Annotated in this window: 40 protein-coding genes and 2 pseudogenes; 22 read left to right on the forward strand and 20 right to left on the reverse strand. The window is 61.1% G+C overall.

From position 1 onward, the window contains the following. Nucleotides 1-700: 700 nt before the first annotated feature. The 3 genes from FFS49_RS36620 to FFS49_RS42240 form a co-directional block, all read right to left on the reverse strand. On the reverse strand, nucleotides 701-1,108 hold the full coding sequence (locus FFS49_RS36620; RefSeq protein ID WP_137910376.1) for a hypothetical protein: 408 nt from the start codon (nucleotides 1,106-1,108) through the stop codon (nucleotides 701-703). A gap of 256 nt (nucleotides 1,109-1,364) precedes the next feature. Next, nucleotides 1,365-1,808: a hypothetical protein gene (locus FFS49_RS36625; RefSeq protein WP_011875463.1), complete on the reverse strand. Its 444-nt coding sequence runs from the start codon at nucleotides 1,806-1,808 to the stop codon at nucleotides 1,365-1,367. A 150-nt stretch (nucleotides 1,809-1,958) separates the two neighbouring features. Further along, the gene (locus FFS49_RS42240; RefSeq protein ID WP_171026890.1) at nucleotides 1,959-2,246 is read right to left on the reverse strand and encodes a hypothetical protein; all 288 of its coding nucleotides are present in this window, start codon (nucleotides 2,244-2,246) and stop codon (nucleotides 1,959-1,961) included. Here FFS49_RS42240 and FFS49_RS36630 point away from each other — a divergent pair. Then, a pseudogene (locus tag FFS49_RS36630) lies at nucleotides 2,187-2,722 on the forward strand (hypothetical protein); the annotation flags it as partial. The gene FFS49_RS42240 and the pseudogene FFS49_RS36630 sit on opposite strands and share 60 nt — an antisense overlap. A gap of 36 nt (nucleotides 2,723-2,758) precedes the next feature. Here the strand turns inward: FFS49_RS36630 and FFS49_RS36635 are convergent. The 6 genes from FFS49_RS36635 to FFS49_RS36660 all read right to left on the reverse strand — a co-directional run bounded on the left by FFS49_RS36635 (nucleotide 2,759) and on the right by FFS49_RS36660 (nucleotide 10,143). Further along, nucleotides 2,759-3,957, reverse strand: a protein-coding gene (locus FFS49_RS36635) for an IS3 family transposase (RefSeq protein ID WP_105816220.1) whose coding sequence is annotated in 2 segments (ribosomal slippage) — nucleotides 2,759-3,642 and nucleotides 3,642-3,957 — 1,200 coding nt in all. Because the reading frame shifts where the segments join, the coding sequence is not laid out codon by codon here. A gap of 177 nt (nucleotides 3,958-4,134) precedes the next feature. Further along, nucleotides 4,135-5,097 carry an IS5 family transposase gene (locus FFS49_RS36640; protein ID WP_011875466.1) on the reverse strand — a complete coding sequence of 321 codons (963 nt, stop codon included), beginning with the start codon at nucleotides 5,095-5,097 and terminating at the stop codon, nucleotides 4,135-4,137. A gap of 49 nt (nucleotides 5,098-5,146) precedes the next feature. After that, nucleotides 5,147-6,529: a hypothetical protein gene (locus FFS49_RS36645; RefSeq protein WP_011875467.1), complete on the reverse strand. Its 1,383-nt coding sequence runs from the start codon at nucleotides 6,527-6,529 to the stop codon at nucleotides 5,147-5,149. Then, nucleotides 6,526-7,518 carry an ATP-binding protein gene (locus FFS49_RS36650; protein WP_060092860.1) on the reverse strand — a complete coding sequence of 331 codons (993 nt, stop codon included), beginning with the start codon at nucleotides 7,516-7,518 and terminating at the stop codon, nucleotides 6,526-6,528. Before FFS49_RS36650 ends, FFS49_RS36645 begins: the two co-directional genes overlap by 4 nt. A 4-nt stretch (nucleotides 7,519-7,522) precedes the next feature. Further along, entirely contained in the window at nucleotides 7,523-9,505 is a 1,983-nt protein-coding gene (locus FFS49_RS36655) for a hypothetical protein (RefSeq protein WP_011875469.1), read from the reverse strand. Next, nucleotides 9,502-10,143: a hypothetical protein gene (locus tag FFS49_RS36660; protein ID WP_011875470.1), complete on the reverse strand. Its 642-nt coding sequence runs from the start codon at nucleotides 10,141-10,143 to the stop codon at nucleotides 9,502-9,504. Before FFS49_RS36660 ends, FFS49_RS36655 begins: the two co-directional genes overlap by 4 nt. A gap of 573 nt (nucleotides 10,144-10,716) precedes the next feature. On the opposite strand from FFS49_RS36660, the gene FFS49_RS36665 reads away from it, so the two are divergent. After that, nucleotides 10,717-12,852, forward strand: coding sequence for a phage integrase family protein (locus FFS49_RS36665; RefSeq protein WP_105816218.1), 2,136 nt, complete (start codon nucleotides 10,717-10,719; stop codon nucleotides 12,850-12,852). Nucleotides 12,853-13,389: 537 nt separating this feature from the next. On the opposite strand, the gene FFS49_RS36670 is transcribed toward FFS49_RS36665, so the two are convergent. Both FFS49_RS36670 and FFS49_RS36675 read right to left on the reverse strand, forming a co-directional pair. Beyond that, complete coding sequence (locus tag FFS49_RS36670; protein WP_060090947.1) at nucleotides 13,390-14,364, reverse strand: ParB/RepB/Spo0J family partition protein; 975 nt, start codon at nucleotides 14,362-14,364, stop codon at nucleotides 13,390-13,392. Next, nucleotides 14,361-15,569, reverse strand: coding sequence for an AAA family ATPase (locus tag FFS49_RS36675; protein ID WP_059669010.1), 1,209 nt, complete (start codon nucleotides 15,567-15,569; stop codon nucleotides 14,361-14,363). Before FFS49_RS36675 ends, FFS49_RS36670 begins: the two co-directional genes overlap by 4 nt. Nucleotides 15,570-16,380: 811 nt before the next feature. Between FFS49_RS36675 and FFS49_RS36680 the strand changes: the two genes are divergently transcribed. After that, the gene (locus FFS49_RS36680; RefSeq protein WP_060090949.1) at nucleotides 16,381-17,778 is read left to right on the forward strand and encodes a replication initiation protein; all 1,398 of its coding nucleotides are present in this window, start codon (nucleotides 16,381-16,383) and stop codon (nucleotides 17,776-17,778) included. Between the two features lie 129 nt (nucleotides 17,779-17,907). After that, nucleotides 17,908-18,189 (forward strand): annotated as a pseudogene (locus FFS49_RS36685) (IS256 family transposase); the annotation flags it as partial. Between the two features lie 39 nt (nucleotides 18,190-18,228). Here the strand turns inward: FFS49_RS36685 and FFS49_RS36690 are convergent. Continuing rightward, the gene (locus FFS49_RS36690) at nucleotides 18,229-18,807 is read right to left on the reverse strand and encodes a hypothetical protein (protein ID WP_137910377.1); all 579 of its coding nucleotides are present in this window, start codon (nucleotides 18,805-18,807) and stop codon (nucleotides 18,229-18,231) included. 370 nt (nucleotides 18,808-19,177) lie between these two features. Here FFS49_RS36690 and FFS49_RS36695 point away from each other — a divergent pair, with 370 nt between their 5' ends. The 14 genes from FFS49_RS36695 to FFS49_RS36760 are packed head-to-tail and all read left to right on the forward strand — an operon-like array spanning nucleotide 19,178 to nucleotide 33,838. Next, entirely contained in the window at nucleotides 19,178-19,894 is a 717-nt protein-coding gene (locus tag FFS49_RS36695; RefSeq protein ID WP_060090953.1) for a type IV secretion system protein, read from the forward strand. Continuing rightward, a complete protein-coding gene (locus FFS49_RS36700; RefSeq protein ID WP_060090955.1) occupies nucleotides 19,891-20,772 on the forward strand; it encodes a TrbG/VirB9 family P-type conjugative transfer protein in 882 nt (293 codons plus the stop codon). The genes FFS49_RS36695 and FFS49_RS36700 overlap by 4 nt, the downstream gene beginning before the upstream one ends. Before the next feature lie 9 nt (nucleotides 20,773-20,781). Then, the gene (locus FFS49_RS36705; RefSeq protein ID WP_060090957.1) at nucleotides 20,782-22,041 is read left to right on the forward strand and encodes a TrbI/VirB10 family protein; all 1,260 of its coding nucleotides are present in this window, start codon (nucleotides 20,782-20,784) and stop codon (nucleotides 22,039-22,041) included. Further along, nucleotides 22,038-22,853, forward strand: coding sequence for a transglycosylase SLT domain-containing protein (locus FFS49_RS36710; RefSeq protein ID WP_060090959.1), 816 nt, complete (start codon nucleotides 22,038-22,040; stop codon nucleotides 22,851-22,853). Before FFS49_RS36705 ends, FFS49_RS36710 begins: the two co-directional genes overlap by 4 nt. Continuing rightward, nucleotides 22,850-24,154, forward strand: a complete 1,305-nt coding sequence (locus FFS49_RS36715; protein ID WP_060090961.1) for a TrbG/VirB9 family P-type conjugative transfer protein — start codon at nucleotides 22,850-22,852, stop codon at nucleotides 24,152-24,154. Before FFS49_RS36710 ends, FFS49_RS36715 begins: the two co-directional genes overlap by 4 nt. Further along, nucleotides 24,151-24,573, forward strand: coding sequence for a lytic transglycosylase domain-containing protein (locus tag FFS49_RS36720; RefSeq protein ID WP_060090962.1), 423 nt, complete (start codon nucleotides 24,151-24,153; stop codon nucleotides 24,571-24,573). The genes FFS49_RS36715 and FFS49_RS36720 overlap by 4 nt, the downstream gene beginning before the upstream one ends. 2 nt (nucleotides 24,574-24,575) lie before the next feature. Beyond that, the gene (locus FFS49_RS36725; protein WP_060090965.1) at nucleotides 24,576-25,106 is read left to right on the forward strand and encodes a toxin co-regulated pilus biosynthesis Q family protein; all 531 of its coding nucleotides are present in this window, start codon (nucleotides 24,576-24,578) and stop codon (nucleotides 25,104-25,106) included. Between the two features lie 3 nt (nucleotides 25,107-25,109). Then, nucleotides 25,110-26,720, forward strand: a complete 1,611-nt coding sequence (locus tag FFS49_RS36730) for a hypothetical protein (protein WP_060090967.1) — start codon at nucleotides 25,110-25,112, stop codon at nucleotides 26,718-26,720. A 4-nt stretch (nucleotides 26,721-26,724) separates the two neighbouring features. Beyond that, nucleotides 26,725-28,056, forward strand: coding sequence for a hypothetical protein (locus tag FFS49_RS36735; protein WP_060090969.1), 1,332 nt, complete (start codon nucleotides 26,725-26,727; stop codon nucleotides 28,054-28,056). Continuing rightward, on the forward strand, nucleotides 28,010-28,627 hold the full coding sequence (locus FFS49_RS36740) for a hypothetical protein (protein WP_060091004.1): 618 nt from the start codon (nucleotides 28,010-28,012) through the stop codon (nucleotides 28,625-28,627). Before FFS49_RS36735 ends, FFS49_RS36740 begins: the two co-directional genes overlap by 47 nt. After that, a complete protein-coding gene (locus tag FFS49_RS36745) occupies nucleotides 28,624-30,882 on the forward strand; it encodes an ATPase, T2SS/T4P/T4SS family (RefSeq protein WP_060090971.1) in 2,259 nt (752 codons plus the stop codon). The genes FFS49_RS36740 and FFS49_RS36745 overlap by 4 nt, the downstream gene beginning before the upstream one ends. Further along, complete coding sequence (locus FFS49_RS36750) at nucleotides 30,879-32,012, forward strand: hypothetical protein (RefSeq protein ID WP_060090973.1); 1,134 nt, start codon at nucleotides 30,879-30,881, stop codon at nucleotides 32,010-32,012. The genes FFS49_RS36745 and FFS49_RS36750 overlap by 4 nt, the downstream gene beginning before the upstream one ends. Before the next feature lie 8 nt (nucleotides 32,013-32,020). Then, complete coding sequence (locus FFS49_RS36755) at nucleotides 32,021-32,614, forward strand: type 4 pilus major pilin (protein WP_060090976.1); 594 nt, start codon at nucleotides 32,021-32,023, stop codon at nucleotides 32,612-32,614. 9 nt (nucleotides 32,615-32,623) lie between these two features. Beyond that, the gene (locus FFS49_RS36760; protein ID WP_060090979.1) at nucleotides 32,624-33,838 is read left to right on the forward strand and encodes a hypothetical protein; all 1,215 of its coding nucleotides are present in this window, start codon (nucleotides 32,624-32,626) and stop codon (nucleotides 33,836-33,838) included. Nucleotides 33,839-34,503: 665 nt separating this feature from the next. Here the strand turns inward: FFS49_RS36760 and FFS49_RS36770 are convergent. The 8 genes from FFS49_RS36770 to FFS49_RS36805 all read right to left on the reverse strand — a co-directional run bounded on the left by FFS49_RS36770 (nucleotide 34,504) and on the right by FFS49_RS36805 (nucleotide 40,708). After that, nucleotides 34,504-35,526, reverse strand: coding sequence for a CAP domain-containing protein (locus FFS49_RS36770; protein ID WP_060090983.1), 1,023 nt, complete (start codon nucleotides 35,524-35,526; stop codon nucleotides 34,504-34,506). Between the two features lie 236 nt (nucleotides 35,527-35,762). Then, nucleotides 35,763-36,164: a hypothetical protein gene (locus FFS49_RS36775; protein WP_081071000.1), complete on the reverse strand. Its 402-nt coding sequence runs from the start codon at nucleotides 36,162-36,164 to the stop codon at nucleotides 35,763-35,765. A gap of 163 nt (nucleotides 36,165-36,327) precedes the next feature. Further along, nucleotides 36,328-36,693, reverse strand: coding sequence for a hypothetical protein (locus FFS49_RS36780; RefSeq protein ID WP_060090987.1), 366 nt, complete (start codon nucleotides 36,691-36,693; stop codon nucleotides 36,328-36,330). A 12-nt stretch (nucleotides 36,694-36,705) separates the two neighbouring features. After that, on the reverse strand, nucleotides 36,706-36,885 hold the full coding sequence (locus tag FFS49_RS36785) for a hypothetical protein (RefSeq protein ID WP_059889223.1): 180 nt from the start codon (nucleotides 36,883-36,885) through the stop codon (nucleotides 36,706-36,708). Next, a complete protein-coding gene (locus FFS49_RS36790; protein WP_060090989.1) occupies nucleotides 36,872-38,074 on the reverse strand; it encodes a FlhC family transcriptional regulator in 1,203 nt (400 codons plus the stop codon). The genes FFS49_RS36785 and FFS49_RS36790 overlap by 14 nt, the downstream gene beginning before the upstream one ends. 51 nt (nucleotides 38,075-38,125) lie before the next feature. Beyond that, nucleotides 38,126-39,376, reverse strand: coding sequence for a hypothetical protein (locus FFS49_RS36795; RefSeq protein WP_060090991.1), 1,251 nt, complete (start codon nucleotides 39,374-39,376; stop codon nucleotides 38,126-38,128). Between the two features lie 4 nt (nucleotides 39,377-39,380). Beyond that, nucleotides 39,381-39,782, reverse strand: a complete 402-nt coding sequence (locus tag FFS49_RS36800) for a hypothetical protein (RefSeq protein WP_081070999.1) — start codon at nucleotides 39,780-39,782, stop codon at nucleotides 39,381-39,383. Nucleotides 39,783-40,012: 230 nt separating this feature from the next. Further along, nucleotides 40,013-40,708: a nuclease-related domain-containing protein gene (locus FFS49_RS36805; protein WP_060090995.1), complete on the reverse strand. Its 696-nt coding sequence runs from the start codon at nucleotides 40,706-40,708 to the stop codon at nucleotides 40,013-40,015. Nucleotides 40,709-41,113: 405 nt separating this feature from the next. On the opposite strand from FFS49_RS36805, the gene FFS49_RS36810 reads away from it, so the two are divergent. The 4 genes from FFS49_RS36810 to FFS49_RS36825 all read left to right on the forward strand — a co-directional run bounded on the left by FFS49_RS36810 (nucleotide 41,114) and on the right by FFS49_RS36825 (nucleotide 43,388). After that, a complete protein-coding gene (locus tag FFS49_RS36810) occupies nucleotides 41,114-41,461 on the forward strand; it encodes a hypothetical protein (RefSeq protein ID WP_226285508.1) in 348 nt (115 codons plus the stop codon). Between the two features lie 120 nt (nucleotides 41,462-41,581). Continuing rightward, complete coding sequence (locus tag FFS49_RS36815; RefSeq protein ID WP_060090998.1) at nucleotides 41,582-42,031, forward strand: hypothetical protein; 450 nt, start codon at nucleotides 41,582-41,584, stop codon at nucleotides 42,029-42,031. A gap of 2 nt (nucleotides 42,032-42,033) precedes the next feature. After that, a complete protein-coding gene (locus FFS49_RS36820) occupies nucleotides 42,034-42,810 on the forward strand; it encodes a hypothetical protein (RefSeq protein ID WP_308727904.1) in 777 nt (258 codons plus the stop codon). 11 nt (nucleotides 42,811-42,821) lie between these two features. Then, nucleotides 42,822-43,388 (forward strand): single-stranded DNA-binding protein, encoded by a 567-nt coding sequence (locus tag FFS49_RS36825; protein ID WP_060091002.1) that lies wholly within the window; start codon nucleotides 42,822-42,824, stop codon nucleotides 43,386-43,388. Nucleotides 43,389-43,531: the final 143 nt, after the last annotated feature.

Raw genomic sequence — 43,531 nt, forward strand, 5'->3', positions numbered from 1 at the left:
CAGAGTTTGCGGCGAAACATCGGGCAACCGCGGATACTCCTGCCGCTTTCCAGGAGTTGGTTTAAAGGGACTTTGCTAGAAGCCCATTGGCCCTATTGATGGGGGCAGGTCACTGCAACTCGACCACTTGGCGTTCAAACGTGCGGGCAGCCACGCGATCACCCAGGCGTTTGAAGCAGTGCATTTTCGTTTCCACGTAAGCGTTGCCCCAGCACCGTCTGTTCATGACGGCTCATAGACGGCAATCTGGTTCCCACCAAAATGTGAACTGAACCCCGGGCTGGACGCACACTTTTGGAACGTCATAAGCATTCGCGAAACTAACGCCAAGCCGGTAGTGAACAACATGCGCATGTTGCGCCGCCAAGTCAGGCGCGCGAGCCTAGTAACGACGTCAGCATCCGTTCGCCTCGCCAGGCTACTGCTGAGCGAACCTAAATTGTTTGAGACAATGTTTCCGCTCCTGGATGAGATCGGCCAATGGCTTGTCAGCAGCGTCATGCAATCGGCGGCGCAGGTCAGGTGGCATTCGATGCGTCGTGAATCTCAAGAGCGCGGCTGCTCGCCCGTCAAGTCCATGGAGATTGTGGCAAGTTGCCATCAAGAATCGTACGGAACTGCGGCAGCAGGCATGTAGTCGGGCTGAACTGCGGTCCTGAACAAGCAAAGTCCAGATGATTTTAGCTGTCTTGTCGGCGAGTCACAGGACCGTTGACGCGCTTGGGAGGGGGGACTGGCGTGAGCTACGCGCGAAGCGCTCCAATCGCTCGCGCGCTTCGATGAGGTAATGGAGTGGCGCGCATTCGATCTGCCGATCTGCTTGGCACAAGACCGCCTCGAAGTGTGGGCTATCGTCGGCATCAAGTTGGCAGACACCATCGCGCTCCGCGCGCGTCATACACCGTTCGAGCGCCGCCTCCGCTCGGGAGTAGACGATCAAAGCCGTATCGCCGTAACCAGCCTCTTGCACATAGAACGTCAAATAAACAAACCGTATCAATTCGTTCAGAAGATAGGGATTTCCTGCTCCTTGCTTGCATGCGACGAAAGTGAGATGGTTCGCAAGTGATAGGTCACGCGCGGCTCGCGCCGACAAGGGCAGCAGCATGGTCTTGTTGAGAGGTTTGCGCGACGGCGCGCGAGAGGACTTCCGATTGGATTTGCGTGTGGACATGCAAGAAGACAGCGGCGATACAAAACGGCCCCGCAATACCGGAGCTGATGGCGATCATAGCAAATTTGGGATAACACTGCGTTGAGCCCACGGTAGCGAGCGGCTTGGCTCGCACGTGTTGGTGCTCCGAAATGGTTCACGACTGCCTCGTCATTGCTGGGTAGTTAACTTTGCGTGCATCGTCCGTGCGTCATATCTCGCAAACAATAGCCGAAAGCATCATTGGTATGACTTGCTGAACAACTGCAGGGCTGCCAGCCTGCCGTAATTGTGCTTCGACAGCCTCGCTCGAACCGAACACCATCGCGCCGTAGACGGAACTCGAGGAAGACTTACCACTCCCTGGTCTGAAGGTCGGGTCGCCAGGTTGAAATCCGAACACTGCGCGAACGCGTAGCCCGTATACAGCTAGATCCCTCCCGTGCGCGGGACGAAATGCGTTGACTGAGTTTGCCTCGACGCGAATCGGCGCAGGATCAATCAACTGGCTGTTGATAAGAGAGGTAATGAACGTGTGCGCATTGGATTTGCAGGTGAACTGCTCATCGAGCGTGCCTGCGAACACTGATGTCGGTAAAATTCCGGCGCCAAGCGCGACAAGCGAAATCAGAGATATAAAAATAAATCTTTTCATGGCATCAACATGAAACCATTCAGTTTTGCACCGAATCCTTGCAACACGTACAAGTTATCACGTACGCTCGTGAAAGGATGCTACGGTCGCAGTTGATATTGTATTTCGCTTTTTGAAAGAATTCGGACGAACCAGTCACCTATGCGTAAATCACCGGCTGATGATGATGTTGACGGTGGCCGATACGCGCTTGTCACCGTGGCCATTCCACGGAAACGTCTCGGCGAAGCTGTTGAAAGTCGCTGCCTTGCTCGTGGGAAATATCAGCTTGAAACTTGCGATCGTCGCTATCGCTTCGTAACCGATGCCTCGCTCGACGTCTCGCCCCAAATGTGATGAGTTCTGAGTGGCGCGCCCCCGCCGATGAAGGCGTTCACGTTTACTGATAAACAGCACGAACAGCGAAAAAGCTATTTTCGTGCACTGTTTCGCCTGCAAGGCGAACTCGTCAAGCTACAAGATTCGGTCGTGCATACCGGACATCGGCTCGTCGTCATTTTCGGGGGCCGCGACTCGACAGGAAAAGGTGGCACCATCAAGCGCATCACGCAACGATTGAATCCTCGTGTCTGCCGCGTGGCTGCCGTGTCCGCGTCCAATAATCGCGAGCGCACGCAATGGCATTTCCAGCACTATGCTGCACACTTGCCGACGGACTGTGAGAGAGCGCTGTCCGATCGAAGCTGATACAACCGTGCGGGCGTCGGTGTGCATTGGGATTCTGCACTGGCGACGAATATGCTGAATTCTTCCGATCAGTGCATTAATTCGAGAGGATACTGGTCAGAATCGGGATTCAGCTTATCAATAATGGTTTTCGATACGACAAGAAACGCGCATGCCTGAACTGCATCCATCACTTGCTCAGTCAATTACCGTATCACGAGATCGAGCGCTCGACCGTGCAACTCCCTGGAGTTGCCCCTGTAACTCAGGACACTCGGACACCGTTAGGTTGATGACGCCGCAGTCCGCCTGAACTCGCGAGGCGAGCGATATTTCAGAGCTTTGTGCGGGTGACGCTCGTTGTAATGCTCAAACGCAGCAGCCAGACGCGAGAGCGCCGTTGGCGCGTCGGGCTTGTCCATATAGGCGACGTAATTGTGCTTCATGGTCTTCACGAACGATTCGGCCATGCCATTGCTTTGCGGCGAGCGCACGGGCGTCGTCAGCGGCTCCAGGCCCAACTCTCGTGCGAAGCGGCGCGTGCGATGGTCGATGTAGGCCGAGCCGTTGTCCGTCAGCCATTCAATAGGCTGTGCCGTTTGTGTGGTGCCGAAGCGCTGCTCGACGGCGGCCAGCATCACGTCGCGGACCACGTCACCGCTATGCCCGCCGGTCGTCGCTGCCCAGCTAATCGCTTCCCGGTCGCAGCAGTCCAGCGCGAACGTCACGCGCAGTGGCGTGCCATCGTCACACCGGAACTCGAAGCCATCCGAGCACCAGCGAGTATTGCTCCGGTCCACGGCCACGCGGCCGTCGTGCCGATGCTTATCTCGACGCACGCCGGGACGGCGCAGCAGCAACTGATGCTCGCGCATCACGCGATAGACGCGTTTGTGGTTGATGCACGGCGCGCCGACCATCTCGCGGCTGCGACGCAGCAGCGCCCAGATGCGCCGATAGCCGTAAGTCGGCAGGTGCGCTACGTGGGCCTGGATTTCTTCGACCAATTCCGTGTCGTCAGTCGGTCTGGTGCTGCGGCCGTCTTGCCAATCGGACGAGCGAGTCCGTTTCGCCGCCACACCGGAGCGCGCCACGCCGAGAACTTCGCAGACCGTTTTCAATGGTCGTCCCCCGGCAGCAAGGGCGAGCGCGCAATCAGGTTTTTTGAGCGGCCCCACTCGACAGCTTCCTTCAGGATTTCGACTTCCATCGTCTTCTTCCCGAGCAGGCGTTGCAGTTCCTTGATTTCCTTGATGACGGCGGCCAGCTCCGATGCAGGGACTACAGTTTCGCCAGCTTGCACCGCTGCCAGACTGCCTTCCTGGTATTGCTTGCGCCAGCCGAACACCTGGTTCGGGTTCACGCCGTGCCGCCGCGCTACGGCTGACACCGATGCGCCCGGTGCCAGCGTTTCCTGCACGATGGCGATTTTTTCCTGGGCCGTGCGCCGCCGGCGACGCTCCGGCTCGGTCAGAATTTCGATGGGTTCCACGTAATGACTAGGGATGCTCTGCACAAACCGGAATCCAGTGTGCTTGGTGGTTTAACTGGGAACTGAATGCGCCACGTCGCCAATCAATCAGCTCGAAGCGAAGCTGGCGGGCACGCGCCGAGCAGCTTCGCGGGCCGCGCATGGCATCGGCGCGCGCCAAGGATGCGCTCATGCCTTAGCATCCAGCAACGTGCCGCGCGCCATCCACAGGTTGGACAGCGCGAACAAGGTCGTGAGTTGCACGGTGTTCTTCCTCAGCCCTCGATAGCGGACCTTGGTGCAGCCGAACTGCCGTTTGATCACTCGGAACGGGTGCTCGACCTTGGCCCGAATGCCGGCCTTGATTCGCTCGACTTGATCAATGAGCGCGTCAAGCGGCTTGCTTTTGTCCAGAATACGACGTTTGCCGGGCTTCATCGCCACATGCCAGTTCACACCCGGGCGCGTGTCCGGGCGCTTGTGCACGCCCTGATAGCCCGCATCGCCAAACGCGTCGGTTTCCTCGCCATGCAGCAGACTGTTGGCTTCGAGCACGTCGCTGATATTGCCGGATGTGCCTCGTACCGTGTGCACCAAGCCGCTTTCGGCATCGATGCCGATATGCGCTTTCATGCCGAAATACCACTGGTTCCCTTTCTTGCTCTGGTGCATCTCCGGGTCGCGTTCGCCCGACGCGTTCTTGGTCGAACTCGGGGCGCTGATCAAGGTCGCGTCCACCACCGTGCCCGCACGCAGCATCAACCCTTTGTCGCGCAGGATGTCGTTGACCACCGCGAGGATCTGCGCCGCCAGCTTGTGTTTCTCCAGCAAGTGACGAAACCGCAGAATGGTGCTCTCGTCGGGCAACCGCATCGTCCAATTGTCCAGCCCTGCAAACTCTCGGTACAGCGGCACGTCGTGGAGCGCTTCTTCCATCGCCGGGTCCGACAGACCGAACCATTGCTGAAGGAAGTGAATACGCAGCATCGCCTCGAGCGCGAACGGCGGGCGGCCGCGTTTGCCTTCCGGGGCGTACGGGGCGATCAGCATCACCAGATCTGCCCACGGCACCACACGGTTCATCTCGTCCAGGAATTCGCGCTTGCGCGTGCGCTTCGTCGACAAGTTCAGTCCAAGGTCAGTTTGTTTCATGCGTTACATGCTCGCTGGCTCGACGATTCATGGCAAGCACAACCGCCGGCTACTTGTGCAGAGTTTCCTTAGCAGTGCCAGGCTGCCACGCCAGTGAGCGATAGCCGTATCTCGGGTCGAACGGCATGATGCAGAGCTGCTGCGGTGGGTCGTCTGGCGAGGCGCCACCGCGCATCACAATCCCTCGTCGTAGAAAATCGTGGACCGGAAACGGGAGCCAAAGCATACGCCGCGCGCCCGCGCCCTGTGCCTCCTCCAGATACGCATAAAAGCTGTCCATACAGGCCTGCGCCAAAGCGTGCAACGTCAGCCAGTGAGCCGCCTCCCTGCTCCATGCTCGTGGTGCGACCGGCGCGTGAAGCGACAGCCAGACTGTCAGACCGAGCGGCCCATGCACTGGCTGTTGCAAAAGCGAGCGGGGTATCCTTACGCCTTCCCATTTGCAGCGCCATCGCAGGTAGGCCAAGGCGACCGGACAACACGATGTCGTTGTGCCTCCGCAAAGCGGCCATATCAAGTGACGTGCAGCACTCTTAATGCATGCCCGGTGGTTCCGACCGTACATTCGCATGATCCGTCGCCGCACCGCCTTGTAGCACGCGTGCTCCTGAGCGTCGCGATCGCCGAGAAACTTATCCTGCGTCGCCTCTTCTGGCCATGGATCGTCAGCCTCAGCCTGCCCGCCTGCGCCGAACCTGACCCAAGACATCTCTTGCAGTGGCAACTGGTATTCCGAAACCGGGGGCAGTTCGTCCGACGTTGAGGGTAGCCCGCCCGTGGCGCAGCAGATTTCTTCCGATCCTGTCGGCTCCTGAACGGTCAGCCGGACATGCCTCGCACGCTTTCCCAATCGCCGTCGATAAGGTTGACCTACACGAATGTCATCCAGCCCCTGGGCGGGCACCCACCATGCATTCCCGCACGACGGACAGTTAAACGGCGCCCTGAATAAGTCGGCCCGCAGCCGGTAAGGAATCGGTTTATCGCACCGTTCGCAGCGCTCGACCAGCGGTGTGCGATGCACAGGGCACTGGTCAACGCGGCGGTACTGAAATACAGCCAGATGGACACCCTGCTGCGCACATTGCACGCACCATCGCAGCGTCGGCGACGAAATCCTCTGAATCGCGCCAGAAGGCATGACGAACGCCGCGGCGATATCCGCAAGTCGCAGGCGCAGCATGTCCCTCATGCGCGGCAGGTCGAAGCGCCGCGCGTCGCGAAGATCGAGATCCTGCGGCGGTGTGCGCCGGCCCTGCAAGCTGGCAAACGATTCGGCGAGCGCTGAGCAGGAAAGCGCGTTGAGCCGCTGAAACTTCGCGAGCAGCGAGAATGCAGATTCTCCCGGAGCATGCCAGTCGTCTCGCCAGCACCATGGATCATGGACCGGAGGCGCACTGCCTGTCAGCAGGATATCGAAGCGCCGTGTCACGTCGGCCCCGCCTCATCGACGAAGATGATCCGCAACGCCTCAAGCGCGGCAACGAAACTGGATTCCTCGACCGCCTCGTCCCAGCAGGCGCGGCTCAGTTCAAACCGCACCGAGTCGTGTTCCATGTTGCGGGTCAGAGCAATCTCAACGGAGCGAGCTAGATACTCCATCGGGATTTCCATCGGAAAGTCGAACCTCGCGATTCGATGCGCTGCGTCGAACGCCTCCCACAGAACCTTCTGCTGTGCGCCGAGCCGAAAACCGGTGTCGTACGCGCGCTGCAGAAAAAAGCGCGTGTAGGTCCAGTCGCTACCTTCCGGAAAGATGGAGCTGTCGTACGCGGCGAGAGACATCTTCAGATCCGCCGCCTGCTGCATGCCCGCAAACCGCATCTCGTCGATCATGAAACGAGCGACGATCTGCGAGGTATCGACGTTCTGCCGGAATGCGCTCCGGCGGTTTAGGATGCCGGGCTGACCGACGAGAAACGCGAACATGCGAATGCCGCGCCGGCCCAGTTCGTCCTGCACGTCTCGCAGCCACTCATAGTGCTCCAGCTCCAGACGCTGCGCTTCGTCGACAAAGATGACCAGCGTGTTGCCGGAAACGCGCGCCACGAGTTCAGCGAGTTTGTGATAGAGCCGCAAGCGCCGCTGCAGTGCAGTGCCGCTGTCTGGTCGCGCGTGCTGGGCAACATCGAGCAACATGCCGAAGAACAGCGATTCCGAGCGCGAGGGATTCTGCGGCATGCCCAGCGGGAGCACGACGATACGCGGCAGCTCGTGCCGCAGGAGCCGCACGCAGTATCGGACGGCATAGGTTTTGCCCCAGCGGGTATGACCGTAGATCACCGCACCGGTCACGCCCCGGCGAAGGCACTGCCGAATGCGCGCATACATCGCGGCGATCGCCGGCGTCGGCACGATATAGGACTGGCTGAGCAGTGGATGCTCAGACACGTCGACCGGGCGTTTCAGTGTGTCGAGCATAGCTTCAGTACGTGAAGATCTTCGTTAGCCATGGCGTCGACTCCCCTTTCGGGAGCGCCGGTGTCGGCGGCCTGACAATGTCCGGTGCGGCCGGCGACTCTTTTCCCACCGTGGCCGTGCTCTGCTGTGGCGGCTGCGGGGCGTGCGCCTTCGCCCGGTCGGTGAGCATCCGCGCAAGATCGTTCGCCTCGCGCGCATGCTTCCGGGCCTGCTCCTTTTTCCAGGCGAACCAGGCGCCGACCGGATCGTCGCCCTCCCGCCACGCGAGTTTGCGCTGACGCATCAGGGCGAAGATCTCCTGCCGGACGCGCAGCGAATGCGGTGTGAAGCACCAAGGACGGGCCGCGGTAAGCACGCCAAGCTCAGCACCGTTCATGAAGAAAGCGTGCAGATGACGCACATCCTTCACGTTGAAATAGACTCGGATCTGCTGACCAATCAACCCGGTCATGCCAGATAACAGCCGGCTGTCATAGCGCACGTACTCAAAGTTCACGTGCGGGCGCACGCCCCGGCTGACGTTGCCGCGAATGGTCACGATCCGGGCCTCTTGCAGAAGACAGAGCGTGCTGCGACGCGCTTCGGGAACCGTCCGCAACAGGCCCTCGCGTCTGGCGATCTGAAACTGCATCGCCTCGAGCGGTGATCGGCCGCCAAGGCCCGTGTGCGGTTCGCCGTTGTAATTGGCAAGCACGACGTCGATCACGTCCTCAAGCTCATCGAGCGTCATCATCAGCGACGTGTCGCCGCCGACGTCGCTGAGGGCCCGTTCGACCGAGCGGGGATCGCGTCCGGTGGTCGCCGGCAACCGGTGCGCAAAATGCGACGCCAGTTGGTCGAAGAACCGCTCGATGAACGCACGCTCATTCTTCTGGCCAAGCGGCCCGTTGTCAGTCGCACAGCCGACGACTGTCGTGAGGCGCTCGAGCGTCGCCTTGGCGAAATGCGCCCTGGCTGCATCGAAGCGAAGCGTGCTCCAGCATGCCCATGCCGTCTGGGGAATGATTTCAGAGGGAAACCCTCCGCCGGGCCTGACACTGAGTGCAGGGATTTTCGGTTCACGGGCAGCGTGCGGCATCAACGCCGCCTGCAGTGCCTGCGCGACGTCATCCCGGTTGTATTCGCACCCCGGCGCGAGCGCGTAGCCGATGACCGCGCGGCTAGCCACATCAAGCAGCACCAGTACCCAGATCCGGTGCATGACCAGCAGAGTCTCGAAACCAAATGGATCGTCGATACGCAGCGTCAACCGAACGTCAAGCTTGTGTCCGTCGAATTCCACAACCTCATAAGGATACGTTGCTGTCTTGCGCACCTCCTCCACATCAGCTTGCCAAGCGTGGCCGATCTGCTCCGCGCCCGCGGCGCGGGCCGCCGATGCGAATTGCTGACCTGCGAGCTTGTGGAGGTAGTTTGCCAGAGACCGCTCGCCGAGATGCTTCCGGTTAAACGGATATTCGTGCGCCTGTATGCCGGCCTGTCGGCACTGTGCGAGAAAACCTGCATGCAAACGCCAGATCTGGCGGTGGACCTCTTCCAGTTTGGTCCCGCGCCGACTACGGGCGGCGACCTTGCGCTCGATCCAGTGCGCGATTTCCGGATATCGGAGCAGCAGTTGACCGAAAGCACCGCTCGCGCCGTCCGTACCGGACGTCGTTACTTGCGCACGCCGTTCGTATGGCCGGGTATGCAACCAGGGAAGCAGCGCCCGGCAGCCGTAAATGCGACCGTCTTCGTGAGGAGTGGTACACCGCTCAAACAGTCGGTACAGATCGTTGATCCGCAATCCGGTCTCACGACCAATCGCCTGCAGAGCCGTGGTCCCGTCGACAAACAGCGTCATTGCCCGTACGCGACGCGCAAATAGCAGTCGGGCCGGCTCGTCCAGTGCGCTGTCGTCGGCACAGGGCCACTGGCTGACATCAGCGAGTTCAGCCGGAATGGAGCGACGATCGAAGCGCAGCGTCCCGAAGACAATCGCTCTCATTTGGTCTCCAGACAGCTATCAGGACCGAGCGGTCGCGAAGCAATCGTCGGGCAATCGAGCCCCCCCTTCAAGAGCAGCGCGAACGCGGCGGTGCGCACCAGTACCGGATCAATCGATGCAAACCGTTGCTCCAGCTTGGCCAACGTCAGGCCACGAATGCACGCGATCAAGATGGCTCGGCAGATTTCGTCCCGGGCCGGCACCGTGTTAGCAGCCAGGTAATTCAGCATCGTGAGTCTGTTCTGGCACAGTGGCTCGGGATCGTCGAGTTCGTCCGGGAGAATGGTACGCACCGTCATTGAGTGCGCCTGACTCCACGCGTCCAGTGCTGGGTACAGACTGATCCCCTGCTCGACCAGCGTCGCCTCGGACGATCGCAAGACCAGATGCAACTGCTCGCCCTGGTCCGTGCAAACCCAGAAGTCCGCAGCCCGCGTCCCTCTCGCTTCGGGCACGAGCAAAGGTCGCTCGCAATAGGTAACCACTTGCGGGTTGGATTCCAGCCGCAGCCAGAGCTGAAACACGCGTCGGCCAAATAACGTCAGCCGTCGTCCAACTTTGGGACCGAACACGTCGAATCGATGCGCGCCATACGGCCGCGCATCGGTCGCCGCTCTTCGGAACCGTGGTGAACGCATCGCCCCCTCCATGCAAGCATGCACACGTTTTAGTACAAGAATGGCGGCACTTAAATTGGAGAAACCGCGAGGGTCAGGAGTAGCATTGGCAGAAAACCATGCCACTACAAAATACGTATCAAATGATACAACTCGATGTCCTGAGCGGTTTGCGATTGGAAAGTCCGTTTCCAAGAGGCTTTTGTCCGCTGAAAAACACGGATCATCCTTCGAGTTCGTGAAACATCGGCGACGTATTTGACGAATATCCAGTCAAAACAATCCGTTACGCCGATGCCGTCCTATTTTAGGATGTTCCACGGATTGCGTGCTGCCAAGCACGTCAAGTACGTGTGATTTCCAACATTTCCTTCCGGGCGACGGGATTTCCAACTCTTCCTTCCGAAACCTGAGAAGCAAATCTTGTATCCGGGACCCCGGCCGATCACGTCTCAACCGGATCATTACCGCCGAGCCGGTACAATTTTTACTTCATCGGACGACCGCCGACGAAGTGCAAGGCAAGCGCGCGCGGCGGCGACGCACGACCTGTATCAAACAACACGCTTTCCGTACTCGCTCTCGAATCCGCCCATGACGACCGCCGACGATCCTGACGTGCTCGATGTCGAGTTCCGCGAGCTGCCGGCCGCGCCGCGCCGCGCGACCACGCCGGCTGCCCGCCGCAAGTCGCGCTCGCGCGCAGCACGCCGCGAAGCGGCCGCCGGGCGTCGAATCGGCCTGCAGCACCTCGCCTTCTTCCGCGGCTATCTGGAAGGACTGGATCTCGCCGAACTGGCCGACCAGTACCTCGAATTCGGTCGCGACGCGCGCAAGGCGGCCTCCACCCGCACCTGGCTGGTCACGGCCTTCGTCGCCGCGGCCCGCAAGCGCCAGGACTTCGCGACCGCCCGGCTGCTTGCGATTCGTCCGGCCGCCCTCGCCGCGACGCCAGCGGCCGACGCGCCGGCGCATTCCACGCCATCGCTGGACGACTTCGCCGCCGAGCACGATCCGGACGGCTTCTATACCGAGAAAGAGCTGCTGGATCTGTTCGCCGCCCGGCACGCCGGCGCGAACACTGACGCCGGCGCGACCCTACGTCGGCAGCAGCGCAACGCCCGCCTGCGCGCGCGACAAATGGCGGCGCTCGAGGCGCTCGCGCGTCTGGTGGTCGAGGATCCACGCCCTGAGCACCACGTGCTCGGCTGGTTCGATACCGCCGTCGCGCTGCGTCTCGCCGACGTCGGCCTCACCACGATCGGCAAGCTGGTCGAGTCGATCAACGCGCTCGGCTACCGCTGGTACCGACGCGTGCCGCGCCTGGGCGAAGTCGGCGCGCGCCGCATCACCGCGTGGCTCGCGCACTACGGGGACGTCACCGGCCTGCAGCTCGCCGCCGGCGTGCAAATCCACCCGTCCGAGCGCACGCTGGCGGGCCCGCCGCTGGCCGCGGCCGGTCCCGTCACCGCGATCGTGCCGCTCGAGCGCTTCTTGCTGCCGCCCGAGCTGGACGGCTCGCATGGCACGCACCGCAATTTCGTCAGGAACAACAGCCGCGCCAACAACGACCGCGAGGCGATTGATTTCTGGCTCGCCGATTACGAGAACCCGCATACGCGCCAGCGCTACCGCACCGAAGCCGAGCGGCTGCTGCTCTGGGCGATCTTCGTGAAGCGCAAGGCGCTGTCGAGCCTCGACACCGACGATGCGCGCGACTACATCAACGGCTTCCTGGTCGATCCGCAGCCCGCCAGCCAATGGGTCATGACGGGCACCGCGCATCGCGGCGATCTGGGCTGGCGGCCGTTCCGCGGACCGCTATCGGTCAAGAGCCGGCAGGACGCGCTGTCCGCGCTGAAGAAATTCTTCGGCGAGCTGGTCGACGCGCAGTATCTGGATCACAACGCGTTCGCGAAGGTGCGCGTGTTCACTGGGTCGACACACGACGCCGCCGGCAACGAGCGGCGCGTGGCCGCGAAATCGCGTCTGCAGATCGAGCGCGGCTTGACCTCCGACGCGTGGCGCTTCGCAATGCGCGTCCTCGACGCGATGCCGGACACGGCCGCGGCGACACGCATGCGCTTCGTACTGAGCTTTGCGTACAGCACGGGGCTGCGACGTGCCGAGTTGTGTGGGGCCTTCACGGACGACGTGCAGGAGCGTTACGCCGGCCCTGAGCTGGGCACGATTCGGTTGCTGCGCGTGGTTGGCAAGCGCGCGAAGGAGCGCTTTGTGCCGCTGGTGCCGGCGGTGCTGGATCTGATGGGCGACTATCTGGAATCGCGCGGGCTGCCGCGCGATCCCCTCGCCTGCCCTGCCGCCACCCCGCTGATTCCAGCGCTGCTGTCGAATGCCGAGATCGGCCGGATCCGGCGCGCGGCGAAGGCAAGCAAGACCGATCCGGCGCGCGAGCTCGCGGCGCGTGCGCGGCAAACCGGGCCGATCCATCCGGTGCAGCTCTACAAGGCGATCAAGCAGTTTTTTGCGATGGCGACTGCGGCCGCGCTGCGTGAGGACTCACCGCACGCGCGGGCTTTCAGCGCCGCCAGCCCGCACTGGCTGCGCCACACGTTCGTGTCGCATGCACTCGCAAACGGGATGAGTCTCGAGAGTGCGCGGAATTTTGCCGGTCACGATTCGCTCGACACCACATCGATCTACGCGACTGCGGAGCTTGGCCGCCAATACCGGGAGGCCGAGACCTTCCTCAGGCGGGTGAGGGACTAAGGTCATTGGCACCGTGACATGGCTGTGGCTTGAACACGCGCCTAGTTTCTGGCGAGGGCGCTTGCGTAACCAACGAAGGTGACCAAGTACCGACAGCCACGCGGTTGGGTGACCATGTGTGGCGCGGTAGAAAATCCGACGACGACGCGGTCTCGCAGGCCAATAACTTCTCCCAGATTAAGTCCTAAATCACTTGGCAAGCGTTACGAAGTGGCAGATGCCCCCCGACCATTCGCTCTGGCCGCTCTCGATCTCCCGGACAGTTGCGACTTCGAGACGTTCGCCGACCACCCGCCATTTGTGGGCGCCCAATGCAATCTCAGTATATAAGGCCGGGGCACAAGCGGTTCCGGCGGCGGCCGATAGGGGTCGATCGCCAATGTTGCTCTGGCGCGTCCTGTCCCAAGTTGGGACACACCGGACTGATCGCGGAATCCATCGCCTCTGTCCCAACTTGGGACAGAGGCCAGCCCAACGATCCCGCCTAAAAAGTCGGGACGAAAAAAACCCGCACTTGGCGGGTTTCTGTACTGGTGGTTAGCTTGCCGTACCGAATAGCTCTGCAAGCAAACTTCGAATCCGGTCTTCCTGCTGAGCATCTAGCATCCCGGGCCTGATCTTCACGGTAAAGCCACTGGAATCTTTGGTAATGGATCCTGCCTGATTCTTGCCGGCAAAAATCTTCTCGATGTTCCGATCACGTACCGAAGCCGGCTTGCTGCCACTCTCTACCGCTTGCTTTAAATTCCGCCCGAACTTGGACTGATCCAACTCTCCGGAAACGACATCAGGCCAGTGGATCTTTGCGGCCGCAACAGCGACATCACCATGCTTCTTCAGAACTGATACGACAGTCTCCGCTGCCGTCGCGCCAAGAAGGTTCGGTTGAAGGTCGAGATCCTTAATGATGAATTCTGGGAGGTCGGCAAACGACAAGAGGCGATAGAGGTCCGACCGTGCCATACCGAGCGCGGAAGCCATCTGTGTCCGGTTCGGAAACTCCTTCTCCGTCTGCCGAATCGACAACGAAATTTCATAGTCGCTCAGGCCATCTCGGACGATATTCTCGGCGAGCGCCAACATTGCCATGTCTTGGTCCGAAATCTCGACCTGGACGACCCTAATTGACTCCTTCCCAATAAGTCTGTGAGCGCGCCACCGGCGCTCCCCTGCAACGATCTCGTAGCCGTCTGAAACTGGCCGGACAACGATCGGTTGAATCAGGCCGCTCGCGCGAATGCTGGAGGCCAGCTCGTTCAACTTCGCCTCATTGAACACCCGACGCGGTTGCCAAGGATTCGGGCGAATATTCGCCACCGGCACCTCAGTCGACGCTGCCGCAGCGGCTGCCTTCTCCAATTCGGCGATCCGATCCTGTGCGGTGGCAAGCGCGCTTGCCATTCCCGGCCCGGTCCGTGGAGCAGTCGGCTTCCGGTCCGGACTCAGGTCAATATCCTTCGCGGAACGCAGCTCCGCGGTCTTCGCCATCATTTTTTCGCGGATGCTGCTCATTTCCCTTTCCTCCATTCCTCCACATACGAATCGTCAATCCAGCGGCAATAGTCCATCAAAGGTTGTCGGACTCTCGCAACCGTCTTGGCCACGCTGTCCGACCGACTGAGATCGAACACCGTTGAGAATGCCAAAGCTCCGTTACTCATCACCGAGCTGGCCGGAATCTCTGTCGTGTGCAACCAGTCGCCATAAGCGCGCTGAGCCCACGACCGTACGACAGGGGCCGAAGACGTAACGCCGTAGTCGACCTTCGAAAGGACAACGGAAATGAAGTCGTATGTCTTCTCGACCTCGTGCGCCGCAAAGCCCTGTGCAACGTCGGCAAACAACGACCAGAACGACACTGATGAAATGAAATCCAGACTCTCTGGGACCAGTGGCATCACCATCGAGTCCGCCGCCATCAACCCATTCAAGGTCATGTACGACAGCGACGGGGCTGTATCGAGCACAATGTAGTCGTAATGCTTTCGAAGTGGCTCAAGGCCTTGTCGAAGAACAGACCAGAACTGATAGTTCGGCTTCGACTTCTGCATGGCGGGAAGAAAGTACTCCGCGTGGTGCAGAAAGTTATGTGCTGGGATGAGATCGATCCCATCCCAATAGGTTGACTGAATTACTGCTCCAAGCCCCCCCTCGACATTTTGGTCAAAGATGTAGGGAAGAACGGTATCGTCTTCGGTCACATCTTTCTCTGCATAAAGGCCGCAGAGCTCCGAAAGAGATGCCTGAGGATCGAGATCGATCACCAGTACCTTTCGACCGCGAAGACTCAAACCTTGTGCAATACACATGGTCATCGTCGTCTTTGTCGAGCCGCCCTTGAAGTTTGCGATGGTCAGCACTTTCCCTTCGTGATCACGAGTACCTGTTACGAGGGGTGTTTGATAAATATCGGATACCTGCTGAACCCACGTTCGCACCTCAGCGAGCGAGAAGAGCCTGGTCCGTCCAGTCCCATTGGCCACGCCCGGCGGTAAGGTTCCGCCTTCCTTTGACGCTTCGTAGTGGACTTTCGCGCGATCGATTCCGCAAAGTTCGGCAAGTTCCGATGTCGTGAAGACTGGCGCAGTTTTTCGCGGTCGCGGTGCGAGAATTTGATCACGCAGCTCGTTCGTCATCACCGCCAGTCGATCAGCAAACTCGCCGAGCCTAGGAAGATTCACACGTCGGTCAATTTCGGGCAGCTCACTTAATTTCATTGTGTCTAGAACCTCCGCGATAAACGGAAAGAGAAGATTTCTACGGTTTTGATGCGCATTCTCGCAAAACCGTAGAATACGCGGTAGATCCTACGATGGCCAGTGAATTCGTCTTCAAGCATCAAAGGGGCGTTGATAAGAAAACTAGCGGCGAGACTACGTCGCGCAGTGTTGGCGCTCACCTGAGCCGCATCCGTGCGCCTTCGGAGCGCCGGGCGGCAAGTGTTCGCGTGCGCAGCTCCCGCTCGGCGGCTGCACAAAACACCTCACCTTGGAATTGACACCGGACGCTACTGTCCGTCCCCTTCAGGCAGAGCTACACAAAAAACCTCACCTTTCACAACGTCGCACCGTCGCCGTTTTGATAGTTAGATACCGGACAGCGCCTCCTTGAACGGCCTGGCGCCCGTATTTTCGGTGCAGAGCACTAGGGTTCCAGCGGCATCGCCGTTGCTTTTCGAGACACCTTAAGCGCAGCTGTGGCTTGTTTTTATCTAAAACATAAACCAACTAACAACCCACAGGGAAACCTCATCCTATTGAAATCAAACACTTACCGGCCGAAAGGTGAGATGGATTGTGCTGATGGTGCTGTGGATTGATACGAAAGGTGCGATCATTTCCCCACAAAGGTGAGGTAAAAAGGCGGGGAAGGTGAGGTGTTTGGGCTGAAAGGTGAGGTGAATTGTCGATTGAGGTGAGGGATGTTGTGGCGAGCTCGCAGCCAAGGTGAGGTAATCTGTGTTGACAGGTCACTATAGCCCGCATAACCTACCGGCCAACATCACAACCGACACGGAGCGACAACCGAATGGCCGAAGTAGGGCAACTTGCCACGTCGAGGCAACTGGCGTTGGCGTTATTCGAAGATGCCACTGCCGAAGGACTAGGGGTTGACGCAGCACGCTCCGATGTTGGGTTCGCGAGAAAGAACATCCTTATCCGGATCGTGGACCTTGGGGTCTCGGCGCGCCGTCTAATCGATGCTGCGTACTTTATCGTTGCTCAGGAAGATCGTGTTCACGACCTTTACGACGTTGAACTGGATTACTTCAAATGGTTAATGCGGTATTCAAGTCGTAACAATGCCCATCTCGAGCAAGTCATCACGGAAGCGCAAAAGGCATTGATTCAGGCGACCACGGCGCCGACTCCGGACGGTGATAAGCCCTTCGGCTCAGTGCAGCTTATCGGACGAGTTTCTTTCCAAGGGGGGCGATTTCAGTTTCGTGTCCCAACTGACCTAATTTCGATCATCCGAGGTCCCGGCAAATCTCATTGGCTGAGCCTGCGGATAACCTCCCTGTTCACTCTAAGCTACGCGCGGGTCATGTATGACCATCTCCTCCCGTTTGCTGATGAGGGGAGCACCGATTGGCTGACACTAGACGAACTTCGGGGTTGGCAGGGGGAAATGGGCGCCAACGCCCTAGTCTTCAAGTACTTCAAGCGCGATTGGTTAGAGCCCGCCGTCAAGCAGATTAATGAGCTTTCCGATATTACGTTGGAGTACGAAACAAGAAACGAACCAGGATCTCGAAAGATTGGAAGGTTACGCTTTCGGATCGCTCGGAAGGACGTTGCTGAACGCGTGCTTCACACGTATGAGGAAGCGCAAGAGATCTATCGAGTCTTGAAGCAAGAGTTCGGGCTGTCGAGTGACCAACTGAATCAGATCGGTGCAAATCGGGGAACCTATACCGACGACCGTCTACATCAAGCTATCGAGCGAACTCGGTTTAGTCTTAAGCTCGGGAAAGTGTCCAAAAGTCCGGCCGGCTTCTTTATGAAGGCATTGAAGGAGGGATGGGTTGTCTCTGATGCTGAACGGGAAATGATCACTGTCCAACAGACTCTTGCGCTGGTGGAGCAGCGTGAATTCGACGATAAGGTCAAGGCACAGTCCGTTGCGGCGCTTAACACGGCCGCTCAAGAATCAAGTGCACAAGAACGCATGCGAGAAGAGGCGCGCGCTGGCCGAGCTCAGTACGATGCAGCGGAGCAGAAGCAGAAGGATGAATGGCTGCGCACATACCTATCATCATCTGGTGGAAAGATCATGTTGCGACGTCTGAAGTTGAATCCTGACGTCGTCGATGAAGCAACGGTACTTGGGGACGTCGACCTCGTAGGTGACTTCGCACGATTCGTTTTCAACAAGACCAAGACAAAAGCGAAAGGGCCGGGCTCGCGGGCTCGAGCGGGATAGCCGTTGGCTCCAATTGTTGCAGTCTCCGTTCCAGTGAAAACGAACCCAGTGCGCCTATCCAGAACTTTGCGTGTGTGGCATTAACTGATCGCCAAGGAGCCACTTTATGCACGCAAACGCAAGGAAGAAGTGGCGATTGAACCGGGCTACGGCTGGAACCGGGACCCGGACCTCATCAAGCAACTCGTGCCCGGAACGCTGGATCGGGTGACGATCAACGAGCAGCTCGCGACCCTCAAGAAGGCAAACTTAGAGCGCGCGCTGGACGGTGAAGCACCCCACGACCTGGGCTACGATAAGGGCGACGCCAGGCCGGTAGACCGCACGAAACAGACGGTACCAGCGCGCAAGCGCATCGCTACCGACGATGACCTGCTCGACGTCGAAATTCCGCGCGACCGGGAAGGCACGTCTTGTCTTTGCGCCGGGTGTCCTTGCCCTAAGCTGGAATCACAGATACATCGCTAATAGGGCTTCGACCGCTGGCAAGTTGGCTATCAACCTTTCGATATTGGGCGACTCGATCTTGATGAACTTTCCAGTCCGACTCACTTTGATTGAGAGCTTCCGCGCGGCTACCAATGGCGGGCGACCTGTTGAGATTGATGATATGACATCGCCAATATCGAGTCCGCGGCCATTACCAATAATCGATGCGCGCAAGCAAGCTACGTTCGCGCCAACAGCGCGGATCACTTCCTCCAGCATCGCCGCGGTCCGAAACGAAACTCGCTCTTTTCCGCCGACTGCCGCAACAATTTCGTCTGGCAGCCTCGCCGCTCGAATCGCCGTCGACACGTAGCTCTTTGAGACGCCAAGAGAGCGGGCAAGGGTCGCCTGATTCGGCCACACTCCTTCGGCCAATCCGACTTGATAAAACTGGCCCAGCTCGATCGCCGAGGCACTCCGTTCGCGCAGCTTTGAGTGTTCGCTGGCAAAGCGCTCCAAATCATCATTAGATATGGGCCTTGCAGTCGCAACCGCGATTCCGACGTTCAAATCCGCGGCAGGTGAAAGCTTGGTCAACAAGATTGCCCCTTAACCGGTTGAGGGTCACACAGACCTAAGTACCTGATATTTCGAAGAAAGGCGTATAGTTTTTTCGTAGAACGCGTAGAACCTCAAGTGATTCTAGCAACTTCAACCACATGAGGGTCTATTTGGCGCGGGCGGTAAGGGGAAGAAAACGCTATCGGAATACTCGTCAAGCGTGCGCCGAAAAGAACCATCATTTGAATGAGCTTTCCGGCTCAAGACCCTCAACCGGTTGCACTCTTCCGGCGGCCGTTCCCGCCCGGTTGAGCCCCGCGCGAAAGGTGCGTGAAATCGCGGCTCTTTTGCCGCGATGTATTGTTTCTCCGGCTGTTTCAATGGACCCGAGCCAATTGGAACAACCGCGATGCGTTTCCCCCGACTCTTTCCGCGCAGCAAGAAGCAGGTCGCCTTGTCGCCTGCGCCCGGCTTCTATTCGAACGAAGATCCTGAGCAGATCATCTTCGATCAGTCCACGCGCTTGCGTGTGGAGGCTAACCATTGGAAAACCTTCTGTTTCCTCCTTGCGATCGTAGCGGGCGGGGCCGTCTACACACGCAATCCTGCGCCTTCCGTGGTCAAAGCTTACGGTGTCTCGTCAGATGCTGGCGGCAACCCCATCGTGACGCAACTGACTTCGTACAAGCCAGACGACCAGGCGAAGCGGAAGGCTCTGCGCGAAACCGTCGAACGATGGTTCACGATCGAGCCGGTATTAACCGATGACATCCAGTCATCGCGCATGGCCAGGAACATCAACGCGGTCAAGCAGCAGATGACTGGCAACGCCCGCAATCAGTTCGCCGACTGGTTGAAGACGGACGCGCCGTTCCAGCAAATCACGACGAATCCGAAGCTCGTACGTGAGTCCCGCGTGACCAACGTGTCCCTCCTCGAGGACTCCACCGCAATCGTCGAGTTCACCACGTCCACCACCCAGATGCCGTCGGACAAGCCCGTGGTTGTGCGTTACGCGCTCACAGTGCGCTACCAGATCGTTGCGCCGACCCAAGAGGACGCGCTCGGTAACAACCCGTTCGGCGTCTATTACCCGTTCTGGACACTGCAGAAGACCGCCGCATGAACCGACTCCGTACCCTTGCTGCGTGCGGCGCGTGCACAATGATCGCGACGGGCAGCGCTCTTGCTGCCAAACCCGCGGCGCCAGTGCTCCCGCCGACCCCGAACTTCGATCTTGCGACGATCATCGGCGATCCGATGAGTCCCGTGAATCCATACAACTCGGGCAGCGATCCGATCACCATGCCAGGCGATGCCCGCATGGCCGTGTTTCAGTACAGCCGCGACCAGATCTTCCGCGTCATGACGGCACCGCTGAAGGTGACAACGATCGAGCTCGCGCGCGGCGAGGTGCTGACCGCCGAGCCCGCGCTCGGTGATTCCATCCAATGGATGATCGATACCGACGGTGCGAATCACGTTTTCGTGAAGCCGACCAAACCGGGTCTAGTGAACACGCTGCATTTGACCACCAACATGCGCGAGTACGACATGACGCTCGTGTCGTCGCCGGTCGGCGGCCTGTTCTACCAGTCAGTGCGCTTCAACTACCCGAATTCACTGATGGCGAAAGTCCGTGCGCGCGAGGGCGGCGGCAGTGATAGCGCGGAAAGCAGCCTTTCCGGTGTCGCTTCGCAAACCGACTCCGGACCGATCGGCGTGACGCCCGACAAGCTGAATTTCGAGTACACCGTGTCCGGGTCGGGGGCGATCAAGCCGGAGACCGTGTTCGACGACGGCAAATTCGTCTGGATTCGCTTGCCGCAGAACGCGCCGTTCGCGGTGCCCACGGTAAGAGAGGGCGGCGACATCGTTAGCCCCAACTTTATCCGGCGTGGGCCGTACATCGTTGTCCAGCAGCTGGCGGATGAAATCACGCTGACGCGCGCGGGCGAAGCGGTCACGATCAAGCGTGGCCGCCGCGGCCTGTTTGGTTTCTGAGCGCGCAATATGGCCAAACAGACCGACACGTTGTCGCCGGAACAAGCGTCGCTCGTCAAGGGCAAGGTGCCGCGTAACGCCCTGATCGCGGTGGGCAGTATCGCCGCCATCGCAATTGGCGCGATCGGCTTCTACTACCAGACGCAGGACAGTCGCAAGGCGGACGAAGAGGCGCTTCGGCTCAAGAAAGAGCGCGCGGCAGAGGGCATCGACAAGAGCAATCGTCCGGAAGACGTCGACAAGATCATTGCCGATCAGCAGGCCGCTGCGCGTCGCGCAGCCTCCGAAGCGGCCGCGCGTGCCGCTTCCGCGCCGGCCGCCGACAAGAAGCCGAATCTCTCCGCCGATTCGCTCGTTCCAGATCAAGGCAACACGGACCTGAAGGCGAAAACGGCCGAGGACAATATCTACGCGTCACCCATTTTCAAGGATGGCCTGAAAACGCCAGCCGCCAATGCCCAGCAGCAACAGCAAATGCCAAACGGCGTTGTGACACCGCAGCAGATGCTGCAACAAGCGGCCGCGCAAGAGGCGGCGACGAACGCCGCGATCGCGCAGGCTACGGCCGCCGCCAAGGGCGGGCAAGCGCCTGGCGCCATGACGACGCAGCAACGCGATAACGAGTTCATGCACACCGTCGCCTTGCAAAGCGAGAACGGTCGAGATTTCCCCCGTACGGGCTTCGTGGGCCAGTCGCGCGGCTGTACGTTGTCGCCCCCTGCCAAGATCCCCGTGCTGTCGGCGGAGGCGCTCAACTCCGATCGTCCCGGTACGGCTTCGCTCGTCGTCGAGCGCGATGTCTATGACAGCCTCACCGGCACCTGCCTCGTGATCCCGTGGGGCACGACAATTACCGCACCATACAGCTCGGACGTACAACCCGGTCAGGAGTCGATCCTTGTCGCCGGTGCTGAAATGCGCCTGCCAAACGGAAAGCACGTGCCGCTCTTCGGCGCGCAGGGTGCTGACGGCAATGGGGCCGCCGGGTTCTCCGGGCATGTCAATAACCACTTCCTCAAGATCTATGGGGCGTCGTTCCTGACCGCGATCCTGCTACGTCGCTTCGACGGGGGCGATAGCTCCACGACCACAGGCCCGCTTGGTGTCACCCAAGTCGGCAGTACGGCCGGGCAGGTTGCCGCGCAGACCGCCCAATCCGTGCTGAGCCGCTACCAGAACATCCCGCCCACCATCACGTCCGATCCGGGCGAGCGTCACTTCATGCTCAAAGTCAATCGCGACATGGTCCTGGAGCCGTACCGCCCATGATGAAGCGACTCCTTTCCATTGCATCGCTGGCGCTCGGCGTCGCCACCGCCACCGCGCACGCGGCGACTACGATTTCTCAGGTGATCAGTCCGGTGAACGTCGTGATCTCGAGCGGCAAGGCCCGCGAGGTTGTCTCGTTGCCCGGCAAGCCGGTGTTCTTCTGCGGCCTCGAACCGTTCCTCGACTGGGCAGCGCCCCTTGTCGGGCAATCGGTGCACAGCGCACCGGACACGGGCATCACCGTGACGATCGACGGCCGCGATGTCTCGCTCGAGCAGTTGCTGGCCGACCGAGGCTGGTTGCAGCCGCCCGTGCTGTCGGACGACGCGCAAGCCGCCGTGACCGAAGGCCGTGGTGGCTGGGCGTGTGCGCCGGCTGTGGCACCGTTCGAGCTGCTGCGAACGAGTGTTGATCCGAAGGTATTGGCGGGCATCGCTTTGAACGAATCGGCCTACAACGGCCGGCCCTGGCCGTGGACGCTCAACGTTGCCGGTCAGGGACTGTTCTTCAAATCCCGGACGGACGCGTACAAGGCGATCGAAATGCTGATCGCGCGGGGCCGGTGCGATTTTGACGTCGGATTGTTGCAGATTAATTGGTGCTTTCACGGCAAGCGCTTCGCCTCTGCCTGGGATGCGCTCGCGCCGGCGACCAATGTGCGCGTGGCCGAGCAGATCCTGAACGAAAACTACGAACGCACCGGTTCCGTGGAGAAGGCGATTGCCTATTACCACAGCGCGAACCCGGCGCCGGGTCGTGCCTATCTCGCGCGATTCGTGCGCCACCTCTCCATGATCGAGGCACGCCGATGAAGCGCACGCTCACACGCCTCGCTTGCGCATGCGCGGCACTCTTCTATGGGACCGCTTACGGAGCAAACACCGATCCGTTCGATTTCGATTACGAAATCATGGGCGGCATTGCCGAGCGTCCTGCATTGATTTTCAATGACGGTGCGAAGACGTATATCCAGCCGCGTGCCGGTCAGGTCATCACCGCCGACGGCGCTCACAACGAAGGACCGTATGTGGTGGTCGACGGCACGCCGCAGACCATCAGCTACAAGGTGGCGGGGCGTGCGGCGACCGCGCGCTGGAAGAAAGCGAATACGTTCATCGGCGGCACCGGCACGCTCGCCGCGCTGCACGACGATCAGCCGGCCGGGTTTGACGGCTTTACCAACCGGCTGACGATTATCGGCACGCGCGGGGCGCTCGAGCCCGTTCGCCCACTGCACACGTCAACGCCCGTGGCGAACGTCGTGAAGGCGCTGGTGCCGCAAGGGTGGACGGGTGCCGCCCAGAAGGACGTCGACCTGACGAACGCGGCCGCGTTTGACACGCACGACGGCGAGAACTGGTTGCAGGCGCTGGATCGGCTGCTGACCCAGACCGGTCTGTATGCCGACGTGGATTTCGGTGCGCACCACATCCGGTTGCATCGCGACGTACCGAAGTCCGCTGCACTGAACTATGCCGCGAGCGAGCGCCGGACCGACGAGGCCGGGCTGGAAGCGGTGGTCGCGAGTGCTTCTGCGCCGCCGGCGCCGGCATCGCAGCTGGCCGAACGGTTCGGCGCGCAGGCGATTCGCGATGGCGACGATACGCACACGCAGATCCGGTTCGCCGCGCGGCCGGGCAAGGACGTGACCTTCCTGACCCCGGACGGCAAGTCATTGCACCCGGGCTGGGATCCCGCGACGAACGTGATGACGATCGATCGCGCCGAGCGAATCGTCGTGGCTGACGCGTCTAATCGCGTCGAAGTCAGCCGTGACGCGAAGACCGTCTACGACTTCGATCAGCCAAACCGTGCGCGGCTCGAAGCCGTGTTCGATCGCGAAGGGCGCACGTACTTCAAATTCGCGGAATCCGTCGTGAAGGTCGGCGTGACCGACTCGCGGCATCTCGGCATGGGCGAGCAGAAGGGCCGGTACTACATGTTTGAAGGCACGGACGACCAGTTCGCCGTCACCGCCGACGGGAATGTGGTCAACGTGAAGCGTCGTCACGAAGTGACCTATCGGGAGGTGCCGTCGGCGGCTCTTGCTCCTGCGCCGGCAGCGGCAGCGACACCGAACCTCGCGCAATCGAAGGGAGGGGCGGCATCGTGATCGGCCTTCGTTCGATTCTCGCGTGCGTGCTGTTTGGCGCGGGCGCGGTGTGTCGTGCCGACTGCATCGATGACGCGGCCACTTACCACCGCCTGAATCCGCGGCTGCTGCGCGCGATCGCCCAGCACGAGTCTGGCATGCGCCCCGACGCGATCAACCGCAACTCCAATGGCAGCGAGGACATCGGCCTGATGCAGATCAATTCGTCCTGGCTGCCGAAGCTCGCGCAGTACGGGATTCGTCGCGAACACCTGTTCAACGCCTGCGTGAGCGCGTACGTCGGCGCGTGGATCCTCGCCGCGAACATCAAGCAATTCGGGCCGAACTGGAAGGCGGTCGGTGCGTATAACGCAGTCACGCCTTCGAAGCAGCTCGTCTATGCGAGCGCGATTTACCGCCGCCTCATGCAGGGCCAATAACCATGCTGATCACCCACCGATCCCGCGCGCTGACGCGCGCCCTTGTTGCCGCGACCCTGATCGTGACGACCGTGAATGTCCGCGCAGCCGTCGATCCCGACGGGTGGCAGATCCTCGCTTCCGTTCCGAAGGTCACGCCGCAGGCGCCAGCGGCGGCCAAAACCCCTGCGGGTGCGTCCGTGGCGAGTGTGGCGCCCGCTTCCGGCTCGGGTTCGGCCGATGTCGCGGCTGTAGTTTTGCCCGGTGCCAGCACATCGGCGACGCCTAGCACGCTGACGTTTTCAGTGACGCCGCAGGACGTGAACCTGCGCGACGCGCTGGATCGGTGGTTGCAGCAGCAGGGCTGGCAGCTCGCGTGGAAGATCGACGACGACTTGCCGCTGGAATTCAACGCGACCTTTACCGGCGACTTCACTTCCGTGCTGCAACAGGTCATGAAGGCGACGAACCACATGCGCACGCCGACGCGCGCATGCCGCCATACCAATCAAGTCATCCGCGTGATCGTGCGCGCGGGCAATTGCCAGGACTGAACCATGCGCATGCACCCATTCAAATCCGTCGTGGCGATTGCGGCCGCCGTGCTGGCCTCGGGCTGTGCCGTGACGCAGCAGGACGTGAACAGCAGCTACGACGCCGCACACCGCACTATTTCTGACGCGTTGGCGAAGGGTCCGGAGTCGATGGCCCTCGTTGAAGACGTGCCGACCGCGTTCCTCGGCGACCGGCTTGTGCCGCTTGCATACGAGGCCACGCTGCCGGCCGTGTTCCGCGAGAAAAGCGTCACGCTTCCGGCGAACCTCGGCATCCGGCAGATCGCGACGCTGATCTCGACGGCTACGGGCTATCCGGTTCATCTGAGTCCGGATGTCTTCGTCCCGCGAGATTCGCTGGTGCCCGGTCAGGGCGACGGAAAGGCACCGTCCCGCAATCTCGCTGCGAAGACTGAAGAGCCGGTCTATCCGCAGCCCTTCACCGGCAAGGTTGGCCTGTACATGCGCAACATGACCACGGATCTTGGCCTCGACTGGTCGTTCGATGGCGGGTCAATCAACGTGTCCAGATTTGTGACGCGGATGTATCAGATTGCCGCGATCCCCGGCAAAGTTTCGATCAAGTCGACGATGAGCAAAGGCATGGACACGTCGACCGGCAATCAATCGGGTGGCAGCAGCGGCGGCAGCTCGGGCGGCAATACCGGGTCGTTCTCGGCACAGACCTCGACCGGTCGCGAGGGCGACTTCGATCAGATTGCCTCGATCACCGCCGAGATCGACAAGCTGAAATCGCCGATGGGCCGCGTCAGCGTGAACCCGCAGAGTCGCCTCGTGATGGTGTACGACACGAAAGAGGCGGCGGACAACATCGGCAAGCTGTTGCAGCACGAGAACGCGATCTCGACGCGCCAGGTCGCGGTCACGGTGCGCACAATTCAGATTTCGCTGAGCAAGGGCAGTGAGGCGGGCGCGAACGCGGATGTCGTGTTCAATGCGATGCATGCAGGGCTCGCCCGCTACGCAGTCAGCTTCGCGTCGCCCACGTCGCTGGCAACGGGCGGTGGCTCGGTGGGCGTTTCGGTATTGCGCCCGGACGCCCCGTTCTCTGGCACGAATGCGGCGATCAACGCGCTGAACAAGTACGGCCGCACCGTGCAGGACAACACGATGACCAAGATGACGCTCAACGGGCTGCCGGTGTCGGTCGCGTCGTTCCAGAGCGACGACTACCTGCGCTCAACGTCGCCGTCGGCCGGCACGCTGAACGCGACGTCGGGTGGCGTTCCAGGCTTGACGCCTGGCACGATCACCACGGGCGACTTCGTCAACGTGCTGCCCGCAGTCAACGACCACAATCAGATCGTGCTCGCGTATTGGGCGGACAGCTCGAAGCTGAACGGCCCCTTCACCAGCGCGGGGGTAGGTTCGGGCCAGACACAGCAACAGATCCAGCTGGCGCACACCATTGGCACCAAGGATGATCAGACGATCGCGCTGTCTGATGGGCAGACGGTTGTCCTGTACGGCGCGATGACGGATCACGCCGACAGTACGACGAATGCGGGCATCGGTGGGCTCACCGGGTCATGGAACAAGTCGAAGACGTTCCAGATCATCATGTTGAAGGCGACGGTCGTTCCGTCGATGTGACGCGATGATGCACATCACCGAACCCCTGCCGACCGACAAGCGTGCGCGGCTCGTCTTCGGCCTCGATTGGCGGGCCTATCCGGTCAAAGGTGGCCGGGGCGAGCGCCGCCGCTACGCCGACGCATTCGGCGCGACGCATTTCGTCGAGTACAAGATTGGCGACGAGCTGATCGGCGGCTTCGCGATGCCCGAATCGGCCGACGTCAAGGGGGCGCGACTGTATTCGGGCGCGGCACGCGTCGCACTGCATGACCGAATCAGGAGCCGGCCCGCGGCATTGGTCCTGCTGCAGGATGGCCAGCGCGTGCACGCCGTGTTCGTGGTGCGCGGCGCGGTGCGCAGCGACGAGGTGTTGTCTCCTGAAACCGCGCAGGCGCGCCGTCTCGAGATCGAGCAGGAATGTCTCAAGGGAAATCTGGCGCTCGCCACCTTCGGCGCCGGCGACCGCATCGGCGACATCGACGAGCCGTTTCAGGCGAGCGAGCTACTCGGGAACCGCAAGGCCGGCCGCCTCACGAAAGTACCGGTCTCCATCCCGGCTGCGATTCCGCTGCTGTTCATCACGGGCGCGACCATCGTTGGTGGCGCGAAGCTGATGGACGCGCTGTCGCCGCCACCGCCGCCGCCGCACGTCCCGACGTATGCGGAGCGCTACGCCGCTGCCGTGCGCAGCACGTTCTCTCGCTCGCTGCCGCGTGCGTCCGCACTGGGGCCAGCCCTGCTTACGGCGGTCGGCGGCAACGAATCAGTGCGAAAAGGATGGGTTTTCAAGGAAGCGAACTGCCCGACGTCCGGCTATTGCACGATGACGTTCCGGCGGCAGGGCGGCACGTTTGCCGATTTTGAAGGCGCGGCGACCGCGGCAATGCGGCCGGTGACTTTCTCGCGCGACGGACTCACGTCGACCGCCCGCGGGCCGGCGGTTCCGAATGTGGACGTGCTGTCGGCGAAGGAGTCGTCCCAGTGGCCGTCTGAACAGACCTTCATCGAAGCGGTGCAAACGCCGCCGCAGCGCATGTCATCCCAACCGTTCGAAATCCGCGCGTACGGCTACACCGTCACGCTGGGAGAAACGCGCCCGCTCATCCCGGCTCCCGTAGCGGGGGAAGGGGGCGGCGATATCGCCCGGATCATCAAGCAGGGTGACTGGACGATCGAGGGATTTCGATGGCAAGCGCCGTTGCTCGCGAAGCTGCCGCCCAACATGACGCTCGAATCACTCAAGGTCGAACTGCGCCTCACCCAAGGTGCCGGGGCAACGACGAACAGCGACACGGGCGATGCGCCTTATGGCGTCCATTTCACCGCGAAGGGGAAATATTTTGTTCTTGATTAAGCAAGCACTCGTCGCGGCGGGCGCCGCGCTAGCCGTGACCGCCTACGCGGAATCGGCGACGCCTCGACTGTCGATCGACGACATCGATCAAGTCGCGCGGGCCAGTATCGTGCGCCAGTTGTCGGGTGGGGCGCCTGGCTCCTCGACGCTGTCACCGAACGTCGGCGGGATGACAGCGCCGCAGCCCGGCATCGTGGCGAGCGGCGCTGTCGCGTCAGGACCTGCGAAGCCAGCGGCGAAGTCGGCCGCCCCGACGCATGCGCGAGCCGAACCGGTCTCGTTTCTCGGTGCATCGCGCGACGAATCGGGTTCCTACGTGCTGTATCTCTTTCAGGGAGCGATCTATCCCGCGCGCGTCGGCGCGACGCTGCTCAACGGCTGGAACGTGAAAGCGGTTGATGGCTACGCCGTCACGGTCGCCGAAGGCAAGCGCACCTGGAAAGAGTCGATCCGTGCTGCTGTCCCGGTACCGTCCGCGTCGACGAATTCGGTCCGATCATTGATCGATCTGGCTTCACCTCTACCGTCCGGCGGCCCGATTCCCGGCACGCCGATTGGGGGTGCGCAATGAGCATGTTTGCGGATATCGATTCGCCGGAACCGGCCAAGCAGGGCCTGCTCGGTCGGCTCAAGGCGTTGAAGCCCAGCTTCGTGGGCAACTCGGCTGCCGCGATGCCCATCGTGGGCAAGGTCCCCGTGGATGCCGACGAACCACCGCGTTCCTTCGAACCGCGGGAACCCCGGTTCAAGTCGACCAGCAAGCCGGTCAGTTCCCGTCAGGCCGCTGATGGCCAGCCGATGACGATGGGCATGCGTCTGAGGATGGCGCAAGCGGAAATCGAGGACGTCACTGCCGTTGACGACGCCCAGATGCGTGTCGACGGGCAGGCGGAGGTCGCCCCGCGTGTCGATGGCACCGATGCAGTTGAAGGCACCTCGGCGATCCAAGTCAATCCGCCGGATTCGCAGCCAGCCGCCGTCGAGACGACAGCGGCGCCGCGCGAAGCCGATCGGGTGGACGCGACCGACCCTGTAGCCGAAGCCTCGCCCGACGCTGCTGTTCGCACGGGTGAGGGAGAGACGCGGCGCCCAACGTCCGCCGCCGACGAGCCGCCGACGATTCGTCGCATCGGCGTCGACCTGGTCGACTCCCCCACGATGGCGCTTGCGAGCGGCCTGCCGCGGTTGGTTTCCGCCGAGGCGATCACGTTCAAGCGGATTCTCTGCCAGCGCGATCCGAACGCCGCGCTTCGCATCACCGATGCGGCGCGCCGGGAGTTCATTGCCGTCGAACTGCAGGCAGGGATCTCGATTGTCGTGACGACGCAGCGCTTCCATGAAGGTCAGCTGTACGCGACGTACCTGAAGGATCTTGCGCGCGCGGATATCGCCGTTCATGAAGAAATGGTGGCGGACGAGGACGTCATCACCGCGCTCTACGACAAGGAGAAACAGCGCGCGGCCAACGTGATCCCCGAGTCGTCCCGTGCGATTGGCACATTCCGCGACGTGCTGGAGGCTGCGCACGCTTATGGGGCGAGCGACGTTCACTGGGAGTACCGAGACTACGCCGACGATGTGGAGCTGCGCCTGCGCGTCGACGGCGATCTGTACTCATACCGCAAGATGCCGAAGGCGCTGGTCCGCCGCGCGCTGTCTGCGGCTTATCAGGACCTGGTCCAGCGCAATACCAACTCGGGCGAAACGTTCCAGCCGAGCGCGCCGCAGTCCGCGATGATTCCGCTCGTGGCACACATGGATATCATGAACATTCGCTGGCAGAGCGCGCCGCTCGTCGGTGGGTTCGATGTCGCGCTGCGCCTGCTCGATGGCAATTTCAAGAACTACAAGGTCCTGCTTCCGGAGGATATGGGACTGGAGGCGAGTCAGCTGGCGATCATCGAGATGCTCGGCAAGGTCAGCGGTGGAGCGACGTTCCTGACCGGCGAAACGGGTTCGGGCAAAACGACGCTGTTGCGCGCGCTGTCGTATTTGTTGCCCAATCGGGATCTCAAAAAGCAGTTCGCCGTCAACGAGCCGTCCGAAGTGCCCGCGCCGTGGTTGTCCGATATCTCGCTCCAGCGGCGTCCGGGCGAGACGGATGCAGACGCGAACCGCAAGATCGTGGAGGTGATTCGCACGCTGATGCGCATGGATCCCGACGATCTGACGATCGGCGAGGTGCGCGACACGGTACTCGCCGGCCTCGTCGCCGAGCTCGCGCTGACGGGCCATCCGGTGCGCGCGACGCTGCACGGGGACAACATCATCGGGGCGGTCATGCGACTGGTGGGTGGGCGCCTGAACCTGCCGATGGATGAGGTTGCGTCCGGGAAGTTTCTCAATGCCGTCGGCAATCAGAAGCTGATTCCGAAGTTGTGTCCGCACTGCAAGCGACCGGCACGCGACGTCCTGTCGCCGCGTCAACTCGCGTTGCTCGAGACGAAGTTCGGGCTCGACACATCGAACATGGCCTGCCGCGACGAAGAGGGATGCCAGCACTGCCGTCGACCGGGTTTGTTCACGCGCGCAGGCAAGGTGGCGGCCGGGATCAAGGGGCAGACGCTCGCGATGGAGTTGTATCAGCCAACGCCCGAATTCCTCGATCGCGTGGTCGAGCGGGATTGGCGCGGGGCCGAGCGCGTGTTCCGTACCAGCCGGAAGACTGAGTTCGGCGACGCGGACATGACTGGCAAGACGGTCTACGAGCATGCGCTGTACAAGGCTGCGTGCGGCCTCATCGATCCGCGCTTTATCGACGAATCGATGTGCGCGTTCGACACATACCGCGTATTCGCGGATCAAGGTGGGGTGCTGCCGTCATGATCAAGTCGATCACTTATTCGATGTTCATGGCATTGCCCGCCAGTGAACGGATGAAGCTCGCGACGTGGCGTTTCAAGAAGATGCGCGAGATGTTCTATCGGGAAACGCGGCTGGACATCGCAAAGAAAGGGCTGCGCAACAGCGAGACGTTGCTGGAGCGCCTGACGACGCTCGAACAGCGCCACCGGGCACGAAAGAACTGGGTGTGGCCGGTGTTCCAGAAGGTCGCGCAGCGCATGCGGGCGGGCGACGATTTCGCCACGGCGATCAAGTCGTTTATCCCGAACGACGAATATGTATTGCTGGATCTGGCCGGCCAATCGCCGCGCGACGACGCGGCCGTACGCGGACTCGAATTGGCCGAGATGGCGGCGCACGCGAAAGGCGTGCTGGCGGCGACCACGTCGCTGCAGATGGCGTATCCCGCCTTTCTGCTCGTTTATTTGTACGCGTTCTGCGTGTTGTTCGGCTCGGAAATTCTGCCGGAGGCGCGCGACGTGAAGCCGCTGGAACAATGGTCTGACGCGGGCCAGATCATCTATGCGATTGACACGTTCTGCGCGCAGTACTGGTGGCTCACGGGCGCTATCGTGGCCGCGCTGGTGGTCGCCTATTTCCACACGCTCAAGCGTTGGGTCGGTCATGTCCGCAACCGGATCGATGCAATGCCCTTGATGTGGCGCAACCGGCGCGACCTGCGCGCGGCGCTGCTGATCGTCTCGTTGGCCGGGCTGTTCGATTCGAACCTCACGTTGCGCGCCGCGCTGGACCGTCTGACGAAGTCAGCGGACCCGTGGCTGCGGTGGCATCTGCGCCGCATGAGTGCGCGGCTCACCGCTAATCCCGATCAACCCATGCGCGCGCTCGACACCGGGATCTTCTCGGAAGCGACGATCGACATCATGACCGACGCGGCTGGACGCGACCAGTTCGTCGAGTCGATCAAGGATCTCGGCCAGAACTCGCTCAACCGCGTGGTCGAGACCGTGCGCCGCAACGCGAAGATCACCCACTACGTGCTGCTTGGCTTTGCCGCGCTTGCGTTTCTCACCCTCGGCCTCGGCTCGTATGTCGCGACCGGCGCGGTGAGCTTCGACAGTGCTCCATCAACTGCTGCGAAATCTTTTTGAGGAACATCATGAACAACAACATGCCGATTAAACGAACGAATCCCTATTCCCGAATCGTGCGGCGCCGCAAGGAGAAGGGCGAGCTGTCGATGATCGAAGCCGCTGCCGTGATGGCCGGCGCGGCACTGCTTGCCTTGATCGTCTATCAGGGGCGAGGCTATGTGATGGATCGCATCCACGCGCATCAGTTCAAGAGCGAGGCGCAACTGTTCCGCAGCGGCATTCAGGACGCGACCTCAAGCGACATCGATTTTTCGGGCGAAACGCTGACGACGCTCGCGCAGAACCACGCTTTCGATTCTGCAGGGTCGCGGATCAATCTTGCATCGGGGACCCTGACGGGCATCTTCGGTGGTTCAGTGAGCGCGGCACCTGGCACGGTCTCGTCGGGCAACGACGCAATGGTGCTGACGTATCCGGTGCCGGCGACCGTGTGCACGCTGGCTGCAGGAGCGATCGCGGGCGCGTACACGATGGTCAAGATCAACAACACGACGGTCTCCGGCCCATCGACCACGTTCAACGGGACGACGGTGGGACAGGCATGTGCATCCGCTGGCGCGACAGCGAGCATCGCGATGTACGCGACCCACGGCAACTAAGGACGGGCCATGTTCAGCATCATCGAGATGGCGATCGTCCTCGTTGCGATGGCGCTGCTGACCATTCAGGGCATCAAGGATGACGTGGCGAAGCGCCGAACGGCGATGCTGACGGCCGAAGGCCAGAATGAGGCGGTGATCAACGCCGCGCTTGGAAACTGGGTGACGGACAACTACGGCGCACTCGTTGCTCAGCTGGTCGCACCCGGGCCGACGGCAGTCACGCCACCGACTTTGGCGCAACTGCAGTCGGGCGGCTATCTGAAGGTCAACTACGCGGCCGGCCCGATCTGGGGCGACACCTACATGATCCAGATGAGCGTCGGGCCGGCCGGCTGCTCGACGGGCGGATCGTCGTGTCAGGTTTCCTATCTGTTTTACCCGTCCAAGCCGGTCACAAAGAATGGGCAGCCCGATGTCGCGGGCGCAGGTGTCGTCGCGCAGGCAGCCGGCAACGGATTCGGTTTTTCGAAGACACAGAATTCGTCGACGGTCTATGGGTTGAATGGCGCGTGGAATGCATCGAATCCCTTAGCTGGCGCACCGGCCGCCGTCGTGATGGCAACGAATGGGCCGACGACGAACGGCAACTCGGTGTACATCCGTCGCGATGGCTCGTTGACCTGGACCGGGGACCAGAACGCCAACGGCGTGAGCATCGACAACCTGAAAAATGTCACGGCAACGGGCAATGTGCAGGGTAAGCAGCTGCTCTCAAACAACAATGGAAGCGTCTCAACGGTCGTGAATGACGGATCGGGCAACACGAACGTTTACCAGAATGGCATGTTGCAGATCCTCAAGAGTGGTACGGCAACCTTTGTGCCGCTGCATTCTGGTGACGTGATCGCCGAAGGGACGGTACGGCCGGCGGCGATTGCCACACCAAGAACGTCGTGTCCGGTCAATGGCGCGGCCGCCCAGAACAGCGATGGTCGTGGGCAATGGTTGTCATGTCAGGACAACGTGTGGCTGCCGATCGGCGGCACCGCCCTGCGCTACAACTACTACCTCGTCCAGAACGGTTGGGGTGTGCCGGCGCCGCCCTGTTCGGCTGGCGGGACGCCGCAAATTGTCGCGAATCTGCAGAACGTCTATGTCGACACAACGGCGACCGTGAACGTCACGACGTCGGGTTCGGGCCCGTGGACAGTTTCGATTACAGACGGGAATGGCAGCGGGATTAGCGGTTCAGCGGTTGTCGAGACCTATTGCGCGTATTAACGGAAGTGAAGAAATGAATTTCTTGCTGCGAGTGATGCTCGCATTCGTGTGTTGGCTGACCATGGCAGGGCATGCTGACGCCGCGCCGGTGCGCTGCTCTTACGGTTATCAGGACTCGACGTGTACGACACCGCTCCGAAATGGGCCGATCCCGCAACCGCTGTGTTCGACGGGGCCGGGTTGGACGACTACGACCGCTGCTGTCTGGCAGGGGGCACGCTGGAGCGCACCGCAGTGCAATTACCAAGCTCCGCCGTCTTGCCCTGCTGGGCAGGTTATGACAAGCGCTCCCATGTGGAACGGGTCTAGTTGGAGTCAGCCGGTATGCCAGTTGCCAGCCCCCCAGCTCCCGGCTCAGACGAATTGGGCGCAAATTTGCAACCAAGCTGCTGCAGCGAGAGGATATTCCACGCACTTCACAAACAGTATGTTCAACCCATACACCTTCGGAACGGGGGTAGCGACGATGGGGGGGGACGATGGGATGGCGATTGGGCCTCCGTATATTAACGGTGACCTGTCAACGAATCAGTACGATGCAACATGCTTCGTGAGAATCGATAACGGAGCCATCTATCAACTTTGGATTGTGGAGTATGACGGCTACCAGGCCGGCAACTAGGAAAAAAGCGCCCGTCCGGGCGCTTCTCGTTGTTGCCAGCAATTCAGCCCACGATGTTGCCCGTCGTGAAGCTGAAGTTGCGAGAGAAAGGGGAGCCGTTCACCGTTCCAGTGATCGACACGGTGTATGTAGTGTTCGGCAGCAAGGCTGACGCCGGATAAGCAACGGCTTCGTATGCCTGGACGATCTTGTTCGGATCGTTCGCCGAATATAGCAACTGAAGGCTCAAAACATTGCCGGACGTATCGGTCATCGAGCCAGACTGCAGCACGATCGTGTCCGTGGAGTCGCCCATCATAACAACAGGGGTACCCCACCCAGAGCCGCTGACATTCGGCGGCGTCGGGCTCTCCCCCGTCGACTTATAGGGAACGCCAGTGACACCTTGGCACGGGAAGGTGACGGGGGAGTTACCTAACGTCTGCGTCTGCGTGTTGATGAGACTCAGGCTTTGCCAAGCAGACGTCCACGTGATACCGCTAGATGTGGCTTGAGTTTCGTACTCGCCAATGCCGACTGTATTGACCGGGTAAAGAACCACTCCGGAGTGGTAAACGCCCGCGATCAGAGAATTGATGAATTCTTGTCCGGATGCCGATGCTGAGAAACTCGTGGTTTGCGACGTGTTTCCCCCGCTGGCGCCCGACCCATTAGCCGCGCTGGGAAAGCCAGCAGTGACGGCGCGGGCGACATATGTTGCTCCCGTGAATCCGGTGTTTCCGGAAACTTCGGTGTCTGTAATCGTATTGTTCACACCCAAATACTTCGCGTGGGCCTGGGCCGCTTGATCGAGAACGGTGTTCTCCTTGAGAGCCGGAAAGCCGCATTGCGTGCGGTACTGGTTCAGCAAATTGAACGCGGCGAGCTGCGCGCTGCCTTGCGCATACTGCGGCGAATCGAGTGTTCCCGTAACGGCGACCGGCGTCGATCCGCCGCCCGATGAGCCGGAACCGCTGCCGGTCGAGCCCGTGGAACTACCGCCGTCACCGCCACCACCACAGGCTGCGAGCGCCAGAAGTGCCGCGATCGAAAGGGCCCAAAGGGAGGTGGTCTTGAGTTTCTTCATTTGCTGTTCCTCGTTTGTTGGGCGCGCCCGTTGCACACCCTTAATTTCATCTTATCGACCGCCTGACGAAGTCAAGTCTGCGCCGCCGATTTCCGATTCTTGGTGCGGCCGGGCCGAGCCAAAAGATCGCCAGTTCCTGATATCGGCCGTTTTGGGTTAGGACTTGAATCACAGGTACGGCGGGGCCGATGGCGGGCACCATGGAATCCAGTCGCCCGGCCGTCGGCCGGATGCGCTTACATTTTCGTGAGTTCGATCGGCCCGAGCATAAAAGCCATCATGTACCCGGTCGACGTCTTGAAGTCGCCGGCAGTGAAGCCCGGTTGGACTTTCGCGAACATCGCCATCTTTGTCTGTAGCCCATCGAATGGTCCCTGGATCTTTGCGCCCATGATCTGCTCGAATTCCTCAGGTTTCAGGGGGCGCGCGACTTCAGTGCCGGTACGCCACTTGCCGGACTGGTAGTCGTCGAAGACGTATCCCCTGTCGGTCTTCTCCACTTTGATCAACGGAACGATTTTTCCGTTTTCGGCGACGCCGTATTCGCCTTCAAGCGAATCGACGGATGCCTGCTTGCAGCCGGACATCGCGGCAAACATGCAGAATCCCAATGCCAAGTACGTGAGTTTTCGATTCAATTTTTTGGTCTCCACGGGTTCAGTACAATTTCGCCCGCCATGGTATCGCCAGTCGCTCGAACCAGCATGCGGGTCTTTGCGAAAGTCAATTTGCAGTTCCGTCCGGCGCAAATGCGGTGTCCAACAAAAAGCCCGCCACGTGGGCGGGCATCAGCCGGATCGGTCACCTTCGTTTGCGGTGTCGCCAGTGGAAGATCCGAAGACCGACAAATGTCGCGCCGAGTAGCACGCCGCTGGCGCGCGGTGCCTGTCCCGCCATCATCGGGACGAACTGGGCGGCCATGTACACGCAGAAAAACGCGACGAACACTTTGCCGACCACGGGTTTGGCCAGTAACGCGAGCAGGCGCGGAGGCTGCCGATGGACCCATGCGACATATTCCTCGTTGGTTCGCTCGAGGTCGAACCTGTCGGCGCCTGCACCGCACTGCGTGCGATAGAACTGCTCGTAGCGCTCGAAGCGCCCGTCACCTCGCCCGGAAAGCCACGCGGCGTTGCTCTCGGCCACTAGATAAGCGTAATCGTCCATCGCAGAGCTCCTTCAGTGCGCGCGATCCGCCACCCACGGCACCGCGCCGACCGCATCCCTGATCACCTCGCCGGTTGCCTCGGACCAGTACTGCTCGGTTTCAGGATTCAGCCAACCGAACTGCGCACGGCCGTCCGCACTGAACACGACGAAGCCTGCCGGCAGAGACGGCTCTTGCTCACGACTTCCCATGGCCGGCCCGTGCACGTGCGTGACGCTTCTTCTCGCCAAGTTGCCGATTGCAGGCCGGGCAGTCGAAGCTCTGGTGCATCTCGATCTTGGCGTCGTTGTTGCTGACCACATAGTGGGTTCGGCAAGTGCGGCACGGGGCAATCGTCAGGCGCGAATCGGCCGCCATCGAGCGGGTCAGGTTGCAGCCGCGATCTGCGGAAATATCCGGCTTGCCGCCGAACAGTTGCTGATAGATGTCGTTTGTCGCGATCAGCGCCTCCGGCGCGTTCCCACCCGCGGCGAGCGCCGCGCGGTACAGCCACGTGTAGAAAGTGGCATGCAGCCGGTTGTGCGGCGTCTCGACGAACCACGTCAGCGACGTCGGCACGTTCCCGCAGGGGGAGCTGACGCCGTGCATCTCGAAGTAGCGCTGGCGCATCGCGTTCTGGTTCAGGCGGAACAGGGCCGCGGCCGTGGACGCCCGGCACCCGTAGGCCATCATCGCGTATGAATAGGTTTCGTTGCGCTCACGCGGCAGGCGCAGCTCGCTCCAACCGGCCTTGCTGGGCAGTTCCCCGACGCGAATCGGAGAGGTTTCCATGATCAGGTGGGCGACCATTTCGTCGGTCAACGTGCTTGCCGTGAACTGGTACCAGAAGGTCGGCGCATTGAAACGCCAGCGAAACAGTGGCAAACCGCGCATACGCCCAAGTGCGAGGCGCAGCTTGTAAGTCGGCACCGACACCAGATAGGCGGCCACCTCGGTCGTAATGCCGAGCAGGGGCGCCGCCAGTACGCTCATGTGGATCACGCTCGTGACGAGGTCCAGGAACATGCGGTTGTGCTGTTGCACCGAGTACGTCGACAGCGCATCCAACTCCGGCAGTTTGCGGCGCAGTTCGTCGACCGCGACGGTCGTCGCCGTCTCGTCGATGAAGCAGCGCCAGTCCTCCACCGTTTGCAGCGTCGGCGCGACCATCAGGAATGGCGTGTGGAGCAAATTGCGCAGCGACGACTCGTTGTGCTTGAAGTGCTCGATTTCCTTGCGCTCGACGGCGAGGATCTCGTTAAACCGACCATCTTTCTGGAGCAGCCACTTCATGTGGTCGACCAGATCGAAATTCGTGACCTGGATCCGTTCCGTCAGCCATTGAGGCACGTAGAGGCGTTCGACGGACCGGTAGGTCTCTCGGGCATTCTTCTTTTCCATTTGTAGTTCTCTCAATCCCCTGCCAATTCGGGAGCGGCCGCTCCCGAACCATCATGCTGCGCGTGTCGCAGCCATCACTTCCCCATGAAACTTGCCGATCAGGTCGCCGAGCGCCACAAACAGGGGTTGGAAGCGCGCGGGACGGCCGTCCGCGGTCGCCAGCAACTGCGCGCTGTGGTAGTCCTGGGCGAATGCGCCGAACTTCTCGATCAGCGCGCGGATCTTCTTTTCCAGTGCTTCACCAGCCTCGAGCGCCGCCTTTTGCTGCTGGAGTTCGCTTTCGAGCGCCTCTTTTTCCGCCTGAATTGATTCGAGACTGGCGCGGGCTTCCTTCACTTCAGCGAGCTTGGTTGCGAGCGCATCTTCGAGGTTCGTGAATTCGTCGGGAACCGTCGGGACCGGCACCTGTTCCTTCAGCGGGTTGGCCTTCAGGTGGGCAAGGTCGTGTGTGATCTGTTTGACTTCGTGCTCTCGCCTCGCCAGTTCGTGCTGCAGCGTGCTGACCTGCTTGCTCACGTTCGCCAACTCGACGGACGTGGCTTGCGAGCTCTCGCGCTCGCGGGCTTGCTCTTGCCGCGTTCGATCAAGTTCCGCCGCAAGGCGATCGATTTCCGCCTGGGCATCGTCAAGCCGGCCGACCGTATTCGCGAGATCGTTTGTGACCATTTCAACCTGATTGGCCTTCTCGGCGAGCTTGTCCTGATAGTTCGCGATGAGCTGCTCGACTTGCCGCTTGCTCAAGTTCGGGTTTTCGCTTTTGGCGTCGATGACCATCTCGACCACCTCGTCGCCAATGTCGTTACCGACCAGCAGCGCCATGTCGCTGTGCGAGAGGATCTCGACGGCGCGCATGTTGTTTGCGAACTTCTCGTAACAGCGGATGTACAGCCGAACCGACGACTTCGACTTGCGAAACACCTTCGTCAGGTAGTCGTAAACGAGTTCCTTCGCGCGGTTGCGCACGGCGACAGTGTCACCTTTATGCGTCACCTCATGACCCACGACGCCGGTGAGAATGTGCACGAAGTTGCCGCCGATCCGCATGTGCTCGAGCAGGATCTTGCGTGTTGAGTGCGCGACTTCCTCGCTTTCCTCGATGATCGTGCGAATCAGCGAGTCGGGCAGGCCGGTGAACATTTCACGCGCGGCGGTGCCGAGCTCGAGTTGGGTCGGAATGTGAGCGAAGTTCGCCGTCAGATCGGCACTGGATTCAACGTCGTCGGCAACAGTGCGCCCGCCGTCAGGAACGGTCGGGTTGAAATCGTCGTCAGACTGGATAGGTTTGGGCAGATTCTTGGACACGTGTTCACCCCGATGCGATGTTGCTCGCCAGTTTCTCGTAGCAGCGGATATAGAGCCGAACGGTCGCGTTCGGCTTGTGGAATTTCCGCGTCAGAAAGTCGTAGGCGACCTTCCGCGCGCTTTCGCGCGTCGCGGGAGTGTCGCCATGGCGGACGACGTAACCGCTGACGATGCCATCACGGATGGCGGCGAAGTGGTAGCCGATGCGCAGGTACTCCTGCAGCTTGCTGCCCAGAATCGACGCCACTTCCTCGCTATGGCCGATCACGCCGTTGAGGATATCGGTGGAGAGACTCGCCAAAGACAGGCCGGCAGCCTCTTGAGTCGCATCACGACTGCGCGCGTCGTCTTGGGTCGACGCAGAAGCCTCGTCGAGGCGGGGTTTCTTGGATGGATGGTTGGACACGTTTCCTTCTCCGAAATGTCCGGTTGGAGCCATTGCCGGCGCAGTCGGATTCCTCGGCTGCATCTCAATGGCGACAAGTAGTTTGGGCGGGTGGCGAACCCAGCATACGCCGCGTTTTCACTTCGTCCTGGCGAAAAGCTGCACGAAAGCACCCTGCTTTTGAGCGGACTCGAATTGTTATGGATTAGGAATTTGTCGGCAGAATTGACCGAAACATTAGGAATACTTCCTCAGATCGGTAAAGATTGCTGGATTTTGCGGCGATGGATTTCGATAGCTGCCCCTGTTGGATCGTCAACGCTGAGGTGACGAATCGCGTCCCGGGCAAGCTTGACCTTGATCGAAGGCCGGCCCGAGAGCGCGTGGCGATTCTTCTTCTCGCGCAGCCAGTGACCGAGGTCAGACGCGCGAATCAGATCGATCGGCAGCGCCGGCGACAGCGTGCAGACGTCGCTGGAAAACACGCCGACACCGTGGACGTCCCACATAGCGGGCAACATGCTGCGCAGGAATGCAACCTTCGAGCGGTTCTGGTTCAGCGGCGAGCGCCGCTCCTCGAGCCTGCCGCCGGGCAGATGGCACAACAGCGTGGTCGCGTCGCTGCCCGGTGCGATGCGAGCGGCCCAGTGTTTAGTTTCGACGACGAAAATCCCGAACGGCGCGATGACAAGGTGGTCGACTTCGGCGGTCGCAAAATCCGTACCGGGCGCGTGATTCAGCAACAAGGCCGTTGGATGCACGTAGTAATCGTCGCCGCAGAGCCACGAGAGCACGCGATCGAGTTCGGTGCACACCCGTGCTTCGCCGACGTCGCCCGAAGCGTGGCTGCGCGAGACGGGCGGTTTGCTCGATTGAGCGGGGCGCTGCTTGCGAAATGCCATGTAGAGCGAGTAGCCGATGAACGCGAAGATCAGAATGGAAGACATGACGAGCGCCTTGAAGTGAGTGACGCATTCAGTCTGCCGCGCGGTTTGCGAAGTCAAGTCCTCGGAATCGGCAAAAGCTATACGATTTTCAGGAGCTTTCCGGGTTAAGCCCCTCAACCGGTTGAACCGGATGCGCTCCACCAAACCTATACGAGATTGCCGAGCATTCGGGCGACCCGCCGGGTACGAACCGGATACGCTAGGCCTATTACGCGTTTCCCCGACGCATCGACCTCCCGGACCTGACGGTCTCGCCTCTTGCGGCCTGCCCGCATCCTTTCCTGATCGACGCCGAGCATTTTCGTGCGCGGGCCTTGCGGCCGCGCACGAAAGCGCTTCGCGCCGATTTCCTTGCTCGTCCCTAGCATCGAAACCGCCGGACGTTGTCCGGACATCCTTCTGTATATGACTTTTCTGGAGAGAGAGATGTTGACGCTACTGTTCAAGAGCGCGTTCAAATCGCCGTTCAAGTTGCTGGCGCTTTGCCTGGTGCTGTATATCGCGACCACGTCGTTCTTCGTTGCCGGCATCGTGATGCTGGCAGTTGCCCATTGGGCGAAGACGGAATTCGACAAGCGTCGCAGGGCGGCGCAAGCGCCCGAAGTTGCCGAGCGTCCGGCCGGGTCGGACGCTGCGCAACAGTTGCATCGTGCCGCCAAAGTACCTGCAGCGAACGACGCAACCGAATCGACACCGAAGCGGCAGTACGCGAAATCGGCCGTCGTCATTCCCATCAAGACGGGCACCAAGTAAGGCGCCTGCCATCTCGTTGACCGTGCGAAGCCATTCGCACGGTCAACGCCTCACCCCTGCCGGGAACCCCGTTCCCGGTTTCCCGGAGATGAGGTTGCCCGGCACGACCGGAGCATTCTCATGGAACCGCATGTGGCTGCCTGGCAGCTCGACATGTTCGGCGACGCGTCGCCGATCGTCATCCCACCACCGAAACCCGACCCGCTTCCCGACCCATCCCAGTGGGCGCCGCACGTTCGCGAGCAGCTGGCCGAAGCTGTGTTCTTCCTCGCGGTCGACAGCCGCCACGGTGACAGCGTGCCGGAGGCTTTGATGGATTGTGCGGAGATCCTGCGGGATCGACTGTGCAATCGCCCAGTCGACAAGGCCGACTACTACGCGACGCTCGGATGGATCATGGAACTCTGGTCCGGCGCGATCCCGTATTCGCTCGTCTGTGCGCTCGGCCGGATTCGCTCGCGCTCAATGCAGGACGTGATCCGAGATAACCCGTTGCTCAACTTCGACTACATGCGGCTTAACCGCTGGTGTAGCGGGCAACTGTCCTTGGAGGCGCAATGGCAGGCGTAGCGATGTTCATCACGCGCGTGCTCGCAAATGCGTTTCCAGGCGAAGCGCGCAAGCGGACCGAGCCGTCGTCTCCGGCTGCGTGCACACCGGATCGCGAGCGCGTCGTCGGAAAGGGCGCGTCGAACGAGACCCACGTCACGATCGACGGCATTCCCCATCTGTTCGTTGACGAGGGCGACTGTATTGTCGAATTCGAACCGGCCTTCGACGATCACACCGGCGACACGATGTTCGGTCTCAAGATCCTGCCGGACCTTGAGCCGCACTGGGCGATGCGGGCTGAGCACCGATCCGCGCTGAAGGATGCGATCGCGACCGCTATTCGGCGTGCGGGCGGTGTCCAAATGCCAAGCGGCGCCAATGTGTCGTCAGCCGAGGATGCGCAGATGGAGGTGGCGCCGGCCGAAGAGTCCGCGCGCCCGCGCGACTGGTCCCGACGTCCGGCGCGAGCGCGCCGCGACGAATCCACCAAGTCTGCGGCCGTGGTCGGTCGCATCACCTGGTGGGGCGAGGACGAATTCCCCGATCGTCGTTCGAACGGCTCACGCTTCTACAAGTCGTTTGCGATCCGTCTCGACACACCGTATGGCGAACGCACGCTGCAAGGCGAAGGCTTGAAGGAGGCGATCTCGGAGTGTGGTTGTCGCCTTGGCGATACCGTGAGCGTCAAACGCCTCAGGAAGATCAAGGTGCCAGCCATGCGGTCCGATGGTTCACCGAAGATCGTGAATGGCCAGCAAGTCATGTGGGACAAGTGGCTCTGGTCGATTACTCAATAAAGGAGTTGTACATGGCATCAGTCAACAAGGTCATCCTGGTCGGCAACCTCGGTGCCGATCCGGAAGTCCGGTACCTGCCGAGCGGCGACGCGGTGGCGAACATTCGTCTCGCGACCACCGATCGCTACAAGGACAAGGCGAGCGGCGAGTACAAGGAAATGACCGAATGGCACCGCGTCGCGTTCTTCGGCCGTCTGGCCGAGATCGTCAGCGAGTACCTGAAGAAGGGCTCGTCGGTCTTTATCGAAGGCCGCATCCGCACGCGCAAGTGGCAAGGGCAGGACGGCCAGGATCGCTACTCGACCGAGATCGTTGCGGACCAGATGCAGATGCTCGGCGGCCGTGGCGGAAACGCACGGCGTGATGGCGACGACGATGGGTTCGAGCAGGGCGAGCGCCGACCGGCTCCGGCCAATGCGACCCGCGCGCCGGCTCGAACCAATGGCTCGGGACCGCGGCCTGCGGCGCCTCCGCCGGATCAGACGAGGTCCTACGGTGGTGGTGGCGGCCTCGACGAAATGGACGACGATATTCCGTTCGAATCGTGGTACCCGCGCAAAGCGTGGGCCGCGATCTGATCCCGGAAAAGCTCACCGATCCTCTTCACGTGGAGCGGCCCCACGTATCTGAGGACACGAGGACTCTCTTAAAATAAGGGATAGTCTTGTGCCTATCAGTAAGCCTAGTCATTACGTGGAAAGCATCGAAATTCTGACCGAGC

Source organism: Burkholderia sp. 4NA327C6 (assembly GCF_005502655.1).
Lineage (GTDB): Bacteria > Pseudomonadota > Gammaproteobacteria > Burkholderiales > Burkholderiaceae > Burkholderia > Burkholderia contaminans.

Excerpts from the sequence above, each read along its gene's own strand:
- FFS49_RS36620 (WP_137910376.1), bottom strand. The coding sequence starts at position 1,108 with ATGCTGCTGCCCTTGTCGGCGCGAGCCGCGCGTGACCTATCACTTGCG.
- FFS49_RS36625 (WP_011875463.1), bottom strand. The coding sequence starts at position 1,808 with ATGAAAAGATTTATTTTTATATCTCTGATTTCGCTTGTCGCGCTTGGC.
- FFS49_RS36640 (WP_011875466.1), bottom strand. The coding sequence starts at position 5,097 with ATGAAACAAACTGACCTTGGACTGAACTTGTCGACGAAGCGCACGCGC.
- FFS49_RS36650 (WP_060092860.1), bottom strand. The coding sequence starts at position 7,518 with ATGCTCGACACACTGAAACGCCCGGTCGACGTGTCTGAGCATCCACTG.
- FFS49_RS36655 (WP_011875469.1), bottom strand. The coding sequence starts at position 9,505 with ATGAGAGCGATTGTCTTCGGGACGCTGCGCTTCGATCGTCGCTCCATT.
- FFS49_RS36660 (WP_011875470.1), bottom strand. The coding sequence starts at position 10,143 with ATGCGTTCACCACGGTTCCGAAGAGCGGCGACCGATGCGCGGCCGTAT.
- FFS49_RS36665 (WP_105816218.1), top strand. The coding sequence starts at position 10,717 with ATGACGACCGCCGACGATCCTGACGTGCTCGATGTCGAGTTCCGCGAG.
- FFS49_RS36670 (WP_060090947.1), bottom strand. The coding sequence starts at position 14,364 with ATGAGCAGCATCCGCGAAAAAATGATGGCGAAGACCGCGGAGCTGCGT.
- FFS49_RS36675 (WP_059669010.1), bottom strand. The coding sequence starts at position 15,569 with ATGAAATTAAGTGAGCTGCCCGAAATTGACCGACGTGTGAATCTTCCT.
- FFS49_RS36680 (WP_060090949.1), top strand. The coding sequence starts at position 16,381 with ATGGCCGAAGTAGGGCAACTTGCCACGTCGAGGCAACTGGCGTTGGCG.
- FFS49_RS36695 (WP_060090953.1), top strand. The coding sequence starts at position 19,178 with ATGCGTTTCCCCCGACTCTTTCCGCGCAGCAAGAAGCAGGTCGCCTTG.
- FFS49_RS36700 (WP_060090955.1), top strand. The coding sequence starts at position 19,891 with ATGAACCGACTCCGTACCCTTGCTGCGTGCGGCGCGTGCACAATGATC.
- FFS49_RS36705 (WP_060090957.1), top strand. The coding sequence starts at position 20,782 with ATGGCCAAACAGACCGACACGTTGTCGCCGGAACAAGCGTCGCTCGTC.
- FFS49_RS36710 (WP_060090959.1), top strand. The coding sequence starts at position 22,038 with ATGATGAAGCGACTCCTTTCCATTGCATCGCTGGCGCTCGGCGTCGCC.
- FFS49_RS36715 (WP_060090961.1), top strand. The coding sequence starts at position 22,850 with ATGAAGCGCACGCTCACACGCCTCGCTTGCGCATGCGCGGCACTCTTC.
- FFS49_RS36725 (WP_060090965.1), top strand. The coding sequence starts at position 24,576 with ATGCTGATCACCCACCGATCCCGCGCGCTGACGCGCGCCCTTGTTGCC.
- FFS49_RS36730 (WP_060090967.1), top strand. The coding sequence starts at position 25,110 with ATGCGCATGCACCCATTCAAATCCGTCGTGGCGATTGCGGCCGCCGTG.
- FFS49_RS36735 (WP_060090969.1), top strand. The coding sequence starts at position 26,725 with ATGATGCACATCACCGAACCCCTGCCGACCGACAAGCGTGCGCGGCTC.
- FFS49_RS36740 (WP_060091004.1), top strand. The coding sequence starts at position 28,010 with ATGGCGTCCATTTCACCGCGAAGGGGAAATATTTTGTTCTTGATTAAG.
- FFS49_RS36745 (WP_060090971.1), top strand. The coding sequence starts at position 28,624 with ATGAGCATGTTTGCGGATATCGATTCGCCGGAACCGGCCAAGCAGGGC.
- FFS49_RS36750 (WP_060090973.1), top strand. The coding sequence starts at position 30,879 with ATGATCAAGTCGATCACTTATTCGATGTTCATGGCATTGCCCGCCAGT.
- FFS49_RS36755 (WP_060090976.1), top strand. The coding sequence starts at position 32,021 with ATGAACAACAACATGCCGATTAAACGAACGAATCCCTATTCCCGAATC.
- FFS49_RS36760 (WP_060090979.1), top strand. The coding sequence starts at position 32,624 with ATGTTCAGCATCATCGAGATGGCGATCGTCCTCGTTGCGATGGCGCTG.
- FFS49_RS36770 (WP_060090983.1), bottom strand. The coding sequence starts at position 35,526 with ATGAAGAAACTCAAGACCACCTCCCTTTGGGCCCTTTCGATCGCGGCA.
- FFS49_RS36780 (WP_060090987.1), bottom strand. The coding sequence starts at position 36,693 with ATGGACGATTACGCTTATCTAGTGGCCGAGAGCAACGCCGCGTGGCTT.
- FFS49_RS36785 (WP_059889223.1), bottom strand. The coding sequence starts at position 36,885 with ATGGGAAGTCGTGAGCAAGAGCCGTCTCTGCCGGCAGGCTTCGTCGTG.
- FFS49_RS36790 (WP_060090989.1), bottom strand. The coding sequence starts at position 38,074 with ATGGAAAAGAAGAATGCCCGAGAGACCTACCGGTCCGTCGAACGCCTC.
- FFS49_RS36805 (WP_060090995.1), bottom strand. The coding sequence starts at position 40,708 with ATGTCTTCCATTCTGATCTTCGCGTTCATCGGCTACTCGCTCTACATG.
- FFS49_RS36810 (WP_226285508.1), top strand. The coding sequence starts at position 41,114 with ATGACTTTTCTGGAGAGAGAGATGTTGACGCTACTGTTCAAGAGCGCG.
- FFS49_RS36815 (WP_060090998.1), top strand. The coding sequence starts at position 41,582 with ATGGAACCGCATGTGGCTGCCTGGCAGCTCGACATGTTCGGCGACGCG.
- FFS49_RS36820 (WP_308727904.1), top strand. The coding sequence starts at position 42,034 with ATGTTCATCACGCGCGTGCTCGCAAATGCGTTTCCAGGCGAAGCGCGC.
- FFS49_RS36825 (WP_060091002.1), top strand. The coding sequence starts at position 42,822 with ATGGCATCAGTCAACAAGGTCATCCTGGTCGGCAACCTCGGTGCCGAT.